Source organism: Marinobacter sp. LV10R510-11A (assembly GCF_900215155.1).
GTDB lineage: Bacteria > Pseudomonadota > Gammaproteobacteria > Pseudomonadales > Oleiphilaceae > Marinobacter.
The window spans coordinates 4242406-4300076 of the sequence record NZ_LT907980.1 but is presented as its reverse complement, the minus strand read 5'-3'; the positions used below and the strand labels follow the sequence as shown (position 1 = coordinate 4300076).

At 54.4% G+C, this 57671-nt stretch carries 50 protein-coding genes and 1 pseudogene (1 of these 51 running past the window's edge); 24 read left to right on the top strand and 27 right to left on the bottom strand.

The genetic code is table 11. The features are described 5' to 3' along the window. The 4 genes in view from mutL to CPH80_RS20715 are tightly spaced (at most 52 nt apart) and all read right to left on the bottom strand, a layout consistent with a single transcriptional unit that may run on beyond the window. Positions 1-1192, bottom strand: partial view of a DNA mismatch repair endonuclease MutL gene (gene mutL / locus CPH80_RS20730; protein ID WP_096281061.1) — the 5' portion only. Its footprint begins 722 nt before the window's first position; 1192 of the gene's 1914 nt are visible here — the first part of the coding sequence; its start codon is at positions 1190-1192; its stop codon lies off the left edge, out of view. Positions 1193-1225: 33 nt separating this feature from the next. Next, positions 1226-2566: an N-acetylmuramoyl-L-alanine amidase gene (locus CPH80_RS20725; protein WP_096281838.1), complete on the bottom strand. Its 1341-nt coding sequence runs from the start codon at positions 2564-2566 to the stop codon at positions 1226-1228. A 52-nt stretch (positions 2567-2618) separates the two neighbouring features. Continuing rightward, positions 2619-3116 carry a tRNA (adenosine(37)-N6)-threonylcarbamoyltransferase complex ATPase subunit type 1 TsaE gene (tsaE, locus tag CPH80_RS20720; RefSeq protein ID WP_096281059.1) on the bottom strand — a complete coding sequence of 166 codons (498 nt, stop codon included), beginning with the start codon at positions 3114-3116 and terminating at the stop codon, positions 2619-2621. Further along, entirely contained in the window at positions 3113-4675 is a 1563-nt protein-coding gene (locus CPH80_RS20715) for an NAD(P)H-hydrate dehydratase (RefSeq protein ID WP_096281057.1), read from the bottom strand. Before CPH80_RS20715 ends, tsaE begins: the two co-directional genes overlap by 4 nt. 147 nt (positions 4676-4822) lie before the next feature. Here CPH80_RS20715 and queG point away from each other — a divergent pair, with 147 nt between their 5' ends. Beyond that, on the top strand, positions 4823-5902 hold the full coding sequence (gene queG, locus CPH80_RS20710) for a tRNA epoxyqueuosine(34) reductase QueG (protein ID WP_096281055.1): 1080 nt from the start codon (positions 4823-4825) through the stop codon (positions 5900-5902). On the opposite strand, the gene orn is transcribed toward queG, so the two are convergent. Further along, positions 5897-6439 (bottom strand): oligoribonuclease, encoded by a 543-nt coding sequence (orn, locus tag CPH80_RS20705; RefSeq protein WP_096281053.1) that lies wholly within the window; start codon positions 6437-6439, stop codon positions 5897-5899. The two genes, queG and orn, sit on opposite strands and share 6 nt — an antisense overlap. A gap of 85 nt (positions 6440-6524) precedes the next feature. Here orn and rsgA point away from each other — a divergent pair, with 85 nt between their 5' ends. After that, positions 6525-7580, top strand: a complete 1056-nt coding sequence (gene rsgA / locus CPH80_RS20700; protein WP_096281051.1) for a small ribosomal subunit biogenesis GTPase RsgA — start codon at positions 6525-6527, stop codon at positions 7578-7580. Between the two features lie 19 nt (positions 7581-7599). Here rsgA and motB read toward each other — a convergent pair whose 3' ends face one another. Together motB and motA are read right to left on the bottom strand one after the other, a co-directional pair. Further along, a complete protein-coding gene (gene motB, locus CPH80_RS20695; protein ID WP_096281049.1) occupies positions 7600-8559 on the bottom strand; it encodes a flagellar motor protein MotB in 960 nt (319 codons plus the stop codon). A gap of 25 nt (positions 8560-8584) precedes the next feature. Beyond that, complete coding sequence (motA, locus tag CPH80_RS20690; protein WP_096281047.1) at positions 8585-9436, bottom strand: flagellar motor stator protein MotA; 852 nt, start codon at positions 9434-9436, stop codon at positions 8585-8587. Positions 9437-9634: 198 nt separating this feature from the next. Here motA and asd point away from each other — a divergent pair, with 198 nt between their 5' ends. Further along, positions 9635-10492 (top strand): archaetidylserine decarboxylase, encoded by an 858-nt coding sequence (gene asd / locus CPH80_RS20685; protein WP_096281045.1) that lies wholly within the window; start codon positions 9635-9637, stop codon positions 10490-10492. A gap of 1 nt (position 10493) precedes the next feature. Here asd and epmA read toward each other — a convergent pair whose 3' ends face one another. Both epmA and efp read right to left on the bottom strand, forming a co-directional pair. After that, the gene (gene epmA, locus CPH80_RS20680) at positions 10494-11462 is read right to left on the bottom strand and encodes an EF-P lysine aminoacylase EpmA (protein WP_096281043.1); all 969 of its coding nucleotides are present in this window, start codon (positions 11460-11462) and stop codon (positions 10494-10496) included. 7 nt (positions 11463-11469) lie between these two features. Further along, complete coding sequence (gene efp / locus CPH80_RS20675; protein WP_096281041.1) at positions 11470-12045, bottom strand: elongation factor P; 576 nt, start codon at positions 12043-12045, stop codon at positions 11470-11472. Positions 12046-12090: 45 nt separating this feature from the next. Here efp and epmB point away from each other — a divergent pair, with 45 nt between their 5' ends. The 3 genes from epmB to CPH80_RS20660 all read left to right on the top strand — a co-directional run bounded on the left by epmB (position 12091) and on the right by CPH80_RS20660 (position 17446). After that, positions 12091-13140 carry an EF-P beta-lysylation protein EpmB gene (gene epmB, locus CPH80_RS20670; RefSeq protein ID WP_096281039.1) on the top strand — a complete coding sequence of 350 codons (1050 nt, stop codon included), beginning with the start codon at positions 12091-12093 and terminating at the stop codon, positions 13138-13140. Positions 13141-13366: 226 nt separating this feature from the next. Next, complete coding sequence (locus tag CPH80_RS20665) at positions 13367-15169, top strand: GTPase (RefSeq protein ID WP_096281037.1); 1803 nt, start codon at positions 13367-13369, stop codon at positions 15167-15169. A 192-nt stretch (positions 15170-15361) separates the two neighbouring features. Then, complete coding sequence (locus CPH80_RS20660) at positions 15362-17446, top strand: EAL domain-containing protein (protein WP_096281035.1); 2085 nt, start codon at positions 15362-15364, stop codon at positions 17444-17446. 21 nt (positions 17447-17467) lie between these two features. Here CPH80_RS20660 and serB read toward each other — a convergent pair whose 3' ends face one another. Continuing rightward, a complete protein-coding gene (gene serB / locus CPH80_RS20655) occupies positions 17468-18700 on the bottom strand; it encodes a phosphoserine phosphatase SerB (protein WP_096281033.1) in 1233 nt (410 codons plus the stop codon). Positions 18701-18718: 18 nt separating this feature from the next. Beyond that, positions 18719-21019 carry a DNA topoisomerase IV subunit A gene (gene parC / locus CPH80_RS20650; protein ID WP_096281032.1) on the bottom strand — a complete coding sequence of 767 codons (2301 nt, stop codon included), beginning with the start codon at positions 21017-21019 and terminating at the stop codon, positions 18719-18721. Positions 21020-21300: 281 nt separating this feature from the next. On the opposite strand from parC, the gene CPH80_RS20640 reads away from it, so the two are divergent. Beyond that, the gene (locus CPH80_RS20640) at positions 21301-21567 is read left to right on the top strand and encodes a hypothetical protein (protein WP_096281028.1); all 267 of its coding nucleotides are present in this window, start codon (positions 21301-21303) and stop codon (positions 21565-21567) included. A gap of 33 nt (positions 21568-21600) precedes the next feature. On the opposite strand, the gene CPH80_RS20635 is transcribed toward CPH80_RS20640, so the two are convergent. Both CPH80_RS20635 and CPH80_RS20630 read right to left on the bottom strand, forming a co-directional pair. Continuing rightward, positions 21601-22182 carry a YceI family protein gene (locus CPH80_RS20635; RefSeq protein WP_096281026.1) on the bottom strand — a complete coding sequence of 194 codons (582 nt, stop codon included), beginning with the start codon at positions 22180-22182 and terminating at the stop codon, positions 21601-21603. A 54-nt stretch (positions 22183-22236) separates the two neighbouring features. Further along, a complete protein-coding gene (locus CPH80_RS20630) occupies positions 22237-22797 on the bottom strand; it encodes a cytochrome b (RefSeq protein ID WP_096281024.1) in 561 nt (186 codons plus the stop codon). A 451-nt stretch (positions 22798-23248) separates the two neighbouring features. Between CPH80_RS20630 and CPH80_RS20625 the strand changes: the two genes are divergently transcribed. After that, positions 23249-24544, top strand: a complete 1296-nt coding sequence (locus CPH80_RS20625; protein WP_096281836.1) for an EAL domain-containing protein — start codon at positions 23249-23251, stop codon at positions 24542-24544. Here CPH80_RS20625 and CPH80_RS20620 read toward each other — a convergent pair. From CPH80_RS20620 to CPH80_RS20585, 10 genes and pseudogenes are all read right to left on the bottom strand, one after another. Continuing rightward, on the bottom strand, positions 24534-26306 hold the full coding sequence (locus CPH80_RS20620; RefSeq protein ID WP_096281022.1) for an SLC13 family permease: 1773 nt from the start codon (positions 26304-26306) through the stop codon (positions 24534-24536). The genes CPH80_RS20625 and CPH80_RS20620 overlap by 11 nt on opposite strands. A 100-nt stretch (positions 26307-26406) precedes the next feature. After that, the gene (gene parE / locus CPH80_RS20615) at positions 26407-28302 is read right to left on the bottom strand and encodes a DNA topoisomerase IV subunit B (RefSeq protein WP_096281020.1); all 1896 of its coding nucleotides are present in this window, start codon (positions 28300-28302) and stop codon (positions 26407-26409) included. A 115-nt stretch (positions 28303-28417) separates the two neighbouring features. Beyond that, a complete protein-coding gene (locus tag CPH80_RS23475) occupies positions 28418-28561 on the bottom strand; it encodes a protease complex subunit PrcB family protein (protein ID WP_143752943.1) in 144 nt (47 codons plus the stop codon). After that, on the bottom strand, positions 28561-29052 hold the full coding sequence (locus CPH80_RS20610) for a hypothetical protein (protein WP_096281018.1): 492 nt from the start codon (positions 29050-29052) through the stop codon (positions 28561-28563). Before CPH80_RS20610 ends, CPH80_RS23475 begins: the two co-directional genes overlap by 1 nt. After that, positions 29030-30496, bottom strand: coding sequence for a S8 family serine peptidase (locus CPH80_RS20605; RefSeq protein ID WP_157746922.1), 1467 nt, complete (start codon positions 30494-30496; stop codon positions 29030-29032). The genes CPH80_RS20610 and CPH80_RS20605 overlap by 23 nt, the downstream gene beginning before the upstream one ends. Before the next feature lie 149 nt (positions 30497-30645). Continuing rightward, positions 30646-31239, bottom strand: coding sequence for a TRAP transporter large permease subunit (locus CPH80_RS23470; protein WP_227520283.1), 594 nt, complete (start codon positions 31237-31239; stop codon positions 30646-30648). Further along, on the bottom strand, positions 31199-32371 hold the full coding sequence (locus tag CPH80_RS23465) for a hypothetical protein (RefSeq protein WP_227520282.1): 1173 nt from the start codon (positions 32369-32371) through the stop codon (positions 31199-31201). The genes CPH80_RS23470 and CPH80_RS23465 overlap by 41 nt, the downstream gene beginning before the upstream one ends. Positions 32372-32540: 169 nt before the next feature. Then, on the bottom strand, positions 32541-33551 hold the full coding sequence (locus CPH80_RS20595) for a putative solute-binding protein (protein WP_096281014.1): 1011 nt from the start codon (positions 33549-33551) through the stop codon (positions 32541-32543). A 74-nt stretch (positions 33552-33625) separates the two neighbouring features. Further along, positions 33626-34588 (bottom strand): annotated as a pseudogene (locus tag CPH80_RS23460) (hypothetical protein). Between the two features lie 270 nt (positions 34589-34858). Then, positions 34859-35512, bottom strand: coding sequence for a TetR/AcrR family transcriptional regulator (locus CPH80_RS20585; RefSeq protein WP_319823049.1), 654 nt, complete (start codon positions 35510-35512; stop codon positions 34859-34861). Positions 35513-35635: 123 nt separating this feature from the next. Between CPH80_RS20585 and CPH80_RS20580 the strand changes: the two genes are divergently transcribed. From CPH80_RS20580 to CPH80_RS20535, 10 genes are all read left to right on the top strand, one after another. Continuing rightward, positions 35636-37432, top strand: coding sequence for an acyclic terpene utilization AtuA family protein (locus tag CPH80_RS20580; RefSeq protein WP_096281010.1), 1797 nt, complete (start codon positions 35636-35638; stop codon positions 37430-37432). Between the two features lie 23 nt (positions 37433-37455). Next, entirely contained in the window at positions 37456-38322 is an 867-nt protein-coding gene (locus tag CPH80_RS20575) for an SDR family oxidoreductase (protein ID WP_096281008.1), read from the top strand. Between the two features lie 10 nt (positions 38323-38332). Next, entirely contained in the window at positions 38333-39949 is a 1617-nt protein-coding gene (locus CPH80_RS20570; protein WP_096281006.1) for an acyl-CoA carboxylase subunit beta, read from the top strand. Positions 39950-40032: 83 nt separating this feature from the next. After that, a complete protein-coding gene (locus CPH80_RS20565; RefSeq protein WP_096281004.1) occupies positions 40033-41193 on the top strand; it encodes an acyl-CoA dehydrogenase family protein in 1161 nt (386 codons plus the stop codon). 61 nt (positions 41194-41254) lie between these two features. After that, positions 41255-42076, top strand: coding sequence for an enoyl-CoA hydratase/isomerase family protein (locus CPH80_RS20560; protein ID WP_096281002.1), 822 nt, complete (start codon positions 41255-41257; stop codon positions 42074-42076). Between the two features lie 154 nt (positions 42077-42230). After that, entirely contained in the window at positions 42231-44174 is a 1944-nt protein-coding gene (locus tag CPH80_RS20555; protein ID WP_096281000.1) for an acetyl/propionyl/methylcrotonyl-CoA carboxylase subunit alpha, read from the top strand. A gap of 21 nt (positions 44175-44195) precedes the next feature. Next, complete coding sequence (locus CPH80_RS20550) at positions 44196-45023, top strand: SDR family oxidoreductase (RefSeq protein ID WP_096280999.1); 828 nt, start codon at positions 44196-44198, stop codon at positions 45021-45023. A 61-nt stretch (positions 45024-45084) separates the two neighbouring features. Continuing rightward, positions 45085-46908, top strand: coding sequence for a long-chain-acyl-CoA synthetase (locus CPH80_RS20545; protein WP_096280997.1), 1824 nt, complete (start codon positions 45085-45087; stop codon positions 46906-46908). 257 nt (positions 46909-47165) lie between these two features. Further along, positions 47166-47426 (top strand): MazF family transcriptional regulator, encoded by a 261-nt coding sequence (locus CPH80_RS20540; RefSeq protein ID WP_096280995.1) that lies wholly within the window; start codon positions 47166-47168, stop codon positions 47424-47426. Then, positions 47426-47788 carry a type II toxin-antitoxin system PemK/MazF family toxin gene (locus CPH80_RS20535; RefSeq protein WP_096280993.1) on the top strand — a complete coding sequence of 121 codons (363 nt, stop codon included), beginning with the start codon at positions 47426-47428 and terminating at the stop codon, positions 47786-47788. Before CPH80_RS20540 ends, CPH80_RS20535 begins: the two co-directional genes overlap by 1 nt. On the opposite strand, the gene CPH80_RS20530 is transcribed toward CPH80_RS20535, so the two are convergent. Both CPH80_RS20530 and CPH80_RS20525 read right to left on the bottom strand, forming a co-directional pair. Then, complete coding sequence (locus tag CPH80_RS20530) at positions 47778-48029, bottom strand: hypothetical protein (protein WP_096280991.1); 252 nt, start codon at positions 48027-48029, stop codon at positions 47778-47780. The two genes, CPH80_RS20535 and CPH80_RS20530, sit on opposite strands and share 11 nt — an antisense overlap. A 27-nt stretch (positions 48030-48056) precedes the next feature. Continuing rightward, entirely contained in the window at positions 48057-49037 is a 981-nt protein-coding gene (locus tag CPH80_RS20525; protein WP_096280989.1) for an NADPH:quinone oxidoreductase family protein, read from the bottom strand. Positions 49038-49269: 232 nt separating this feature from the next. On the opposite strand from CPH80_RS20525, the gene CPH80_RS20520 reads away from it, so the two are divergent. The 5 genes from CPH80_RS20520 to CPH80_RS20500 all read left to right on the top strand — a co-directional run bounded on the left by CPH80_RS20520 (position 49270) and on the right by CPH80_RS20500 (position 53922). Beyond that, positions 49270-49881: a trimeric intracellular cation channel family protein gene (locus CPH80_RS20520; RefSeq protein ID WP_096280987.1), complete on the top strand. Its 612-nt coding sequence runs from the start codon at positions 49270-49272 to the stop codon at positions 49879-49881. A 122-nt stretch (positions 49882-50003) separates the two neighbouring features. Then, positions 50004-51302, top strand: a complete 1299-nt coding sequence (locus CPH80_RS20515) for an NCS2 family permease (protein ID WP_096280985.1) — start codon at positions 50004-50006, stop codon at positions 51300-51302. Between the two features lie 30 nt (positions 51303-51332). Continuing rightward, positions 51333-51875 carry an adenine phosphoribosyltransferase gene (locus CPH80_RS20510; RefSeq protein ID WP_096280983.1) on the top strand — a complete coding sequence of 181 codons (543 nt, stop codon included), beginning with the start codon at positions 51333-51335 and terminating at the stop codon, positions 51873-51875. Positions 51876-51884: 9 nt separating this feature from the next. Next, on the top strand, positions 51885-52547 hold the full coding sequence (locus CPH80_RS20505) for a fumarylacetoacetate hydrolase family protein (protein WP_096280982.1): 663 nt from the start codon (positions 51885-51887) through the stop codon (positions 52545-52547). A 64-nt stretch (positions 52548-52611) separates the two neighbouring features. Beyond that, positions 52612-53922: an ABC1 kinase family protein gene (locus tag CPH80_RS20500; RefSeq protein WP_096280980.1), complete on the top strand. Its 1311-nt coding sequence runs from the start codon at positions 52612-52614 to the stop codon at positions 53920-53922. A 129-nt stretch (positions 53923-54051) separates the two neighbouring features. Here CPH80_RS20500 and CPH80_RS20495 read toward each other — a convergent pair whose 3' ends face one another. Continuing rightward, complete coding sequence (locus CPH80_RS20495; RefSeq protein ID WP_096280978.1) at positions 54052-54735, bottom strand: SIR2 family NAD-dependent protein deacylase; 684 nt, start codon at positions 54733-54735, stop codon at positions 54052-54054. Then, entirely contained in the window at positions 54735-56138 is a 1404-nt protein-coding gene (locus tag CPH80_RS20490) for an FAD-binding oxidoreductase (protein ID WP_096280976.1), read from the bottom strand. Before CPH80_RS20490 ends, CPH80_RS20495 begins: the two co-directional genes overlap by 1 nt. Before the next feature lie 190 nt (positions 56139-56328). On the opposite strand from CPH80_RS20490, the gene serA reads away from it, so the two are divergent. Then, on the top strand, positions 56329-57558 hold the full coding sequence (gene serA / locus CPH80_RS20485; RefSeq protein WP_096280975.1) for a phosphoglycerate dehydrogenase: 1230 nt from the start codon (positions 56329-56331) through the stop codon (positions 57556-57558). Positions 57559-57671 lie beyond the last annotated feature (113 nt).

The window sequence follows — 57671 nt, the reverse complement described above, 5'->3', positions numbered from 1 at the left end:
CTTTCTGTGGCGCCGCTTGCCCTCCGAAACCCGTTGCCGGCGTTTGGCCGCCAGAGGCCGGCATCGCAGGCTGTCCATTCCAGGGTTGTTGTTGTTGGGCAGGAAATGCCCCCGCGGCCTGTGGTATTTCCTGTCCCGCAGTCTCGCGACCGAAGGATTGCGCCACTGCGCCCCGAAAATGATCGTTCGGCCGCACATCGGCTAGGGCCTTATGCAGCGTACGGAAGATAAAATCGTGCACTAAACGACCATCGCGAAAGCGCACTTCGTGCTTGGTTGGGTGCACGTTTACATCCACCGTAGCCGGGTCGACTTCAAGGTAAAGAACAAACGCCGGGTGGCGGTTATTAAACAGTACGTCGCGGTAGGCTTGGCGCACTGCGTGCGCAACCAGCCGGTCACGGATTACGCGACCGTTGACAAAGAAATACTGAAGATCGGACTGACTGCGGGAGAAGGTGGGCAAAGCAACCCAGCCCCACAGGCGCAAACCTGTGGCTTCTGCATCAATAACCACCGCGTTGTCGATAAATTTCTGCCCACACAGGGCGCCAATACGGCGTTCTCTGTCCAGCGTAGACTCGGCTGGCCGAAGATTTTGAATAACCCGCTGGTTGTGGCGTAGGGTAAACCCCGAATCAAACCGGCTGAGCGCCTGGCGCCGCACGCACTCTTCTACATGGTTGACTTCGGTTTTCTCGGTGCGTAGGAACTTGCGCCGGGCCGGAGTATTGAAAAACAGATCCCGAACTTCAACCGTGGTGCCCACGGGGTGCGCAGCCGGTGAGATTCGTGCATCCATGTCACGACCTTCAACCTCCACCCGTGAGGCGGCTTCCTGTCCATCTACGCGAGAGGTGAGTGTAAGTCGGGAAACAGAACTGATACTGGCCAGAGCTTCGCCCCTGAAGCCCAAGGAAGCTACGGATTCCAGATCATCAAGACTGACAATTTTGCTGGTGGCGTGGCGGCTGAGTGCCAGCGGCAAGTCAGCTTCCGCAATACCACTGCCGTCATCACGCACTCGGATCAGCTTTACGCCACCCTGCTCCACGTCAACATCAACATGGTCTGCGCCTGCATCGAGCGCGTTTTCAACCAGTTCTTTGACAACAGATGCAGGGCGTTCAACTACCTCGCCTGCGGCAATTTGGTTTGCCAGCCGCGGCGAGAGCAATCGGATGGAGGGCATGTTTCGGGGCTACCTCTTATTCAGTGGCGTTGTTCAGGATGAGGGAATACGAATGGTTTGCCCTACCATAACACGGTCGTCTAACAGGCTGTTAAACTGCATCAGCTCGCTCACAGTTGTCTGATTTTCCCGGGCCACTCCAGAGAGGGTATCGCCACTTTGAACCTTGTACCGGCTAATGCGCTCGCCACCTTGACGGTTCTGCTTCTGCCAAGCCAGTAGGGTGCCCGGCGGGGGTGTTTTCCGGAAGTACTCATCAATACCCGTCATGATGGCGCCGGCGAGTTTGCTGCGGTACCAGTTCGTAGACAGGTTCTTCTCTTCCTGTGGGTTGGATATAAAACCTGCCTCTACAAGAATGGAAGGAATATCCGGTGATTTGAGAACCGCAAACGCGGCCTGCTCCACACCGGGCTTGTGCAAGTGAGCCACACTATTGAGCTTGCCCAGTATGGAACTGCCGACGCCCAAGCTGGCATTGATACTGGCGGTCATGGACAGATCGAGCAACACACCTGCCAACATGTCATCACGCCCATCCAAGGACACCCCACCCGTGCCACCTATGAGGTCAGAGCGGTTTTCACTCTGTGCCAGCCAGCGGGCCGTTTCACTGGTTGCGCCGCGCTGCGACAGGGCAAATACAGAGGCGCCCTTGGGCTGAGGCGTACGGAAAGCATCCGCATGCACAGACACAAACAGATCGGCGCTGTACTTACGGGCCAGAATGGTGCGATTCCTCAAGCCTATGTAGTAGTCTCCGGTGCGGGTAAGTTTGGCGGAATAACCTGCCTGCCTGTTAATCATATCCGCCAGAGTGTGAGCCATTTTTAGAACCACATCCTTTTCGCGGGTGCCCCGAGGGCCTATGGCGCCCGGGTCTTCACCACCGTGGCCCGCATCAATAACCACGATAACATCGCGCCTGCCGGCTGAATTGTGGGTTACGGTTGGCTTGGTCGCCTTCTCTATGCGACTGCCACTCTCATCAATCAGATCAACTACCAGGCGATGACCATACTGCTGATTGGGCTCGAGCTGAAAGCTGCGCGGCTTGATGTCGCTGGCAAGATCGAGAACCACCCTCAAATCCGTGCCATTGCGCGGTGCGCTACGAATGCGCCGCACAGGGCTACCAGTCAGGTCGAGTTTGCCGAAATCTGTTTGCAACCGGGTGTTTTTAAGATCAATCACCAAGCGCGAGGGATTGCTCAGTGCGAACATGTTGTGACTGACCTTGCCCTCAGTATCCAGCACCAAGCGGGTGTGATCCGGGGCTGGCCAAATGCGGATACCCTCCACATTGGTGCCAGCCTGTGCCTGCATGGTTGCCGCGAGCAGCCATACGGTCACCAGCGCGACCAGAGTTTTCATTGTTAGATTGCGTTTTTTCATACAACTTGCCTATTTATTCGGCGCAGGTCCATTAATGGCCCGGCCCGATCAATTCCAGCTCGCTCAAAAGTGATGCACCCTGTTCAGAGCCCGCCCGGACAGCCGCGGAGCGGCCTTCGCCCTGATGTTCAAGGTGGATTTCGAGGTCCGGTTCGGGCAGCAGACCTTCGCCGCGCTCCGGCCACTCGATAAGACAAATACTCTGGCCGTTAAAGTAATCCCGGATACCCATGTATTCCAGCTCTTCCGGGTCGCCTAGTCGGTACAAATCAAAGTGATAGACCGGCGGCATAAGATCTTCGTATGGCTCCACAAGTGTATAAGTCGGGCTCTTAACTGCGCCCTTGTGCCCAAGCCCTCTTATAACGCCGCGACTGAGCGTGGTTTTACCCATTCCCAGATCGCCTTCGAGAAACACAACCAACCCCTGGCCCGATTCTTTTGCCAAACGGGCCAGTTCGTTGCCCAGCTTCTCCGTTTCAGCTTCGCCGTCCAGAAACAGTCTGCGCTCGTTCCCGAAAATGCTCATTCTTCCCCCTTGCTACGGTGGCTGGCTGGTTCTGCCTCCCGGAATACCTGCGGCAACGCGTCGATTACGTCGGTGGGTATCAACCCCATATATCCTTTGTTTGCCGATGCTTTGCAGGCAGCCTCAAGGTGCACAACCGCCGCCAATACAGCGGCGCGAGCGGGTGACTCGACCATCTGGGCATATAGCGCACCCGTGATTCCCGACAACACATCCCCCATGCCGCCGGTCGCCATACCCGGATTACTGCCGCCGGCAATATCCACAGCCTTCAAATCAGACGCAATGATCGTTCCGGCACCTTTGAGCAACACCACGCCACCGTATAGGGACTGCAGCTTTGTGGCCGCAGCCACTCGATCGGCTTCCACTTCGGGAACCACGCAATTCAGCAGCCTGGCAGCCTCCCCCGGATGCGGCGTCATAATCTGGTTGCCAGCAGGTTTGGGCACGCGGGAACAGAGCAGATTCAGGGCATCCGCATCCAGAACGCGAGGCTTACCGCTTTCAATCACTTGCTGCAGCATCTGCTGCCCCCAAGCGCCCTGCCCCAGTCCTGGCCCGCACACCACTACCGTTGCTGCATTCAACAATGCTGGCAACTCCGAGCCATGAGTCAGGCCGTGAACCATTACCGACGGGCATCGTGCCAACGCAGCCGTTACATGCTCGGGGCGCGTTGCCAGTGAAACCAACCCGGCACCAGAGCGCGTTGCCGCTTCTGCTGCAAGCAGACCGGCACCGCCAAACCCTCGGTCCCCCGCGACCACGAGAACATGGCCAAACCGCCCCTTATGAGCATTGGCCGGGCGCACGGGCAACCAGTCGTGAACGGACGGCCAGCGCCGAAGCATGGCTGCCGGGCTCTCGCCGCTTTCTCTAACACCGGTGCCAGCATTCAGTGCTTCAAAAACCACATCACCACACACCGCGGCACCTTGCCCGGTATAAAGCCCGGCCTTACGGCCGATAAACGTGACGGTCATGGTGGCCTGAACCACCTCGCCCTCTGCCGCACCACTAGTGGCATTGAGGCCAGACGGTAAATCTACCGCCAGCACAGGAAGCCCAGAGCGATTGCAGCGTGCAATAACATCCGTAAATGGCTCTCTTGGCGCGCCAGAGACACCGGTACCGAGCATGGCATCTACTACCAGCTCTGCCTTTTCAAATTCAGAAGCCAATTCTGGCTCGTTGATGTCCGCCAGTTCTCGCACCTCTACACCATCCGAAACCGCTTTCTTCCAGGCTTTGCGAGCATCGCCACTCAGCTTACCGGTGGGGGCAACCGCAATGCAGCGCACAGCCAGCCCGTGGCGTACAGCATTAGCCGCCATCAAGTACCCATCGCCGCCGTTATTGCCAGCACCGCAGAGAACCAGCAAAGGCTCGACGTTGGGCCAACGCACAACCAGCCTACGAAATGCGGCGCGGGCAGCAAACTGCATTAGCTCAAAGCCTTCGACGCCCTGCTGCTCGATAACATACTGATCGATGCGGCGCACAGAATCGGCGGAAAACAGCGCATCTGATAGACTGCCCTCAGCAAGCTGTGGCATGAGCCTTCGCTCCTGTTACAGAAACCGGTTTAAGAAAATTGGCCAGCTATCTGTAAAGCATAGCAAAACCGTGGAAAAGGTCATAACTTAATCAAATTAAATATCCGTACATCGATCCTCGACGGGGCGGATACAACAGCGGCGTCTATGAGCACAGCAGAAACCGATACGTCTCCAACACCAGAACTGGCTGATTTGCCGGCACTTATCCGGCAATGGGCCAAAGAACACGGGTTTTCAGATGCAGGTATCACGACAGCAGATACCGGTGAGCATGCCAAACATTTGCAGGATTGGCTGGACATGGGGTACCAGGGCAACATGGAGTATATGGCCCACCATGGAGACAAACGCTACACCCCGAGCTCCTTGGTACCCGGAACCACCCGGGTTATTTCCGTGCGTATGGATTACATGCCCACGCCCGACAACCCGAAAGAAGCGCTTACTAACCGGGAGAACGCCTATATCACGCGCTACGCACTTGGTCGGGACTACCATAAGCTGATTCGTAAGCGGCTGGCATCGCTGGCAAAACAGATTGATTCAGCGGTGAGCGGTTACGACTACCGCGCGTTTGTGGATAGTGCACCGGTGCTGGAGCGAGCCTTGGCACAGCGCGCGGGCTTAGGCTGGATTGGCAAGAACAATATGCTGATACACCCGAAGGCTGGGTCGTTCTTTTTCCTCGGCGAGATATTTACCAGCGCGCCTATTCCGATAGACCCAAGCTTTGACACGGATCATTGCGGCAGTTGCTCTGCCTGCCTTGATTTGTGCCCAACGGATGCGTTTGTGGGGCCACACAAGCTGGACGCCCGGCGCTGCATTAGCTATCTCACGATTGAGCTGAAAGACAGCATTCCCGAAGAGCTGCGCTCGCTGATGGGTAACCGGGTGTTTGGCTGCGACGATTGCCAGCTTGTGTGCCCTTGGCAAAAATTCAAAAAACCGACGCAAGAATATGATTTTCAGCCTAGGCACGGCTTGGACAACAGTTCTTTGGCTGAACTGTTCATGTGGACAGAAGAGCAGTTCTTGAAGCGCACGGAGGGCTCGGCTATTCGCCGCACCGGATATGAGGGTTGGTTACGCAATCTGGCGGTGGGTCTGGGCAATGCACCTTCGACCATTCCGGTGGTTGAAGCGCTGAAAAAGCGCGCGGACTATCCTTCGGATATGGTCCGCGAGCATGTTCAGTGGGCCTTGGCGCAGCACGGCTTATAGTTTGAAGAAGTGCTCCCGGTAGTGGCGCAGTTCGTTGATGGAATCACGAATGTCGTCTAGTGCTAGGTGGCTGCCCTTCTTTTTAACGCCGTCCAGCACGTCCGGACGCCAGCGGCGGGCCAGTTCTTTTACGGTGGACACGTCAAGGTTGCGGTAATGGAAGAAGTCTTCCAGCTGGGGCATGTATTTTACCAAGAAGCGGCGATCTTGGCCGATACTGTTGCCGCACAGGGGGGACTTGCCCTTTTCCATGTACTCTTTGAGGAAGGCGATGGTTTGCTGCTCGGCTTCCGACTCAGTGATGTTGCTTTCCTCGACACGTTTGGTTAATCCGCTTTCACCGTGGGTTTTGGTGCACCATTCGTCCATGGCTTCCAATAAACTGCCGGGCTGGTTAATCGCAACAACCGGGCCTTCTGCTACGAGATTCAGTTCTGAATCGGTGATGATGGTGGCCATTTCGATGATGCGTTCTTTTTCCGGATCTAGACCGGTCATTTCTAGATCAATCCAAACCAAGTATTTGCCTGCTGACATTTTATTTCCCTCAAGCCGAGCATGTATTATTCCCGTATGATGGCACAGCAACGACACCACTTTCATCCGTGTTATCTGAGATCTTATGGCAAAACGGCAACTGAACAAGCAGCAGCAATTCCGGATCAAGAAGGTTCAGGAGGAGCGTGCTGCCCGCGCAGCTCGCAAAGAGAAGTCGGTTACGGCGCAGGCCGAGGCCGGTGAACTGGGGCCGGAGCAGGAAGGGCTAATCATTGCTCACTATGGGCAACAGCTTGATGTGGAAGTCTTGGAGGGTGAACACACCGGTGATGTTTTGCGCTGCTTTGTTCGGGCGAATATCGATAGCTTGGTGACGGGCGATCGAGTTGTCTGGCGGCCCGGTAAGAGTGAAACAGGTGTAATTGTTGCTCGCTGCGAACGTGACAATTTGCTGCAGCGGCCAGATAACTTTGGTGCTGTGAAACCGGTGGCGGCGAATATTGACCATATTATTCTGGTGATTGCACCGGAGCCGGAGCCCCACGACAATCTGATTGATCGATATTTGGTGGCCTCTGAGATCACGGACATTCCGGCGGTTATTCTGCTGAATAAGACGGATCTGATTACCGATCGCAATCGGGGGCAGATTGATGCTCTGCTGGCGCGCTATGCGGCGCTAGGCTATGAGGTTGTTCGCACCTCAGCGGTTCAATTCGACGGTGGGCCTTCGCCGGAGGTTGAGGCGCTGGTGAAGGACAAAACCAGTGCATTTGTGGGCCAGTCGGGGGTTGGTAAGTCGTCGATTATTCAGACGCTGATGCCGGATGAGGCGATTCGGGTGGGTGCGGTTTCTGAAAGCACGGGCAAAGGTATTCATACCACCACCACCGCGAAACTTTTCCACCTGCCTTTGGGCGGCGATTTGATTGACTCACCGGGTATCCGGGAGTTCGGTCTCTGGCATATGACGCCGCAGGAAATTGAGTACGGTTTTCGCGAGATTCGCGAGGTGATCGGCTACTGCAAGTTCCGCAACTGCAGGCATATGGGCGATCCCGGCTGCGCTATTGATGCGGCAGCAGTAGCAGGCACACTCAGCCCGGAACGGCTGCGAAGCTTTCACCGTATTCTTCAGGATATGGCGGAGCAGAAAATGCGAGGGCTGAAAGCTAACTGATGCAGCACTGCCCGGCGAGCTACCAGTTCAGCTCACCGGGTGCGGGTTGTGTTTTGTCCTCCTGCCAATCGCCACTCTCCAGTTTTTCCATAGCTTCTGTCTGCTCTTCATCGGAGGGTACCGTGAGGTCAATCAGCGGAGCGCCTTTGGCGCTGGCACTGCTGTGGATGCTGTCCACAGTTTTCTTATTGAGGACGATGATGGAAATCCGGCGATTAACCGGCGCACTCGGCTCGTCCTGATCAAACAATATAGAATCACTCAGCCCCACGACCCGCGCGATCTGTTGGGCCTGCACACCACCGGCAACCAGTGCACGGCGTGCGGTATTTGCGCGATCCGCCGAAAGCTCCCAGTTCGTGTAACCAGGGCGGCCACCGAAAGGTGTGGCGTCCGTATGGCCCGTTATACTGAGCTTGTTGTCTACCGAACCAAGGGTTTTGGCCAGCTCGAACAGGATTTCCTGTGAGTAGTATTTAAGCTCCGCTTTGCCGCTATCGAACATGGGGCGGCCCGAGCGGTCGACTATCTGGATTCGCAGCCCTTCGTCCGTGATATCAATCAACAACTGGTCTTTGAACTCCTGCAGAGTTTCGTTTTCATCAATTCGTTGCTTCAACTCCTGAAACAACTTTTTCATGCGCCGCTGCTCAAGTGTATCGGACAGCGTATCGACCACGTCATCGCTAATAACCATCGGGTCTGATTCAATATCGGGGCTAGCTTCGCTAACGACGGAGGCGCTCCCCTCAAGGTCCACTGGGTTGGGTGAGCCGCCTTCGGTGAAGCCGACAGGGTCGCGGAAATAGCCTTCCACCGCTTTTTTCTGTTCCGGCGATGCGGTTGCAGTGAGCCAGAGCACGAGAAAGAACGCCATCATCGCCATTGCGAAGTCGGCAAAAGCCACTTTCCACGAGCCACCGTGATGGCCCGCAGCAACGACTTTTTTTCGCTTAATGATTATTGGCTGCTGTTCCACAAGTTTACTCCGGGTTCAGGTTGCGCTATTTGGCGCGCACGTGATCGTTCAATTCCTGAAAACCAGGCCGCTTGTCTGTGGGTAGCGCCTTGCGGCCAAATTCGATGGCCATCTGGGGAGCTTGCCCTGAAACCGTTGCTACAATTGCAGATTTAATGCACTCGTAAGCCTTGAGTTCGTATTTTGCGGCATGCTCCATGGCAATGGAGGTGGGCCCAACAAAGCCATAGCCCATCCAGATACCAAGAAACGTGCCCACTAGGGCCGCTGCCACGCTCATACCAATACGCTCTGGCCCTTCGCTCAAGAAATTCATGGTAACCACGATACCCAGTACCGCCGCCACAATACCCAGCCCCGGCAGGGCATCCGCAATTTTGTTCACGGCATGGGCGGGCTCTTCGAGCTCGTGCTGACGGCTGTCAATTTCGTTTTCCATCATGCCATCCAGCTCATGGGTTGCCATGTTTCCTGCGCTAATGATGCGCAGGTAGTCTGTAATGAAATCGAGCAACGCTTTGGATTTCATAATGGCCGGGTAACGGCTGAATATCTGGCTAGATTCCGGGTTATCGATATCCTCTTCGATGGACATAACGCCCTGCTTGCGCGATTTATCAAAAATCTCGTAGAGCAAGCTCAGCAAATCCATGTAGTAGGACTTATTGAACGGAGAGCCTGTCAGCAGGCGCAAAATACCGGAAAACACTTCTTTGACCATATGCAGCGGGTTGGCAATGATAAAAGAGCCGATGGCTGCGCCAAAGATGATGAGAAACTCGGTCGGTTGCCACAGCACCATCAGGTGACCGCCATGAAGTGCATAGCCACCCAAAACGCTGGCAACAACAATAATTGAGCCAATAATAAGTAACATGGGGAGAATATAAGCCTTTATATTGAGGTTATCGGCCGGTGCCGGACACGATCACGGGTTTTTCTGTTCTGATCATAGCAAGCCACTGCTGTATCCGCGAAGCTGTGAAACAATTTCTATACATACCAGCGTCTGGGCAACATTCTTACAACACTATTTGGTAAACTTCGCGCCTTTGAGCACAGAGGATCTCATTTAATGTTCGACAAGCTGTTTGTTCTGAGCCAGTACGTCACGCCACAGCTTGCGGTTTCCCGGGCTGCCGGCCGTCTGGCAGATAATGATCGCACCCCTGCGCTCAAAAACCGGGTAGTAAAGTGGTTCATAAAGCGCTACGGCGTTGATATGAGCGAAGCCGCAGAATCGGATCCGACCGCTTACTCCAGTTTCAACGCATTTTTTACCCGTGCACTTAAGCCAGGCATTCGGCCTATTGCTGAAGGCGACAATACTTTTGTGAGCCCCGTAGATGGCGCCATTAGCCAACTAGGCCAAGTATCCGGGGGCCGGGTATTCCAGGCAAAGGGTCAATCGTTCAGTTTGGTAGAATTTCTCGGTGGCGATACTGCACGGGCAGAGACTTTTTCGGAGGGTGAGTTTTCGACGGTTTATCTCTCTCCCAGTGACTATCATCGCATTCACATGCCTCTGGCAGGTACGCTTCGGGAAATGATTTATGTTCCCGGCAAGCTGTTTTCGGTCAATCCGGTTACGGTGGAGAATGTTCCAAATCTGTTCGCCCGTAATGAACGTGTTGTGTGTATTTTTGATACGGCGGCTGGCCCTATGGCGTTGGTTCTTGTGGGCGCGATGATTGTGGGTAGCGTTGAGACGCCTTGGGCGGGGATTGTGGCGCCCAATAGCAGTGGCGTTAAGGCGATTACCTATGAAGGCGAGAGTGCTCTTTCGTTTGCCAAAGGCGAGGAGATGGGGCGTTTCCGGCTTGGCTCTACGGTGGTGATGGTTATGCCTAAGGGTAGCGTTAGCTGGAATGCTGAGCAGATTGCTGGGAAGACGGTTCGCATGGGCGAGTCTTTTGGCCTGGTTGGCGCCTGATTCAGGCTCGCTCTAGTGGGAATGCTATGACATCTGCAATGTCACGGGTTCCCATTTTCAGCATCAGTAAACGATCAAGCCCCAAAGCCACCCCGGAGCAGCCTGGCAAGCCGTGCTCTATCGCGGCCAGGAAGGCTCCGTCTATGTTCATTTCGGGTTTTTTAGCGGCTCGGCGCAAGCGGTTGTCTGCTTCGAAGCGGGCTCGCTGTTCTTCGGCGCAGGTGAGTTCCCAGTAGCCGTTGCATAGTTCCAGACCGTCGATGTAGAGCTCGAACCTGTGCGCTACGTCGAAGCCGTCAACGTTGGTGATTCTGGCCAGGGAGGCTTGGGAGGCCGGATATTGGGTGATGAATATCGGGGCTTCAGTACCTAGGTTGGGTTCGACGGCGAAGCTCATTAGCAAGTCCAAGCAGCCGTCGCGGCTGAGGTCTTGTAGCTGTTCGGGTTCCAGCCATTGGCGACAGCGTTGGCGCAGGTCTTCTTTGGAGATGACAAACGGGTCTATGCCTGCCCAGTCGATCATTGCCTGGCGATAGCTTGTGGTCTTTGGTCTGGGGCAGTTGAGCCAGCCGCACACCAGGTCGGAGACTTCTGCCATCAGGGCTGTGTCGTCGAAGCCTATACGATACCACTCCAGCATGGAAAACTCTGGGTTGTGGCGGCGGCCGCGTTCGCCGTTTCGGAAGACTTTTGATATCTGGTAGATAGATCCTGCGCCTGCGGCCAATAGGCGTTTCATGTGGTACTCGGGAGAAGTTTGCAGCCAACCGCCTTCAACGCCCTGGGCGCTGACCTTTGCGGCGATGCCATCGAGGTTAGGATCTGTTACGCCGCAGCGTCCTAGTACAGGGGTTTCGACTTCCAGTACATCACGCTGTGCAAAAAAGCCGCGCACGAAGGCTGATTGTTGCGCGCGGCTTTTCAGGGCTGCCTGGGCGACAGCTGGTTGCCAGTCAGGCTGGTTTTTCATATCAAAATCAGCTGCTTTTTACTCGGTTTACGTACTCGCCAGAGCGGGTATCCACCTTAAGCACTTCGCCAATGGTGATAAACAGAGGTACGCTTACCACGGCGCCGGTAGACAAGGTTGCTGGCTTGGAGCCACCTTGGGCTGTATCGCCTTTCATACCTGGGTCGGTCTCAACCACTTCCAGCTCAACAAAGTTGGGCGGGGTGATGATCAGAGGCGCATCGTTGTATAGGGTTACGGTGTAAACATCTTGCTCTTTTAGCCACTTGAGCGCTTCGCTAACGGCCTTTGCATCGGCGGGATACTGCTCAAAAGAGCCGTCGGTGAGCATGAAGTGCCAAAATTCACCGTCGGTGTAGAGGTATTCCATGTCCTGTTCGACAACGTCTGCTGCTTCGAGGCTTTCGCCAGATTTGAAGGTACGCTCCCACTGTCGGTTGTTCATCAGGTTGCGTAGCTTAACGCGGTTAAACGCCTGGCCTTTACCTGGTTTTACGAATTCGTTCTCGAGCATGATACAAGGGTCGCCATCCAGCAAAACCTTGAGACCGCTGCGAAATTCGTTGCTAGAATATGAAGCCATGAAATGTCCACCTGCCAAAATGCTGTTTAAAATTCAAAGGCCGCTATGATACAGCGAAGCCCTGCCCATATAGAAGCCCAGCTTTCAGACGATGATAATCGGAGCTGGCAACAATTGCTTTCCGACTCGATAACCTCACCACAAGAGTTGCTTGCGCGGCTGGATCTACCTGCTGATAAGTGGCTGGCTGGGGCCGAAGCGGGGCACCGGTTGTTTCAAACCCGGGTTCCCGAGCCTTTTCTGGCACGCATGGAGAAAGGAAACGCCGCAGACCCTTTGCTGCGCCAGGTGCTGCCCTTAAACCTTGAGACAGGCGCTGCAGAGGGGTTTGTGACTGACCCGCTGGAGGAAGACGGCGCCATTGTGACCACGGGCCTGATTCGGAAATACCGCAGCCGTGCCCTGCTGATGGTCACCGGCCAGTGTGCGATTAACTGTCGCTACTGTTTTCGCCGGCACTTCCCCTACGATGAACAGCGCCTAGGCCCAGCCGACCGACAGCGGGTGCTGGATACGCTTGCGGCAAGCCCGGAAATCAATGAAGTTATTTTCAGCGGCGGCGATCCGTTGGCGGTCAGTGATCAATTGCTGTCCCAGTGGGCTTCGGCCATCAGCAACATCCCTCATATCCGCCGCATACGCCTGCATACCCGCCTTCCGGTGGTGATACCACAGCGAGTGTGTGATGCACTGCTGAAGTGGATCAGCAGCACACCAGTGCCAGTCGTGATGGTGTTGCACGTCAATCATCCGGCGGAAATTGATCATGCCACACGCCGAGCGCTAAACCGTCTTCGGTCAGCGGGCGTAACGCTGCTAAACCAGAGCGTGATTCTCAGGGGCGTAAATGATAATGCGGATGTGTTGGAGAATTTGAGCGAAACACTGTTTGAGGCGGGCGTTCTGCCCTACTACCTACACGCGTTCGATCCGGTCGCGGGCGCTCAGCACTTTGATGTTCCAGATAAAGAAGCCCTACTATTGGTTCAAGAACTGCTGTCCAGACTGCCGGGGTTTCTGGTTCCACGACTGGTTCGCGAGATTCCAGGAAAACCCGCAAAAACACCGATCGACCTTTTTTCTAATGATCTTTAAAGGCGTTTGCACCAAACTGGCCCAATATCACATGTCAAACATTGTCAACATATGACTTTCTAGCTTTCTTGTTCTGGTTTGCTATTTTAAAGTCCAGTACCGTCTATTTTGTAAAAATATGTATTCGCGGAGTCTTCCTGATCAACCGGCTTACTGCAGCGATATTTGCTGTGCCGGATGAGAGAGCCCGGAATACGAAACGTTGTCTTAATATTGGCGCATATTCATGGAAGGCACGATCCTGAAACCAGATCTACGTGTTCCCGAGCAGAAAATAGCAAGCTTGTCGTTCTGCGATACAACGCCAAAGGCCTTCAGGTCATGGACTAAACAGCTTCCTATGGCCAATATTGGCGAAGTATCGCGCCAGCTCTACCACGCGATCATTGAGCTCAATCAACTTTTTCTCGCGCCCCAAAACCGCCTGCAATTCCTTGAGCTCATTCGCGAAAAGATTCACTTCGTTTGCAGTGAGCTCTCACGCCATTACCTGGGGCTTGCGGTTGCCTTACCGGAAAAGCAGCGCAAAATTGCCAACCTGGCCCATGCGCTTCAACTACATCTTGCCAGTGGCTACAAGCTTTGCCTGCTAGAGGTTCTGGACGATGGTGGGCTAGATAAGAACCGCAAACTGATTACTACAGCCATCCACCGTGCAACGTCTGAACTCGCCTCGACCATTCTGCGGTCTCATCAACTCTATTGCCCGAGCCCCGCGCACAGTTGGTTGGAATGCCATCGCATGTTTCGGTTTGCGCATCGCAACAAACTTTCGGGGGTCACTGTAGAAGACAGCAGCTTGAAGCAAAGGCAGGCCAGCACCGTCGCGGACAGCTACAAACGCCTGTTGCTCCTGGGCTGCGCTAGGCCCAACCAGCTCAGGCAAACGGAGTTGGTTCAGGCCTATGATTTGTTTGAGTCTTGGACGGAGCATTCCAGCTGCGGGCCAGGCACCGGGGAAGACAGCCTTTTTGTTGTGAACCTAGAGAGCGACAGCTCCCCAATCTATAGAAGCTTGCTGGAAAACAAACCTGGTAACGAGAGTTACGGATTCGATACCAGGGAGCTGGCGACCATGATTGCTGACGGCCTGGACGCAAGGCTCAGTCAGCAACCGGCCCCCGAAACACTGAAAATACCAGGCAATGTTAACGAAACCTTGCTCACTCACCTAAGCCAGGCTCTGGGCATTCTAGCAAAGCGGAACTTCAATCGAATTGCTAGCCAAGGCACGCTTGAGATCTGTGTCGGGCTGACCGCTACGCACTATTTTATAGCCGGGGAGAAGTCGTTCACTGAGTTTGTAACCGGCAATGACAACAACGCAGAGGACGACGAGAACGTCTTTATCCGAGCGTCTCGCAAGCGCGACGATGCCTGGTCCGGTGCCCACGATGCGGGCCCTAGCGATGAACGCCTGCACGCTGCGGATACGCCGATCAATTTCCGCGGCAGCTTCGGGAACACGCCTGCAAACGATAAAAACCGACCCAAATCACACTCAGCGCTACTGGTAAACACCAGCCCTGGTGGTTACTGCGTATCATGGGAGGCGAGCGTTCCACCCTCCATGCAGGCGGGAGAAGTTCTTGGCATACGTGAGCAACGCTCACACCCATGGAGCATCGCCGTTGTTCGCTGGATTCGGCAAATCCGCAATCACGGTACTCAGATAGGCATCGAACTACGGGCTCCCAGCGGCTCGCCCTGCGGTGTTCGGCTGATTCAAAAAGTCGGGAGCAGCAGCGAATATCTGCGCGGCCTTTTACTTCCAGAAATCAGTGTGGTCAACCAGGCTGCCACTTTGATTACTCCTCGGCTACCGTTCCAGCCAGGCAGCCGAATCTCCATGCTGCATGGTGGCCGGGAAGATCAAGGCCAGCTAACGAAAAAAGTATCGTCCACTGGCAGTATCAGCCAGTTTGAACTAAAACTTCAGAATAATGCCGCAACCTCTGCCCCAGCCGGCTCGCCATCGCCAAGCGGTGCCAGCGAAGACGATTTTGATTCTCTGTGGCCATCTCTCTAAACACCTCTGGCGGATGCCCCGTAAATCCGCCAGAGGCTTGTTATTAAGCCTCAACCCCTGCATTATTCAGCGATAGTGATCGTCCGGTCTCGCAGCACCAGCTCACAGTTTCCATCAAGATACTGTATCTAAGGCAGAGCAATTCTCTGCCGTGGCCGGCCCAGCCAACCTGTATTACGAGACCTCTTAGGAATGCAGAAACAGAACGCGACCGTACATCTCCTGATTCTCGACCCTTCACAAAATGATGCCGAATCCCTAATAAGCTTGCTGAGAAATGCCGGCAAAGCCACAAGGGCGCACCGCATTACGTCTGAAGAGGATCTGGAAGAGACTCTAAAAAACGGCAACTGGGATCTGCTACTGGCTCGGGATGTTGAGCAGGATTTCTCTGCAGATAATACGCTGGCCATGATAAAGCGCATGGACAAGGACATTCCCTGCCTGTTTCTTACAGCAGAAGAAAGCCGGGAAAGAACGGTAGCGGTGATGAAAGCCGGCGCCCAGGGCACCGTGCAATTCGAGCACAGCGACCTGCTGGTACTTAAGGTTAAACGTGAGCTGACGGCGCTTGATGATCGCCGCCGCCGCCGCGCTCTGGAGTCTCACCTACGTGAAGCCGAACAGCGATGCCAGCTGCTTCTAGAAAGCTCCAAAGATGCCATTGCCTACATCAATGACGGCATGCATATTTACACCAATCAGTCCTACATGGAGTTTTTGGGCTACGACGACATTGACGACCTGATCTGCATTCCCGTGCTCGATACGCTCACATCTGAAAGCCAGAAAGACTACAGAACCTTCATGAAGTCCTTCGCAGAGAAAGGCGAAGACGGCATGACGATGAACTGCACGGCAAAGCGCAGCGATGATCATGAGCTGAACGTAACCATGTCCGTCTCCGCTGCCACCTACGACGGTGAAATCTGCACACAAATCGTGCTTCAGCCGGAGCATAGCGATGCCGAGCTGGAAGAGAAATTACGCGAGATCAGCAGTCAGGATCTGCTCACCGGTCTATATAACCGTCAATATCTGATGAAAGAGCTCGAGCAGGCTATTGCCGATGCGGGTAAGAATAACGAAACCGGCGCACTGGCGTATATCGCGCTCGACAATTTCATGGCCATGAAGGGCGAGGTGGGGATTTCTGGCGCGGATCTGCTGCTGGGCGACCTAGCCGCTCTTCTGAAAAAAGAAGCTGGAGATGATCTGATGCTGGCGCGTCTCAGTGATGATGCATTCGGCTTTCTATGCCTCCCTTGCGATGAAAAATCCCTGACCAGTCGATGTGAGCAGGCTCGCAAAGCGGTGGATGAACACCTGTTCGATATCAATGGCAGAACCGTTCCACTAACAGTCAGCATCGGTGTTGCATCAATTACTGAGAATTCGCCAAAAGCGGAAGAGTTGCTGGCCCGGGCACACGTTGCTTCTTCGGAAGTACGCAAGCAGGAAGGCCAGTCTCAGGGCAACGGTATCCGCGTTTATAATCCGGCAGATTACGAAACGCTGGATGACAGCAGCTCTATTGAGGCGATACTAAAGGCGCTGGATGAGAACCGCTTCCGGCTGTTGTTTCAGCCCATTATCAACCTCCGTGGTGAGGGCGAGGAGCACTACGAAGCTTTCGTTAGAATGCTCGACAAGGATGACAAAGAGGTCTCGCCCTACGACTTCCTGCCTCCCATGGGGCCCAGTGATACCGCCATCAAGATCGACCGCTGGGTTATCCTGCAGACTATAAAGCAGTTAGCCCGCCACCGTTCCGGAGGCAACGATACCCGCATGTTCCTCAACGTGACGGCTGAGACTATACAGGACAAAACCTTTACACCCTGGCTGAGCGTGGCGCTGAAAGCCGCTCGCCTGTCTGGGGATTCGCTGATTTTCCAGATCCGCGAAGGCGATGCGAACAACTACATGAAGCAGGCCAAGGAGTTCACCAAAGACCTACATCAGCTTCACTGCAAAGTGTCCATTGCCCAGTTCGGTTGCGCACTGAATCCGTTCAACACGCTGAAACACATTGATACGGATTACGTGAAGATCGACGGTTCCTTTACTGAAGAAATCCAGAAGAATGGCGAAGCCAAGGAGCAGGTAAAGGAAATGGTAAAGAGCCTGCAAAGTGCCGGCAAACTCACCATTATTCCACTGGTAGAAAATGCCAGTCTTCTCGCCACACTCTGGCAAGCTGGCGTGAACTACGTTCAGGGTTACTACCTTCAGGCTCCGGCTCCGGAGATGAATTACGACTTTAGCGATAACTGAGGCTGACTGAGAAACGCCGGCTCAGAAACCGGCGTTCTTCAGCCCCTGATTGGTTTCACTCTCGCGAAAGCCAATCAGGTAAAGAATGGCGTCTAGGCCAAGCGTCGAGATAGCGTGCCGGGCAGATTCCTTAACCAGTGGTTTAGCCCGAAACGCAACACCCAAGCCGGCTTGGCTCAACATAGGCAGGTCGTTGGCACCATCGCCCACCGCGATTACCTGTTCGCGGGAAATATGCTCCTTCTCGGCAATTTCCAGCAACAGCTCCGCCTTGCGCTTGCCGTCTACAATCTGGCCAGAAACCTCACCGGTTACCTTTCCATCGCGGATCTCCAGCTCATTGGCGTATACGTAATCGATGCCCAGCTTCTCTTGAAGATGTCGGGCAAAATAAGTAAAGCCACCAGAGAGAATCGCGGTGCGATAACCTAGGGCTTTCAGGCTTCGAATAAGGTGCTCTGCCCCTTCGGTCATCTTCAAGCGACCTGCAACCCGCTCCAGTACGGACTCATCTAGGCCCTTAAGCAGCGACAGACGCTCAGCAAAGCTCTGACTGAAGTCCAGCTCCCCCTGCATCGCGCGGTCGGTGATCTCTGCAACCTGGGCGCCCACACCGGCCTCTTCGGCAAGCTCATCGATCACTTCGGCTTCAATGAGGGTAGAGTCCATATCAAAGACCACCAAGCGGCGGTTGCGGCGAAAAATGGAATCTTCTTGAAACGCGATATCCACATTCATCTCACCTGCAATATGCAGGAAATCAGCCCTCAGCTGCTCAGGATCCGACGGCGTGCCCCGTACGGAGAACTCCACGCATGCAATCCCATCACTGGACGCGTTGAGTGAAGGTCTCGCAGAAAGCCGGGAAATGTTGTCAATGTTCAGGCCGTGGCGAGCGGTAATAGCAGATACCCTAGCAATCTGTTCCGCCTTGATGTCGCGGGACAACAGAGTAACGATGTAACAGGCTCGATTACGGCCCTCAGCCCAGGAGTGGTACTCTTCGATGGTAATCGGAGCAAACCTCACCTGAAGATCCAAGGCGTGAAAACGGAACAGCAGGTCACGGATGACGGGCGAGGATTTCGACTCATCCGGAATTTCAATGAGAATCCCCCAGGTTAGATGGTCGTGAATGACCGCCTGCCCTATATCAAGAATCCGGACATCATAACGCCCCATGATGCCGGTAATTTCCGACGTGAGCCCTGGTTTGTCGCGCCCGGACACGTTAATTAGAACAAGTTCACTCACTGTCGGTGCTCTCCATAATCAGAACTTTCCATCATCAGCACTGTCCTCTTCCTTTGCCCGGGCGGCAGAGGGGATAACATCAATCGCATCAACACGCTGCAAGCCGCGAGGCAGCTTGTGCCCACGCCGGCCACGCTCGCCAATATAATGCTCAAGATCGGCGAACTGCAGCCCCATCTTGCGCTTGCCCGCACGAATCTCCAGCTGGTCATCCTTGCCAAACACGGCGGTCGCGACCACATACTCCTCACGGTTTTGTACCCGTGCAGAGGGGATACTGATGATCTTGTTACCCTTGCCCTTACTCAGCTCAGGCAGTTCGCTGAGCGGGAATACAAGCATTCTGCCTTCATTGGAAATCGCCCCCAGAAAGAGGGCATCCTCGGTGTTGGGAATGATCACCGGCGGCAATATTTTCGCGCCCTTAGGCACACTGACCACCGCTTTGCCATTGCGATTTTTGCTGATCATGTTACTCAAAGAGGTCACAAACCCGTACCCGCCGTCGGTCACCAATAGCGTCTTGCGTGCAAGGTCACCCATAAGCACGCCGGAGAAGCTCGCCCCCGAAGGCGAATTAATCCGGCCGGTCAGTGGCTCCCCCTGCCCTCTCGCCGAAGGTAAGCTGTGGGCCATCAGTGAGTATGCCCGGCCGGTGGAGTCCAGAAAAATCGTTTGCTGGTTGTTGCGGCCACGGGCAACTAACGAAAAGCTATCGCCGGCCTTGTAGCTCAGCCCGTCCGGATCTATATCATGGCCTTTGGCGGCGCGTACCCAGCCTTTATCTGAGAGAACAACCGTAACGGGATCGTTGGAAACCAAATCGTTCTCGCTGAAAGCCCGGGCCTCGCCACGTTCGACAATCGGAGAACGGCGGTCGTCGCCATACTCTTCGGCGTCTGCCAACAATTCGCTCTTGATCAACTCTCGCAAGCGATCCTCGGAGCCAAGAATAGCCTGTAGCTCGTCTCGCTCTATGGCCAGCTCATCTTGCTCACCGCGGATTTTCATTTCTTCAAGCTTGGCCAAGTGGCGCAACTTCAGCTCGAGAATGGATTCGGCCTGGTCCGCAGACAACCCGAATCGCTCCATAAAGACCGTTTTGGGTTTATCTTCGGTGCGTATAATATGGATGACTTCGTCAATATTCAGGTAGGCAATTAAAAGGCCTTCAAGAATGTGCAAACGCGCCAATATTTTATCCAGCCTGTGCTGCAGACGACGAGTGACAGTGGTACGCCGAAACGCCAGCCACTCCGTAAGCATCTGGCGCAGGCCTTTCACTCCCGGGCGCCCATCGTTGCCAATAACGTTGATGTTTACTCGGTAGCTTTTCTCAAGATCGGTGCTGGCAAACAGGTGAGCCATCAGCCCGTCGAGATCTACCCTATTAGAGCGCGGCACAATGACTAGTCGGGTGGGGTTCTCGTGATCAGACTCGTCGCGCAGATCCGCCACCATAGGCAGTTTTTTGATTTGCATCTGGTGCGCAATCTGTTCGAGCACACGGTTGCCAGAAACTTGGTGTGGCAAGTCGGTAACCACAATCTCACCGCTTTCCCGAACCCAACGAGCACGCATGCGCAGCGAGCCACGGCCGGTTTCATACATCTGGCGCAGATCCTTGCGGGGCGTAATAATTTCCGCATAGGTGGGGAAGTCCGGGCCCTTAACGTGCTCGCACAGCTGATCAACGGTTGCCTCGGGATCATCCAACAACCGAATACAAGCGGCTGTTACTTCCCTTACATTATGAGGCGGAATGTCCGTCGCCATACCCACGGCAATACCTGTAGTGCCATTTAATAGTACATGGGGCAATCTTGCAGGCAGCACCGAAGGCTCGTCCATGGTGCCGTCAAAGTTGGGCGTCCAGTCTACAGTGCCTTGCCCCAGCTCTGCGAGTAGCACATCCGCAAAGCGTGCCAAGCGGGACTCGGTGTAACGCATAGCGGCGAAGGATTTAGGGTCATCTGGCGCGCCCCAGTTACCCTGGCCGTCTACAAGCGGATAGCGATAAGAAAATGGCTGCGCCATGAGCACCATGGCTTCGTAACAGGCGCTATCCCCGTGCGGGTGAAACTTACCCAGAACGTCACCCACGGTACGGGCAGATTTCTTGTATTTGGACGTGGACTTCAGGCCCAGCTCTGACATAGCGTAAATAATGCGCCGCTGAACCGGCTTCAGCCCGTCCCCGACACTGGGAAGTGCGCGGTCAAGAATGACGTACATGGAGTAGTCGAGATAGGCTTTATCCGTGTAGTCCTTGAGTGAAACCCGCTCAAAGCCTTCATCCGTTGTCTGAAACTCTGGCATGGATGCCTCTTTTTTGCCTGTATTGCCTGATTTTGAAAGAGTCCGTGATGCTACCCTGTGCGCCCGGAATAATCACGGGGCCTGTGCAGTGGGACATTATATGGAGCACCGGGCTGATACACCAACAACCTGCGGATTTATGGGCCAAAATGGTTCATCAATGTCCGAAGCCATCGATTCCAATAGCGGAATTCCCGCATGGAGAGTCTGTAAGGTGCGCCGTATGCTCGTGGTTAGTGATGAATAGAAGACCGTTTTTCCTTCAAAACAAGCGGAACACTATGAAACCCAATCTCAAAGCCTGCGGGCAAGCCATGGCTACGGCAATGGCGAATGCGGCACTGGCCGTCGCGCTGATGCTTCTAGTGGAATTCGCTATCAGTGGCAGCTTTCAAGTTCCTGCAACCTATCTCTGGGCGGGACTGCTTATATGGCTGGTTATTTTCGCCGCTCAGTTTTGGCGCCAACGACATCTTTGCCGCTCCTGCGAGACATCCCAGGAAGCCGAAGGGGAACTGGAAAAACAGACAGGCAGATTCCGGGTATAACCCCGGAACCTGTTATCGCAGGTGCAGCCAAATTTACTGGCGGATACCTTCTACGGAGATAATAATTTCTACTGTCTCGGACGCCTTCCCGAGGCTCATCGGGATGCCGAAGTCTTCAAGTCGTAGCTCAGTTTCCGCCTCAAATCCCATGCGATAGCCACCCCACGGGTCTTTACCATGGTCCAGCATTTCCAAGTCCAAGGTAACCTCACGGGTGACACCGCGAAGTGTGAGATCGCCAACAATATCCGCTTCGCCTTCGTCACCAAGCACCACCCGCTTGCTCTTGAAACTCGCTTGAGGGTACTCACTCACGTGCAGGAAATCTTCACTTCGCAAGTGCTTATCACGCTCGGCGTGGTTCGAGTCCACACTGGACGTATCAATGGTTACATTCACAGAGCTGTTTTCCGGATTTTCAGCATCGTAAAAAAACTGACCATCGAAATCATTGAAGCGACCATAGAGCCAGCTATAACCCAGATGAGAGATCTTGAACGTGATGAACTGGTGAGTGTCTTCATTATCGAAATCATAGGTGCCGCTGTGTTCACTGGCATGCACACTCCCTATAAGCGTCATGGAAACAGCCGATGCTAGCAGTAACTTTTTCATAATTTCTCCTTTTAAAAAACGGAAACGCTCTGATTCATAGCAGCATTGCACGAATCAATTATCCTGTCGCTGCGGAACAAGCATCTGGCGCAGGGTATTATCACGGTCGATAAAATGATGCTTCAGCGCCCCCGCTGAGTGAATCAGCGCCAGAGCAACCAAAGCCCAGGTGCTCCAGTAATGTACCAGCCCTGCAGTATCTTCAAGCCGTTTAACCTGCCCTGTCACGGATGGTACGTCGAACCAACCAAATACGCTCACCGATGAACCGTCGGCGGTTGAAATCAAAAACCCACTCACCGTCGCTACAAAAACAAGAACATATAACAACCCGTGAGCGGCGTAGGCGCTGGCAACCTCCCAACGCTTATGCCCCGCCAACGGAGCAGGCGATGCAGTCAATAAACGCCAAAGCAGCCGAAATACCGTCAAGACAAACAACAAAACGCCAATACTGCGATGAATGTCTGGAGCACGCTGGTACCACTCGCTGTAGTACGTTAGGTCGACCATCCAAAAACCCAAAGCAAACATGCCAAACACTGCCACAGCAGCAACCCAGTGAACAATAATAGCTAGCCACCCGTAACTGGTAGATGTATTAATTATTTGCATAGCAACTAATGCCTCATATTCTCCATCGGGAATTGAAGTATCTTGGATTCAAGTAAGAAGCCACATACGGGTTGTACGGATTGTTAAAACTTATGAACTCGATAGACTTTATCCATGCTTAACTGCCCCGTCGGGGGCCTCATTGAACGAGAGGACAAGACATGGAACTTGAATTCGACGAATCCGTTGTAATCCCAAGTAATAACTGAGTTTACGTGGCCCCTGTTCGGGGCCTAGCTACCCCCTTCAGTTCACACTCACTATTGAATAATTGCAAACCTCTGCCAGTTTCTTCATGAAATAGTGGTAATGCTCTCTTATTTTTGGCAACCTCCCTTCCAACTATCAGTTTACTCAGGTTTTTCCGGTTTCAGCCGTGACTGATCAGTGGCCGTTCAGGCGCTTTTTTCAATAGCACCTGATGCATTCGTTCAATGGCTCAAAACTCATTATGCAGTACGCCCTCCCGGAAAATCTGACAGACCCAGAACTGGACATGCTATCGCCAATGTTACACAGAAACGGCGATGTCTGGACGGCGGACTTTCGCGGCCTGATTCTGAGCACGGCTCTACAGCCCATTTACAGTATTTCCCACAAACGAACCGTTGGCTACGAAGCCTTGATTCGGGCGCTGGATCCAGACAGCGCCAGTGTTCTTCCGATTCACCTTTTTGAGCTACCAACCTCAGATGCTGAGGCCCTCCTCCTGGATCGGCTCTGTCGATATCTGCACATCCAAAACTGCAGCGGCCTAGAGGACCAACTCAATTGGCTGTTTCTGAATGTTTCCCCCCGAGTTGTAACCAGTGGTAGCCAGACAGATTCGTTTTTCGGCGAATTGCTTGCGAAAACCAAGCTGCCACCACACAGGATCGTTATCGAGATTGTCGAGCAACCAACCGATGACGCCGAACGCCTGCGTGAAACCGTTGCCTACTACAAGCAGCTGGGGTGCCTGACGGCTATTGACGATTTTGGCGCTGGGCACTCCAACTTTGAGCGAATCTGGAATCTGTCACCGGACATCGTCAAGTTGGATCGAAAACTACTGACCCGGGCAACAGAAGACCGCAAGGCACGACAAATACTAAACGGTATAGTTTCGCTGCTGCATCAATCGGGGTGCCTGGTTTTACTGGAGGGTGTAGAAACCAGCGATCAGGCCATGATTGCCATCGATGCCGGCGTGGATTTTGTTCAAGGGTTCTACTTCTGCCGTCCCAGTACTGAACTAGCACAGCTCTGCAATACATCCGCAGATTTTGACCAGCTACTGCGAGAGTACAAAGCGCGCCACCAGATAACCCGTGACCCGACCCGCCAGCTGGTGGATTTTTTTCAACGGGATTTTTATAAAGCCACCGAGCAACTGCAAACCGGCGTCACTATGGCCCAGGCTTGTAGCAAGCTGCTGAGTCATTCCACGGTTTCACGCTGTTATCTGGCGGATGATAAAGGCGTTCAGGTTGAGGACACATTGATATCGGACACCGAGGCCCGAAGCCGAGACCCGCGATTTAAGCCGCTTGAGAGCACCAACAAGGCGGACTGGTACCGGCAACAGTATCTTCAGCAGGCATTGGCTCAGCCTGGCAACCTCCACGTTACAGCACCCTATCTCTGCGTAACCGGCGCTTATATGTGTGTCACCCTGTCACTGGGCTTTACTCACGAGAGCGAGCTGCGCGTGCTTTGCTGCGACATTCTAGCCAATCAGCCTGCACCTTCGGTTATCACGGGCTGATTCCGTACACCACGGAAATGACTGCAACAGATACCAGGCCAATGAACACATTCATTGGCAGGCCAACACGTACGAAATCCCCGAACCTGTACCCACCAGGGCCGAACACCATCATGTTGGTCTGATACCCAAGGGGCGTGGCAAAGCTGGCCGACGCGGCCATCATTACTGCGATAACAAACGGTTCTGCCTCAACGCCCATGGTACTGGTCATCGACAACACAACCGGAATAACCAGAACGGCCGCCGCATTGTTGGTGATAACCTCCGTAAGCACAGAGACTGAAAAATAGACCATGAACAAAGCCAGTAATACGTGCCCCTTGCTGAGGCTTAGAATGGCACCTGCGACGTAACTCGCAGCCCCGGTCTCCTGCAGGGCAGCGCCCAGGGCAAACGAAGCACCAATGGTAAGAACCACGGGCACATCCACTGATTTCTGTGCTTGGCCTACGGAGCAGCAGCCACTCAGGATCATCAGAGCTGCTCCCATCAAGGCAGCGTTGAGCATACTGAGAACACCGCAGGCGACCAGCCCCACCAGCACAACTAAGACTCCCCAGGACAACCAGGCACGGTCGTGCCTTGGAGCCTCGGTTCCCAGATCGTTTATAAGCAGAAAGTCATTGTTGTAGCGCTGCCGGCTTACAAACGCGGGCCGAGCTTCCAGCAAAAGCACATCGCCAGGTTTGAGACGAATATTACCCAGGTTTCCGGATACTCGGGCACCACCCCGGGCGACCGCCAACACCACCGCTCCGTAGCGCTCCCGGAAACGCGCGTCGCGAATCGTCAGACCCAGCACTTCTGACTGCGGAGACAAAGCCGCCTCCATCAGGCAGCGCTCTGCACGATCCTGGCTCAAACTGGGTTCATCTGCGTGCACCGAAGGCACGATGCCGTTAATTCGCAGCAGGTCCGAGATTGCTTGAGTATCACCGGCAAACACCAGCCGGTCGGCGCCACACAGGCGCTCCTCAGATGGCACCGCCGTTACCACGCTACCATCACGTTCAATTTCTACCAGGTAGAGGTGCTCAAGCTCTCGCAGGCCCGCCTCGCCTACTGTCTTGCCAACTAACGGCCCATCAATTGCAACCGCAACTTCCAGCGTGAATTCTCTCATGGAGCCAAATTTGTGTCGGTCTTCCCGGTTTGGCAAAGCCCTGGGCATAAACAGTAAGATTGCAGCAATGCCAAGAACTGCAACGGGTAAGCCAACGGCCGTGATGGAGAAAATGGAAAGCCCAGCATCACCGGTCAACTGTTGGTACTGGCCATTAACAACCAGGTTGGTGCTGGTACCAATCATGGTTAGCGTGCCACCTAGAATGGCAGAGTAGCTCAGGGGGATCATAAGTTTGGATGGTGCAATGCCGATCTTCCGGGACCAGGCATGAATGGCGGGAATCATCGTCGCCACAACGGGGGTGTTGTTGAGAAAACCGCTTAACAGTGCAACTGGAAGAGTAATGCGTGCCTGCGCCGAGCGCACGGTCTTGGGGTTTCTGAGCAGGTACCTGACCAGCAAATCAACGCCGCCGGAGTGGTGTATGCCAGCCGCCACCACAAACAGAGCGACAACCGTGATCAGCCCTGTGTTGCTGAAACCCATCAGTGCCTGGTCGGGCGAAATGACGCCACTGGCACTGAGCACAACGAGCACACCCATCATCACAAGATGAGGTGCATACCGCCCTGAACTCATGAGTAACAGCGCGACGCCTGCCAGACCCAGAGCAAACCAGCCTTGCCAGTCCATTTACGATTCTTCCCGATCAGAAAACCGGAAGAATAACGAGTTTATTGAATACTTAAAAAGAATAACGAATTATTCTTATAGATCAAAATAGCATAAGCTATCAGCCAGCTACATCCGCCATGTTGCCATAGGTTTCCAGCCAGGCTCTGCGGTCTGAGGCGCGTTTCTTGCCTAGGAGCATGTCCATATGGCTGTCCGTATCGTCTCCGTCTTCGATGGTCAGCATAACCAGTCGACGCGTATCTGGTGCCATGGTGGTCTCACGGAGCTGAAGTGGGTTCATTTCACCCAATCCTTTAAAGCGGGTTACCGAAATCTTTCCTCTGCGCTTTTCTGCTTCAATGCGGTTAATAATGCCCTGTTTTTCTGGCTCGTCGAGTGCGTAGAAGGTTTCCTTGCCCACATCCACACGATAAAGCGGCGGCATGGCGACGAATACATGGCCCGCGGCAACAACCGGGCGGAAATGCTTAAGAAACAGAGCACACAGCAGAGTCGCAATGTGCAGGCCATCAGAATCCGCATCAGCCAGGATGCAAACCTTGTTGTAACGCAGGCTGTTGAGCTTGTCGGAGTTGGGATCCACACCTATAGCTACGGCAATGTCATGAATTTCTTGGGAGGCCAAAATTTCGCTGGAATCTACTTCCCAGGTATTCAGGATTTTTCCGCGCAGCGGCATGACCGCCTGGAACTGGCGATCGCGGGCCTGTTTAGCAGAACCACCAGCGGAGTCGCCCTCAACCAGAAACAATTCAGAACGAGCGGTATCGCTGCCGGAGCAGTCCGCCAGCTTGCCGGGCAAGGCGGGGCCAGATGTTACTCTTTTGCGGGCCACTTTCTTGCCAGCCTTAAGCCTGCGCTGAGCATTGCTGATGAACAGTTCGGCCAGCGCTTCGGCCACATCGGTGTGCTGGTTCAGCCATAAACTGAAGGCATCCTTGACCACACCAGAAATAAATCCGGCGGCCTCCCGTGAGGACAAACGCTCCTTTGTTTGCCCGGAAAACTGCGGCTCCTGCATTTTGAACGAAAGCACATAGGCTGCTTTTTCCCAGATGTCCTCGGGAGACAATTTAACGCCCCTTGGCAGCAGGTTACGGAACTCGCAGAATTCGCGCATGGCTTCCAACAGCCCGGTGCGTAAGCCGTTTACATGGGTGCCACCTTGAACAGTGGGTATCAAGTTAACGTAGCTCTCCATAAGCGCCTCACCGCCTTCCGGCAGCCACTGAATTGCCCAGTCAACAGCGTCCTTGCTACCGGAAAAGCTGCCGGTGAACGGCTCCAGAGGCATGACTTCAATATCTGTCAATGCAGAACGGAGATAATCTCGCAGGCCCTCTTCATAGAGCCACTCGTCTTTCTCGTCGGTTTTTTCCTGCTTAAAGGTCACCGTTAAACCGGGGCAAAGCACCGCTTTAGCGCGCAGGTTATGACGCAGACGGCTAACCGAAAAATTGGGGCTGTCGAAATACGTTGTATCCGGCGTGAACTTAATGCGGGTGCCTGTATTGCGCTTGCCAACGGTATCAATAACTTCCAACTCAGAGGCTTTGTCGCCATTGGCGAACGTCATCCGATGGAGCTGGCCGTCGCGCTTTATGGTTATCTCAAGGTGTTTAGAAAGCGCGTTCACGACCGAAACGCCTACACCGTGCAGCCCCCCCGAAAAATTGTAATTGCCCTGGGAGAACTTGCCGCCAGCGTGCAGCCGCGTAAGGATCAGCTCAACACCAGACACCCCTTCCTCTTTGTGGAGATCAACCGGCATACCGCGGCCATCATCTTCAACACTCAGCGATCCATCGGCATAAAGCACAACGTCAATACGGCGTGCGTGGCCTGCCAGGGCCTCATCCACACTATTATCAATGACTTCCTGGGCCAGATGGTTCGGGCGGCTGGTATCCGTGTACATGCCTGGGCGTTTGCGCACCGGGTCCAAACCGCTCAGTACTTCAATGGCATCGGCGTTGTATTGTTGCTGGCTCATAGACTGGAAGGGACTCCGCAGGAAGAAAAAATTCGTTCCCATAGCTTAGGGATTCGCGGCCAAAGATCAACGGCTGATTGCCTCTTGTATGATCAACTCATTCGCGGCAGGATCTTTAAAACTTAATCACAAGATCCCTGTCGCGGACACCTGACACTCGAATCTCCGGCCAGTCAATGGCCGGAACCGCCACCACCACACAGGGCGAAGTGATAACCTGCGTAACCATAGTTCCGGGCGCAGGCGAGCGCACAGCCATCAACGCTCTGCTCCGATTATTTTGGGTGTTGCCTTACGCGTCACATCACTATCTATCTCACTCTCTGACCCGCGCTGTATCAGCTTATAGCCCCTGAACCCAGGGCGGGGCAAGATGTCGGGTGTCGCAACAGATATGGTGGGCCGCGAATAACTGGTTGTCATCCGGATGCCGGTGATGGGCTCCCCCCGCCTGACCGTAACTTCCTCCCGGAGCCCGGCCACTGGGTACTCCGCACAGGCTTCACCAGCATGGCAAATCAGCCCATCGTTATCCAGATCGGATCCTGCAACAAGAATATAGTTACCCGGCGGGACCTCATTCAGCATTTTCGGCTCAGCACCATCGTCCGGTAAAAATGAAAACTGATACTGCCCGTTCTCTGCTACGGCGCTGGCCTGGGCGGCAGTTGTGTAAAGATCGCCGTCAGGCTCTGGGTCAACCAGCAGAACGAAATGTCTGCCTGCATCACGAGCCTGCTGATCTGTCACCCGCTGGCCTATGACGGGGATTTAGAGTTAAATTGATCTCAAAATCGGTTCCAGAGCCCTCGTTGACCAGAGGTGAATCCAGTCGTAGCCATGGAGCCGCCACGGATACGGAATCAATGATGATGTCATCCGGATTACTGCCATAAACATTCAGGCTCACACTCGCAGACAGCTCCCCCTCCGTTGAAAGGCTCACAATGGAGGGAGACGCCGTTAAGAAATCCGATACCGTGCCTGTAGATGCGGCCAAAGCCGACTTACCCGCATCCAGAAGCCCCCAGCCCAGCTCAGTCGACTTCGGACACATTGGGCTGCCGCAATCCGTGGCGGTAAGATCCCCTACCACCAGCTTGATATTCAGCTTTTCATAGTTGAGTGACGAATCAAGATTCTTCATCAGCGCAAAAACGGCAGACACGTGGGGCGCTGCCATGGATGTGCCCTGCAAGCCGATATAAGTTTCCTGAAGAATGCCGTTTACCAGGCTTGCGCTGGTGCTGCTGATCAGATCACTGCGACCATCAGCGTTATCATCACGGCTGGCATCGCCGCCGGGCGCGGCTAGGTCGATCCAGTCACCAGAATTCGAGTAAGATGCCAAAACACCCGCGCCATCGACAGCGCTGACGGCAAACACCTTTCCGTAGGCAGCAGGATAGGACGCAAGCGTAGAAGCGGAATTACCCGCCGCCGCGACAAACACAATGCCCCGCCTGGCCCCGTAATCAATGGCATCCCTCAGCCGGGGCTGGAAAGGAAGTCCACCGAGACTCAGGTTGACGATATCGGCTAGGGGCTCTCCATCCGTCGGGCCCGCAACCCAGTGCAAAGCCGCCAGCAGATCTGCTGATGAACCCGTGCCGCCCTCACCCAGAACCCGAACAGGGAGCAGCGAGGCGTTGTAAGCAATACCAGCGCCAGCTGCCTCAACCTGCACGGTATAGATTCCTGCAACCTCAGCATTCGGTAACGAAACCCGAATCGAACCCGGTTGGTTATCGGTAGAAACGGTTTCGATAACACGGCTGCCACTCAACAACGACAAAGTCAGCGGAGAGACACCCTCACGTGTTGAAAATGGCTGAAGATAAATGGTTTGCCCTTCTCGCAAAGTCATGGAAAAGGCATCAACAGGGTCGGCCGGATAATTTAATTCGTTAAAACCGGGGTATGTCCCGCTGCTCGCGCTTATGTAGCCCGCCAGAATGAATTCCTGTGGCAGAAGCTGCGAGCGGCGCAGGGGGGAAGCGCTCAACGCCAAAGTACCCGCATCGTCTGAATCTACCCGCGTACCGGTTTCAATGTCTATGATGCCCGACAACGCAACATTGGCGAGCGCTGGCTCATTGCCGTTAAAACTGCCATCACAGCCGAAAAGTGCAGCAACCAACGTCGCCAATATGGAATACCTGAAAAACGCTGCTGCCTTTGAGTTAGCCGGCATCCGCATTAGCCCCTGTTTTTTGTGCAAGTCCCAAGTATACGTGACCCACGTTTAGCCAGATGTTAAGGAACACGCAAGCCTGAGCACGGAGATACAAAAAAGCCGCCTCAGGAAACCCCGGAGGCGGCTTTAACTATAGAGCACAATCCTTACATCGCGTAGAACAGCATCGGCACAAAGGCGACCAGCAACAGCGTTGGACCCATTACCGCAATGGGCAACAACAACCGCTCGTAGCGATGCCAAAAAGACCCAACGCGCTCTGCCGCAAGCACTTCCGTTTCGCCAACAACCTGGCGGGTTAGCAAGTGGTTCAGCGCCACTGGAGGACTGAGATAGCCCAGCTCAAAGGCCACCAAGCAAACAATCCAGAAGTGCAGTGGATCAATACCTAGTTGGATCGCTGGCTGCGCAATGGTCGCCGAAACCAATATGACCGCGCCAAAGGGATCCATAACCATGCCGATTGCCGTGAGCATGACGACAATCACCAACATCGCAAGCCAAGGGCTGGTCAGATGTTCCGGGAACAGGAAATGAACGATATCAGAGCGCTCAAGAATGCCTCCCAAACAAATGGAAAAGCCGATCAGTGCCAGCAAGGCGCCGATATGCACGGCGGAATCACTAGCTGCCGAGCAACTTCGATCCCAAAAGGCTTTAAAGCAGGTTTCATTGTTTTCACGGCTGCTGCTATCTGCATCAAGAAACACCAGAGCAAGCATCACGATTGGCAGAATCAACGGCGCGCTGTATTCGTTGAATCCAAGATGACAGGCCAAGCACAGCATATATAGTGAATATCACTGCAACAGCAAGCGCCACATAAGGCAACAAAGGCATAAGCTGGCGCAGCGATGCCTTGAAAGCACCCGGGGGCGGGCGTGGTCGCCAATTGCCTTCCGTTTTACACACGATGAAGGAGAACAGAGTGGCCGAAAAAAGGAACACCCAAAAGCCCCAATCGTACATCTCGGTGGTGGTAATTTCCTTGTTAAGGGCCGCAACCACCACAATCAGCAGGCAGGGGTTGAGCACCACACCGAGGCTTCCAGACATAGCGGTTGTGGCAAGCGCCAGTTGCCGCCCAGCACCTGCCCTACGCAGCTCATCGTAAACCACACCGCCAACGGCGAGAATGAAAATGCCGGAGGCCCCGGTGAACGCCGTCGGGAATGCCGTCGCAAATATAATGACCGACGCCAGCATGGGCGCAGGCAGGTTGTACGGCTTGATCACGTTCAACAGCAACTCTGGCAAACGGGTCTGCTTCAGAACCATACCCACTAGCACATAGAGCCCGATATTGATAAACATCGAAGACAAGTTGGACATCATGCCAAAGTAGATGGCAAGCCCCGAGGCATAGCCATCCGCAAAGAAGAAGTAGCTCATGGCAATCAAGCCCATGACACAGTAAAGCGGTATCACCAGGCCTGAAGATAGCGCCAGCCCGCCGACTCGAATGCGCTTTGGAACATACAGAAAGCGTATGGCGTTGATCACCATGAACAGTCCGAATACGCCTGCGCACGCAAACTGGAGCATGGCTGTCGAGTCAGTCCCCGGCGAACTCGACAGCCGGCCCAGATAGGCATGCATTGAGAACACCATGGTGCCATTTACAAAGAACTGTACAGCCTGGCTAAGGCGCCACTCTGATCGGTTTCTGGGCAACCTCAGTGCTATATGATCGGCATCCAGCGCTGCCACTGCGGCCGCCATCGCAAAGATTGCGATAAACAGATACTTAGTAAGCTCTATGTTCTCCAACAGAAAGGTCGCGAACCCCTGCTCAACGGTTTTGAAAACCCCCAGCGCGGGCGTAGCCTTCTCAATGTTGTTCTGATACGCCGTATGTTTATCCGCGCACAACGCAAGGTTACGCTCCAGCGAGGTGCGAATGAAGTGAATTTCCCATGCCCAGAAGCAGGGTAAAAGACAGCAGCAACAGCAGAATAGCCCCGTGTATTTTATGCGCGGGGTAAAGCGTTCGCGCGGCTGGAGCTGTCAATGCTCGCCAGTTCATGCGTAATCCGCCCTATTATTCCCGGTTTTCCGAGGTGCACTCTGAAGCCGACGGGTTGCTTGCGCAGCGAATTTTGCTCAGCAAACCCAGCATCTTGTTGTGATACACATCGGGCGCACCATTAAGGCCGTCGCGCATTTCGATCCGGTTCTGGCGGAACATTTCTTGGTATCCCTGAATGTCCTTTTCTGGAATGCGGATCCACTTTTCTTCGGGTATCGCCTCTTCCTGCTTTTTGATCAGGTTCATGGCTTGAGGATACATTCCCCAAGCCACCTGACGAGCGGCTTGGGCGGTTTCATCATCCAGCACGCCTTCGCGCGCGATGATCTGGATAGTCAGCTGTGCCAGGGGGTAATCCACAATGCCGCCTTTATCGCCCAAGCCTTTGTAGAGCTCAAGTGCTTCGTACGCGAAGGCCGGTGCGTAGGCTGTATCAACCGAACCGTTATTAAACTTGCCCGCAAAGTTGGTGATATCCGAAGGCACCACCGTTGCCTTAACGAAGTTCACCATATGGATAGCGTCTTTCTGATAGTCCAACGTCGCCATGCGCTTACCAGCCAGATCGCCCGCTGTATCCATGCTGCGGTCGTTAACAAACAGGTAGCCCGCACCGGCAGGCACAATGCCTAATACTTCATAACCGTCCTGTTTCATAAGAGGGGCAGCTTTAGGCTGCGCCAATGTCGCCAGAAGCGTTTCTAGGTCATCGTAGGTAGGAAGCGCGCCAACGGCACTTACGGTTCCTGTGAAGCGGTTAAAAGGGCGCGTGCGCAGATCCGTCGCAGCCACGGCATCGCACTGGCCGGCATTGAAGTCACCCACAGCAACACCCTCATCGGTGTAAGGATTAAGCTCAAAGTCCACACCGTGGGATTTCATCTCCAGCGCATAGTCCTTAACCATGTTGTAGATGTCACCGTTTGCGCCAATCACATCGAACACGCACATTTTTACGGTCTGGGCCGACGCCAATGGCGCCACGGCTGCAAGAATCAGGGCAACGAGGGATTTGCGGATCATAACGACCTCCGGGTCATTTTTGTGTTTATTGTGAGTGCATTAAGCGGCCGAATACGGGCGCCGGAACTGCTGGCTCAGAGCAGATCGTCCAGGCTCATGGTTTCAATGTTTTCGGTATCACGTTCCGGGCTCATTTTGCCGAAGAACGTCTGCGGTGTGCGGTAGCCATAATGGGCAGTCCAGTGCTTGTCTGAGGAAAAGCGGATGACCCCTTCGGCTACGTGATCGACCAGCCGGTATTCGTCCCAAACCTCAATCGTGCTGTCTGCCTCCGTGAAACGACGGATAACATCAGCCAGCACTTCCGGGCGGCCAAAGGGTTTCGGCAGCAACAGCTTCGATAGCCATGGAGGCACGAATGCCCGCTTTTACACCAAGGGCAGAGCTGTTTTTCAGCACAATCCAAGGGTCTGGTGACAGCTCTGGCTGGGTATCCGGCAACAATAGCCACACCAGTGCTCGAACGGCATTGGGCAAGCCCCCCAGTTTTTCGTTGTCGACACAGGTTGCTGCACGCTCCGCCTGGGGCGCAATATTGCGAGGTATTCCCGCGCGGGCTCCGGAATTTGCATCATTTACTACCGCTTGCATACCGGTCAGCAAACCAAGCAGAAACGTTATCTCGTCCTGCTCGCTAAACAGAAACGGGCACTCAAGAGGCTCTTTGGAGGGATCGAAATCATAGGCCGCCATGGCTCTGTGGAATGCTAGCAGGCGACGCTCGGCGGTGAGGGCGTATAGGCGTTTCGTTTGTTCGCGGGCATCTTTGGCGGCCGGCACATTGCCTTCGTAATCCGCGAAAAGGAATACAGCAAGGGATCGATGCCTTCCCCAAGCGCGCATGCCATTTTCGGGTCAGACATCTGCATAACATAAGGCGTGGCTTCACCTTCGGAGTAACCTGCAAGTACAACCCCGGTGGTTTTATATATGGGGTTTGCGGAACAGCCGGCAAACACAACTGCCGTTGCCAGTAAAACCAGTTTACTGCGTACCATCGCTAGACGGCCTGCATGAATTGCCAGTACGGACATCATAGATCACCCTGCTCTTCTTTGTTTTTATCAGCGTGAACCACAGCGAGTTCTGTGATTCCGGTGGGCAAGAGTGCGTTGAAAGCTGTCTTACAAAAATGGCTCGTTTGCCGACTCGGTCATGCCGATTAGGCCAATAGTCTAATAAGGAGGGCGTTTTGGATAATATTATGATTTAAAACAATGGCTTTACAGAAACCAATAGGTCGGCGCTCATTCAATGAGTTTATTACGGATAGACAACTAGCATCTTTTAACCTGCCAAATGGCAGCTCAGGGCTGATTCAGGCCCAACATCGCAACCACCTGATCGGTCAGGCCCTCTGGGGTCAGGCCACCGCGTTCCGGCCGATACCAAGTTACTGTCCAGCTCAGTGCGCCCGTAAGCATACGGCGTACCACAAACGGATCAGCGATCAGAGAACCGTCTTCATTTAGAGCAGTCAATACATCCAACCACAAGGCTTCGTATATATCGCGCAAGGTCAGCACTTCTGCTTGGGATGCTTCAGACAGGCTGCGCCACTCAAAAATCAAAACCGCCATCGCTTCGCCGGTCTGGCCGTTAATGGATTCCAACTCTGCGCGGATCAATGCCCGCAACTTCTCACGGCTTGAGTCAGCCGCGCTCATAGCTGCCCGCATAACAGCCGTATTCAGCCTTATTGTTTCAACCATTACCGCCTTCAGAATTTCTTCTTTGGCACGAAAATGATGGAACAAACTCCCGGATTGAATGCCTACGGCCGCTGCCAGATCCCTGACAGTGGTTCGCTCATAGCCTTTTTCACGGAATAACCTAGCCGCCTCGCGGAGTAGACGACCCCGGGCACTGTCCGGATCAGAAACCAGATTGTCAGCAATGAGTGACTGAAGAATTTTCTCTTGATTCACGGGCATACCCAGTGGCTTTAATGGAAGAGTCATTCTACCTGACATTTACCTGTTTACATACCAAGCGCTTGCTTGGTATGGTCTGATCAATGGATCAATCTATGGCCTGCACCCAAGCACGAAATGCGGGCCAACACTGAAACAGGATGCATAAACATGGCTGACTCCCCAAAAACGGTTCGTATCGGTTGTTCCTCAGCATTCTGGGGTGACACTGAAACCGCTGCAGCACAGCTGGTTCACAAAGGTAACATTGACTATCTAGTTGCCGACTACTTGGCCGAAGTTACCATGTCGATCATGGCTGGCCAGAAGATGAAAGACCCCAGCCAAGGCTATGCCCGGGACTTTGTCGAAACGGTTATGGGCCCTTTGCTTGGCGACATTAAAGCAAAAGGTATTCGCGTGCTGGCCAACGCCGGTGGCGTGAACCCGGTGGCGTGCCGTGATGCGTTGCAAGCGTTGTGCGAAAAAGCCGGCGTAGAAATGAAAATTGCCCTAGTGCTCGGTGATGACCTACTGCCGAAAAAACAAGCCCTAAGCAAAGCCGGCATAACCGAAATGGCCACTGGCGAGCCCATGCCGGCAATGATGGTAAGCCTGAACGCCTACCTTGGCGCACCGGGTTTGGTGGAAGCTCTGGAACAGGGCGCCGACATTGTCCTGACCGGGCGGGTTGTAGACAGCGCACTGATACTTGCGCCGCTGGTTCACGAGTTTGGCTGGGATTGGAAGGACTACGATAAGCTGGCCCAAGGCAGCCTCGCCGGTCACTTGCTGGAGTGTGGCGCACAATCAACGGGCGGCAACTTTACCGATTGGGAAGATATCGCCGACGGCTTTGCCGATATGGGTTTCCCCATTGCCGAAGTCAGCGCAAACGGTGAATTCGTTATCACCAAACCTGAAAACACAGGTGGCCAGGTAAGCCGTGGCACTGTGGCCGAGCAACTGGTTTACGAAATCGGCGACCCGCGCGCCTATCTGCTGCCAGACGTTGTTTGCGACTTTACCGAGGTTGAGCTCGAAGAAAGCGGAAAAGACCGTGTAACCGTGCGCGGTTCCCATGGCCTGCCCCCCACAGACAGCTACAAGGTTTCAGGAACCTGGCCTGATGGCTTCAAGTGCACAGCTACTTTCTTGCTTGCTGGCATTGATGCGCCGAAAAAAGCCCAAGCCGTTGCCGAAGCAATTCTCACTAAAACGTCCCGACTGTTCCAAGAGCGCGGCCTGGCCGATTACACGGAAACCAGTATCGAACTGCTGGGCACCGAAACCACCTATGGCAAGCAGGGTCGTGGCCAGGAATGCCGGGAAGTTATCGTCAAAATCGCCACAGCGCATGCGAAAAAAGGGGCACTGGTGCTCTTCTCCCGGGAGATCGCCCAGGCAGCCACCGGCATGGCGCCAGGCCTGACTGGCATTGTGGGCGGCCGCCCTGCTGTCATACCTAAGATACGTCTGTATTCGTGCTTGGTACCCAAGGATGAAGTAGGTGTGTCGGTTGACCTTAGCGGTCAGGTGACCCCTGTTGATATCGAATCGGCAAGCGGATTCCAGCCCGACCAGATCGCTGCGCAGTCCTCAGGCAAATCAGCATCTGCAACCGACACCACTGTTCGCTTGGTCGACCTTGCTTGGGCCCGCAGTGGCGACAAAGGCGATCACAGCAACATTGGTGTTATCGCCCGCAATCCAGAATTCGTTCCGTTTATCGAAGCGGCACTAACCGAAGAAGCCGTAGCCGAATGGATGGCCCACACCCTAGATCCCGAAACCGGCAAGGTTACTCGCTGGGCGTTGCCTGGGCTCCATGCGTTCAACTTCCTTCTGGAACACAGCCTAGGTGGCGGCGGCATAGCCAGCCTGCGTATAGATCCGCAGGGCAAAGCATTCGCCCAACAATTGCTCGAGTTTCCAGTGCCGGTACCTGCCGGGCTGGTTCGCGCCTGAACGCTGAATAAGGTCTTATAAATATGAGCTATCAATCGATTTTCCATCCTGAGCTATTCAAAGGTCAGACAATCATTGTAACCGGCGGCGGTTCAGGTATTGGACGCTGCACCGCCCACGAACTCGCCGCCCTTGGTGCCCGGGTTGCGTTGGTAGGACGCAAAATTGAAAAAGTTGAAGCAGTTAAAGCAGAGATCATGGAAGACGGCGGCATTGCCTCGGCTCATTCCTGCGATATCCGTGAGGAAGAATCTGTAAAAGCTACCGTAAAGACGATCATTGAAGAGCACGGCGGGTTGAACGGCTTGGTGAACAATGCTGGCGGCCAGTTCCCTTCCCCGCTTGCAGGCATTAACCAGAAAGGCTGGGAAACCGTGGTTCGCACCAACCTCACTGGCGGCTTTCTGGTGGCCAGAGAAGCTTATACTCAAGCACTGGCAAAAACCGGCGGCGCCATCGTGAATATTGTGGCGGATATGTGGGGCGGCATGCCTGGCATGGGCCACTCAGGCGCAGCACGAGCTGGCATGGTGAACTTCACCCAGACCGCCGCTGTTGAATGGGGCACCTCCGGTGTTCGTGTGAATGCGGTTGCACCCGGCTGGATTGCTTCTAGCGGTATGGATAATTACCCAACACACATGAAAGAGTGGATTCGCGGCCTTGCAGACCATGTACCCATTAAGCGCATGGGCACAGAATCTGAAATCAGCGCGGCCATCTGTTTTCTGCTAAGCCCAGGCGCTGCCTATATAAGCGGCGACTGCCTACGCATCGATGGTGCGGCTTCTCAGGGCACGCGGATGTGGCCTCTGCCCAAAGCAAAGAATAATGAGCCCTTCAACGGCTTCCATAGGGCAGTAACGCCCAAAGTGCTCAGCGAGGATTGAGGAGACTCTTATGCAAACATTGGAAAGCAGCGTTAATCCGCAATCCGACGAGTTCCAAGGCAACACCGATGCCATGAACGAACATGTTCAGACCTTCCGGGATGTCGAGCAGAAGGTTCTTGATCTGGCGGAAGCTGCACGGGAAAAGTTCGCCAAGCGTGGCAAGCTCCTGCCCCGAGATCGCATTAATCGCTTACTGGATCGTGGCACCCCGTTCTTGGAGCTTTGCTCCCTGGCCGGCTACAAGATGCACGACGACAAAGACGGCAGCATGGCTGGCGGCAACATCATCGCGGGCATCGGCACCGTCAGCGGCATCCGCTGCCTGGTGGTCGCCAGCAATTGCGCCATCAAAGGCGGCACCATCACGCCTGCCGGCTTGGATAAGACCTTACGCCTGCAGCAGATCGCCAAAGAAAACAAACTGCCGGTTGTCTCACTATCTGAGAGCGGCGGCGCCAACTTGAACTACGCTACCGATATCTTCGTGCAGGGCGCACGGGGCTTCGCCAACCAAGCAAGAATGTCTGCGGCAGGCCTTCCACAGGTCACCGTTGTTCACGGCAACGCCACCGCTGGTGGTGCTTACCAGCCGGGCTTGTCTGATTACGTGGTTGCCATCCGTGGCAAGACAAAAATGTTCCTAGCTGGGCCGCCACTGCTAAAAGCAGCAACTGGCGAAATCGCCGATGCTGAAGAACTCGGTGGGGCTGAAATGCATGCTCAGGTTGCCGGCACCACCGAATACTTAGCCGAAGACGATGCGGACGGCATCCGCCAAGCCAGAAACATCATGGAAGCCCTACCCTGGAACGAGCAGCTGCCGGTTCAGCGCGAGCTAAAGTGGGACGAGCCGCTTCATCCCGAAGAAGAACTGTTGGGCGTTATTCCCTCGGATTCAAAGAAGCCTTACGACGTCCGTGAAGTTCTGGCGCGCATCGCCGACGGCTCGAAGTTTATGGACTTCAAAGACGAGTTCGACAACCAGACCGTGTGCGGCACCATCCGCATTGAAGGCCACTCTGTCGGCATCATCGGCAACAACGGCCCAATCACCCCGGCTGGCAGTGCTAAAGCGGCTCAGTTTATCCAACTGTGCGACCAAGCGGGCACTCCGCTTTTGTTCCTGCACAACACCACAGGTTTCATGGTGGGCACGCACTCGGAACAGAACGGCATCATCAAAAACGGCTCTAAAATGCTGCAGGCCGTTGCTAACTGCCGAGTACCGAAGATCGCAGTTGTGATTGGCGGTTCTTATGGCGCAGGCAACTATGCCATGTGTGGCCGTGGCCTGGACCCAAGATTCATCTTCGCTTGGCCCAACAGCCGCACCGCCGTAATGGGCCCTGCCCAAGCTGGCAAAGTGATGCGCATTGTAGCCGAGGACAAACAGCGCCGTAGTGGTGTTGAGCCTGATCCGAAAACCTTAGATTTCCTCGAGCAAGCCACGGCTAAGAAGCTAGAAGACGGCTCCACGGCGCTGTTTGGCACAGCCCGGCTCTGGGACGACGGCCTGATTGATCCCCGGGATACCAGGCGGGTAGTGGCGCTGGTTCTAGACGTATGTCGCGAAGCCGAGATCCGCCAACTACGGCCGAATACATTCGGTGTGGCTCGCCTCTAAGGCAATCTAAATATTGAACTATTAAATGGTCTGCACGTAGCAATTGAGTGGTAGACCAGAAGTAAACACTAGGAGAGTACAACGTGAAATTTACACCTGAGCACGAAGCCCTAAGAAAAACTGTCCGCGATTTTGTGCAGAAAGAAATTAACCCCCATTGCGACGAGTGGGAAGAAGCCGGCACGTTCCCCATTCGTGAAGTATTCAAGAAAATGGGCGACCTCGGCCTGTTGGGCATTCAAAAGCCCGAAGAATACGGCGGCATGGGGCTGGACTACAGCTACAACCTTGTAGCGGCTGAAGAACTGGGCATGGCCAACTGTGGCGGCGTACCTCTGGCGATTGGCGTGCAGACCGACATGTGTACACCGGCCATCGCCCGCTTTGGTTCTGACGAACTGAAGCGCACCTTCCTGGCGCCCGCTATTTCGGGTGACATGGTGGGCTGTATTGGCGTGAGTGAAGTAGGCGCTGGCTCCGACGTGGCTGGCCTGAAAACCACCGCCAAAAAGGACGGTGACGACTACGTCATCAACGGCTCCAAGATGTGGATCACCAACAGCCCAAGTGCCGACTTCATCTGCCTGCTGGCTAACACCAGCGACGACAAGCCGCACAAAAATAAATCATTGATTATCGTACCCATGAACTCACCGGGCATCACCATGAGCCCGCATCTGAACAAGCTGGGCATGCGTTCCTCCGAAACTGCCCAGATCTTCTTTGATGATGTGCGCGTACCCCAGCGCTATTGCATCGGCGGCGAAGGCACAGGCTTCATGATGCAGATGCTGCAGTTCCAGGAAGAGCGTTTGTGGGGCGCGGCCAACGTGATCAAAGCGCTGGAAAACTGCATTGATCAGACCATTGAATACTGCCGCGAGCGCAAGACTTTCGGTGTTCCACTGATCGACAACCAGGTGATTCACTTCCGCCTGGCCGAACTGCAAACCGAAGTAGAAGCCTTGCGCGCCCTGACCTATCAGGCTTGTGAGCTGCACATTGAAGGCAAGGAAGTCACCAAACTCGCCTCCATGGCCAAACTGAAGGCCGGCCGCCTGGGCCGTGAGGTTACCGACAGCTGCCTGCAGTACTGGGGCGGCAACGGCTTTATGTGGGACAACCCTGCATCCCGTGCATTCCGTGATGTTCGGCTGGTATCTATCGGCGGCGGCGCCGATGAGATCATGCTGGGGATTATCTGCAAGATGATGGGCACCTTGCCTGGCAAGCGCAAAAACTGAACTAAGGTTCCAGACCGGCACCCCGGCACTAGCCCCAGACCACATTCTTGGAGTCGTTCTTATGGAAACCTTGCCACACTGCGACACACTGCTTTTGGAAAAACAGGGGCCAGCCCTGCACGTAACCATCAACCGGCCGGACTCCCGGAACGCCATGAGCCTGCAGATGGTTGCTGAGCTATCCGCAATCTTTACCGAAGTGGAGTCCGATTCCAGCATACGCGCCGTGGTTATCCGCGGATCGGGTGGCCACTTCTGTGCCGGTGGTGACATCAAAGACATGGCCGGAGCCCGCAACCAGAAAGCGGATGACGACGGAGTCGATCCGTTCTACCGATTGAATCGCGCTTTCGGGCAGATGATCCAGCAGGTGAACGAATCCTCCAAAGTGGTTATCGCCATCACCGAAGGCGCCGTAATGGGCGGCGGCTTCGGTTTGGCCTGCGTCTCAGACGTTGCCATTGCCGGGCCGACCGCCAAATTCGGCATGCCCGAAACCTCTTTGGGCATCATCCCGGCCCAGATCGCACCGTTTGTAGTAGAACGCATCGGCATGACCCAAGCCCGCCGACTTGCGCTGCTAGGGCTGCGAATCGGGGCAGAAGAAGCCTGCGCACTGGGCATCGTTCACCAGGCTGCGACCTCCGATGAAGAACTGAACGACATGCTGACCCAGGCACTGGATCGCATTCGCCATTGCGCACCAAACGCCACTGCGCAAACCAAAGCCCTGCTCCACCGGGTCGGACACGAATCCATGAGCGGATTACTCGACAGTGCAGCGGACATGTTCACAGCAGCCGTCCGTGGCAGCGAAGGTGCAGAGGGCACAATGGCATTCATGCAAAAACGCCCGCCAGCTTGGGCAGACGAAAACCACTGATTGCGGAGCGAGTGAGGGAGAAAAGAGGCCTCCAGAAAATGTTGGAGGCCAAGGACGGCCGGAAACAAGCGCACATGGACGTGCTCGTAGCGGTTTTCTGGAGGCCTCTTTTCTTCCTCACTTGCGGCCTTGCACCGAACATGAGACCAGCAAAATGCTAAAAAAATTACTAATAGCAAACCGAGGCGAAATCGCAGTCCGCGTTATTCGCACCGCCAAAGCCCTTGGATACCGCACCGTTGCCGTATATTCCGAGGCAGACGCCAACGCCATGCACACAGAGATTGCCGATGAAGCCGTGTGCATTGGGCCTGCACAAGTCGCTGCGTCCTACCTGAACGCCGACGTTATACTCGAAGCGGCACGCAAAACCGGCGCCGACTGCATCCACCCCGGCTACGGTTTTCTCTCAGAGAATGCAGACTTCTCTAATGCCTGCAAAGAAGCTGGCATTGTATTCGTAGGCCCGCCAGCCAGCGCCATCGAACTGATGGGCAGCAAGCGCCGCTCCAAAATCGCCATGCAAAAAGCCGGCGTCCCCGTGGTTCCTGGTTACGAAGGCGACAACGCCAGTGACGACGAACTCATCGCAGCTGCCGCAGGCATCGGCTACCCGCTAATGATCAAAGCCTCCGCTGGCGGCGGTGGCCGAGGCATGCGCTTGGTAGAGAAAGAATCCGACTTGGCCGAAAACATCAAACGCGCCAGATCCGAATCCAAACAAGCCTTCGGCGATGACGAACTGATTCTGGAAAGAGCCGTTATCGAACCCCGCCACGTGGAAATTCAGATCTTCGCGGACCGACACGGCAACGCCGTCTACCTTGGCGAGCGGGACTGCTCAATACAGCGTCGCCACCAGAAAGTTGTTGAAGAAGCTCCCTCCCCCTTCGTGACGCCCGAACTTCGGGCTGCTATGGGCGACGCTGCCGTTAAAGCTGCACTTGCCTGCAACTACGAAGGCGCAGGGACCGTCGAGTTCCTCGTGGACAAAGACCGCAATTTCTACTTCCTGGAAATGAACACACGCCTGCAGGTAGAGCACCCGGTTACCGAACTCATAACCGGGCAAGATCTAGTGTCCTGGCAAATGACCGTTGCCGAAGGCTTGCCGCTGCCATTGGCTCAGAACGAAATTGAGCTGAACGGCCACGCCATCGAAGTTCGGCTTTACGCCGAAGACCCCTCCAATGGCTTCACGCCGCAAACTGGGCCGCTGCATATCTTTAAGCCCGCCGAAGGCGAAGGCCTGCGCTTTGATACAGGCGTGCGCTCAGGTGACGAGGTCACCCCGCACTACGACCCCATGCTCGCGAAAGTTATCGCTTGGGGAGAAAACCGGGACGAAGCTCGCCGTCGCCTGATCCGGGCACTGGAAGACACCACCGTGTTTGGTGTCACCACCAACCGGTACTTCCTCAGCCGCATTATTGCAGACAGCAAGTTCGGTGCGGGAGAAGCCACCACCGCATTCCTGCAGCAGGAGTTCAGTGAAGACCCCTCTCTGCAACCCGCGAAGCTGAACATTCGGCAACTCGCTCTTGCAGCCGGTGTGCTGGCCCATGGCACAGTGGGTGAACAAGCCTGGAGCAACGCGCCGGCGACCATAACGCCTATGAAGCTGGACACAGGAGAATCTACCGTCGAGCTACTAGTGCACAACAAAGACAATGTGCTGTCCTGCAGACTGGGCGACCAACACCATGAGATAGTGCTCGCAAGCATCGAAAAAGATACCTTATGCATTATCGACAACGGCATTCGTCAGCGTTGCCAATATCATCGCGACGGGGATTCCTTATATTTGCAGGCCTTCGGCGAGTCTTGGTCGGTCACTGACCTCACTCACCAGCCAGCTGCAGGCGCTAACGGTGCCGGCAGTGGACGCATTCAGGCCTCAATGGACGGTGCCATTATCGACGTATTGGCCGAACCAGGCCAAACCGTTCGCCAAGGCGACACGCTGGTTATACTGGAAGCCATGAAAATGGAGCACCCAGTCAAAGCAGATTGCGACGGTGTTGTTAGCGAAATCCTGACCAAAAAAGGCGATCAGGTGAAACGTAAGCAGTTACTCGTGGAAATCACCACCAACTGACATCCGAATAGGAAAACAAAAATGAACACTTTGGACCAGAAAACTGTCTTTATTACCGGCGCCAGCCGCGGCATCGGCCGCGCGATTGCGCTGGCGTGCGCCCGCCAGGGCGCAAACGTTATCATCGCGGCCAAGTCAGACACGCCACATCCGAAGTTACCAGGCACCATCCACTCGGTAGCCGAGGAAGTCCGCGAAGCGGGTGGTCAGGCTCTGGCACTGGTACTCGATGTACGGGATGAAGATCAGATTAAGCAGCGGATTGACGAGGCTGCCGAGCATTTTGGTGGCATTGATGCCCTCATCAACAACGCCGGTGCAATACGCCTGAGTGGTGTGGAAAACCTTAAAGTCAGCCGCTTCGACCTAATACACCAAGTGAATGCTCGTGCAGTGATGGCCTGCAGCCAGGCAGCTTTGCCCTGGCTTAAAAAGTCTAGTCGCGGACACATCCTGAGCATGTCGCCGCCACTAAATCTTGATCCAAAGTGGTTCGCACACTTCGGGCCTTACACGTCCACAAAATACGCCATGACTATGATCAGCATCGGCATGGCGCAAGAATTCAAGCGCTACGGCATCGCCGTTAACACCTTATGGCCCAAAACCATAATCGCCACCGCCGCCATCCAGCACGAGGCCGGTGGCGAGCAACTGATGGCCCAAGGCCGGACGCCAGAAATCATGGCAGATGCCACGGTAAGCATACTGAACCGATCGGTAGACGAGATGACCGGCCAGAACCTGGTTGACGAAGATGTACTCCGTCAAAACGGCGTAACAGACTTCGAAGGCTACCGGTACAAAGCCGGTGATAAACCCCTGTTGCCAGACCTCTACCTAGACTAGCCTCACGGCGAGGTTATTCCGGGGCCCTGAATCAACTATAAAAACACCTTACGGAAAGACCATGAACCAAGACAACGTTACTGCGATGGATATCGCGCGCAGCCTGCCGGGCATACTGAAGCGGTTTCCGGCTATTGCCAAAGGTTATTATTACTACTCGATCCAGGATGCGAACAAAACCCTTACCCTCGGAACCTTGGTCGAAAAAAACGCTGAAAAGTATGAAAACAGACCTGCGATTCTGTTTGAGGATCGCAGCATCACTTGGGGCGACTTTAATAGTTGGTCCAACCGTATCGCCGGTTATTTTCAGACTCAAGGGCTGAAAAAAGGGGACACCATTGCTGTCTTCTTAGAAAACCGCCCAGAGGTACTGGCAGTGGTTGCGGGTGCGGCCAAGATCGGCGTCGCCTGCGCCATGCTGAATACCTCCCAGAAAGGCAAGGTACTGGAACATAGCGCCAACTTGGTTAACCCGAAAATGGTCGTGGTTGGTGAAGAGTTGGTATCTGCGTTTGACGACGTAAAAGAAAGCCTTCAGCTCGACCATCCCACGCCGTTCCTGTTCCTCGCGGATACCAATACCCTTAACGCCTTCGGCGATGCGCCTGCCGGCTACGCCAACATGGCACAGCAGGTCAGCACGTTTAACAGTGACAACCCCGTTCTGAGCGACCCACCCAGAACCGGAGATACGGCAATTTACCTCTTCACCTCAGGCACAACTGGCCTGCCTAAGGCCGCTCCGGGATCACACAACAAGTTCCTGAAGGCATACGGCGGCTTTGGCCTAATGTCTCTGTCTATGAAGCCGGACGACGTTTTTTACTGCACTCTGCCGCTATATCACGGCACCGGCCTTGTAGTTTGCTGGGGCTCGGTATTGGCCGGCGGCTCCGCTCTTGCTCTGCGCCGAAAGTTCTCCGCTAGCGCGTTCTGGGATGACGTGCGTCGCTATGACGCAACGGTATTCGGCTACATCGGCGAACTTTGCCGCTACCTGCTAAACCAGCCGCCAAGTGATCAGGATTGCAATCACCGCCTGACCAGAATGCTTGGCAATGGTCTGCGCCCCTCTATCTGGCGTGAGTTCAAAGAGCGCTTCGGGATCGACAAGGTTGCGGAGCTCTATGCTTCCAGCGAAGGCAACGTCGGGTTCAGTAACTTTCTCAACCTAGACAACACTGTCGGCTTGTCTACAGCACCTTACAAATTGGTGAAATTTCTCGACGGTACCCGCGACCCTATCCGTGATGACAAAGGTGTTATGCAGGAAGTAGCAAAGGGCGAGCCGGGCCTACTTATTAGCGAAATCACGAAAAAGTGGTTTTTTGAAGGCTATACCCAAAAAGAAGCCACAGAAAAATCCATTCTGCGAGATGCTTTCAAAAACGGAGACTCTTGGTTTAACACCGGCGATGTGCTAAGGAACCTCGGCTTTCGCCATCTGCAATTCGTAGACAGAATGGGCGACACCTTCCGCTGGAAAGGCGAGAACGTGTCTACCAACGAGGTAGAGAACATTATCGACGGTTCCGGAATGGTGAAGGAAGCGATTGTCTACGGCGTTGAGATTCCAAAAACCAACGGCAAGGCGGGCATGGTGACGCTGGTACCGAACAGCGGTAACTTCGATATCAATAAGCTGTTGACCTATCTGCAGGACAACCTGCCCGCCTATGCGGTGCCGGTGTTTGTGCGGGTTACCAACGCCATCGAGAAAACGGGAACGTTCAAGTACCGCAAGGTGGATATTCAGAAAGCGAGCTACGCTCTGGAGCGGCCCCATGAGGAGGTTTTTGCGTGGTTCCCGAAAACAGATGGCTACACTCAGCTGACACCTGGGCTGGTTTCGGATATTGATTCTGGGAAGTTTCGCTTCTGACTGTAGTCCTAGCCTTATAGGACTGGGGGTAGCCACGGATGGCCGGAGTCAAGTGCACATGGATATGCTCGTAGAGGGTTTTGGGGAGGCCTGTGTGGGGTCGTAATAAAATCGGTAACTTAATAAAGTTGGTTCAACGTTTCAGTCAATTTGGAGTGGAGTAAAACCACCTAAAGTGTAGATACAATTGTTGACACATGCATAGCCGAGCATTAAAGTAGATCCACTTGTAGCTACGAACAACCCGTGAGGTTTTTATGCAAAGTGAAATTAAGCGTTGGGGCAACAGTGCCGCTGTTCGACTTTCCAGCAAAATCTTAGCTCAAGCGAGGCTGGACGTTTCTAGCCCTATTCGCATTGACGTTAAGGCAGGAAAAATTGTTATCGAGGCAGCAGAGAAAGCTTCACTCAAGGTCAACTTACCGTTTTCCGAGGCTGACCTGCTCGTTGGGCTCGATGCTTACGGCGCACATGCTGATGAGATTGCTCAACCCTCTGCCGCTGAAATGGGTGTTTAATGGCACTGTACATCCCTGAGCGCAATGAAATCATCTGGCTGGATTTCGAGCCGACCAAAGGCAAAGAGGTCGGTAAATATCGGCCAGCGCTTGTGCTGTCGTCGAAGCAGTATAACAAGCAGACCGGGCTCCTGATTTGTTGCCCGATCAGTACGAGCATTCGCGGTACCGCGACAGAGGTTTCTGTAGATAACCTGGATCAACCTTCTGTGGTGGCTTCAAGCCTCATTCAAACGCTGTCCTGGAAAGACCGGAAGGCTAATTTCATCACCAAGGCTGAAACCGGCGTGATGGATCAAGTGTTGGTTCGCATTATCCCTCTTATTGGAGCGGATAGCGTGATTGAGAAATTCATTGAGTAAGTGGGAAATCGGCGTTCTGGACATCGACCAGACTCTCAGCGTTGACATTGACGATGCGCCCGACAAATAGACCCATCTCCTGAAGATTGATTACGCCCCGGATATCCGGTTTACCGGTATCCGGGGCGGCCGCGCCAGTGGTAATGTCTGCAAAAAACTGGACGAGGTCGAAACATTCTTCGGAAAAGGCTGTCTGGCCAAAGAATTGTCCACAGCCTGTCAGCCATGGCTCTACACCCAAACCATCAGGCTACAACCAGAAAGTAACTCACGAGCCAACCTTAAGCACAACCTTGCCAGTAGCTCGGCGCTCAGTTAGTGCACCCAGAGCTTTCGCGTAATCCTCGAACTCGAATACCTCGCTGATGTTTGGATCGATTTTGCCTTCAGCATAGAGCTTCATCAGCTCCATCATGTTCTGGGCGCTTGCTTCTGGTTCACGCTGAGTGAAGCTGCCCCAGAACACGCCGACGACCGAACAGCCTTTCAGCAGCGTGAGATTCGCGGGGATTTTGGGGATATCGCCTGCAGCAAAGCCGACGATTAAATGGCGGCCGTTCCAGGCCATGGCACGCAGGGCCTGCTCGGTGAAATCACCACCTACGGGGTCGTAAATCACATCCACGCCCTTGCTATTGGTCAGGCGCTTTACGGCCTCTTTGAGCGGCTCATCTGTGTAATTGATCAGCTCATCCGCACCCGCGGCTTTGGCAACCTGCAGCTTCTCAGCTGAGCTGGCAGCGGCTATTACCCGGGCGCCCATGGCCTTACCCAACTCTACTGTTGCCAGGCCCACACCGCCGCTGGCACCCAGAACCAGAAGGCTTTCGCCCGGTTGGATATTGGCGCGCTGCTTGAGAGCGTAATAGGACGTGCCGTAAACCATGGTAAACGCAGCCGCTTTCTCGTCGCTCATGCCTTCCGGGATCGGCAGCAAGTTGTGTTCTGGTACGATCACTTCTTCTGCAAAGGCGCCGTAGCCAGTGAGGCCCGCAACCCGATCGCCAACTTTGAAACGGGTTACTTTGTCACCCACCGCAATAACTTCACCAGACATTTCGCCGCCCGGGGAAAATGGCATGGTTGGCTTGAGCTGGTATTTGCCTTCGATAATAAGCGTGTCAGGAAAGTTCAGGCCCGCTGCTTTTACACGAACTTTAACACCGCGGCCTTTGGCCTCAGGGCTGGGCACATCTTCAATGACCAGTGTTTCAGCCGGGCCATATTCTTTACAGAGGATCGCCTTCATGGGAACTCCTTTTGATAAAACTCTGTTGTTATTGAATCACGCCAAGCTAAACAGACTCTCCCCATGAAGCAAATAAAGAACCTTTATCCATGTGAATAAGTAGCACTTATAACCTAGTCTTTATTGCAGCATGCCCAGAGATGAATCAAGCGCCGTTTTCCGTTATCCTTCGCGCTCCTGGATCTAGCTGCTCAAAAACTATCCGCCTTTATTCTTGGATTCAGGGCTTACTATGTTCGACGTTGTTTACTCTCTTGAAATGATTGGAATTGTGGCCTTCGCCATATCGGGCATGGTGGTTGCGCGCTCCAAGAACATGGACCCGGTCGGCGTGTTCACCATAGCGTTTATTACCGCTCTGGGTGGCGGAACCCTGCGCGATCTCATCATGGGTAACCATCCGGTTTACTGGATCAAGCACGAAGAGCAGCCCATCCTGATTCTCGTCATGGCGATAGTATTCAGTTACTGGAAGCGCTCGGAGCGTATTCGCCCCTCCTGGATTGTGTTCCCGGATGCCATCGGCCTCGGCACATTCTCGATACTGGGTGCACAATTGGCCCTCGACATGGGCCACTCGTGGTTTATCGCATCATTGCTCGGCGTAATGACAGGTACATTCGGGGGAGCACTGCGCGACACCCTTTGTAACGAGGTGCCGTTCATTTTCCGCAAGGATCAAATCTACGCGTCCATTTCATTTGCTGGATGTTGGCTCTATTTCCTCTGCCAGTGGGCCCTGCAAAGCGAAGTTCTGTCGCTGACCATCGGCCTTCTTTTTATCGTCATCGTTCGGATGGCGGCGGTGCGTTTCGATATCCGTTTACAGCGCGATCCATCCTGAAGTTGATGATTGAAGCTTCATGACTGAAGGCTCCAATCATTCCTTGGCCTGAGACCCCTCAGTCGGTAAGATTACCGTTTTTTCATCCTACACTCTGGCACCCTGAGAGGCAGACACCCGTCATGCTCGAACGACTGTTCAAACTCCAGGCCCACGGCACTACAGTTCGAAAAGAACTTATTGCGGGCATCACCACCTTCCTGACCATGGCTTACATTATCGTGGTCAACCCGGACATATTGTCCTCTACTGGCATGGATTACGGTGCTGTGTTTGTTGCCACCTGTTTGGCAGCGGCCATTGGTACCCTGATCATGGGCCTGTGGGCAAATTACCCAATCGCCCTTGCCCCGGGCATGGGGCTAAACGCCTTCTTCTCATTCACCGTTGTAGGCAGTTTGGGCTATAGCTGGGAAGTGGCGCTTGGTGCGGTATTCCTCTCGGGCTTTATCTTCTTCTTGCTGAGCATTTTCAAAATCCGTGAATGGATCATCAACAGCATCCCCATGTCTTTGCGCTTCGGCATTTCCGCCGGTATCGGCTTTTTCCTGGCGCTGATCGCCCTGAAAAATGCCGGCATCGTAGTGGACAATCCGGCTACGTTGGTGGGGCTGGGTGAACTGAAATCCGCCGAGAGCCTGCTGTTCTTTGGCGGCTTTGTACTGATCTGTGCGCTGTCATTCCGTCGCATAACCGGTGCCGTCATGATCGGCATCATTGCCGTAACGGTCATCGCGATGATGCTGGGCATGGTGGAATACAATGGCTTCGTCTCCGCGCCACCAAGCCTCGCGCCAACCTTCATGAAAATGGACATCGCGGGTGCACTGAACGTCGGCATGATTAGCATTGTGTTCGCATTTTTGTTTGTCGATCTGTTCGACACTTCTGGCACCCTAATTGGCGCCGCCCAACGTGGTGGCTTACTGGATAAGGACGGCAAGCTTCCCCGCTTGGGTCGCGCGCTGATGTCTGACTCAGTTGCCACTATGTCTGGTGCCGCTCTCGGTACATCAACAACCACCAGCTACATCGAATCAACTGCGGGCATCTCTGCCGGCGGGCGCACTGGCCTCACCGCTGTGGTTGTGGCACTTCTGTTCCTTGCGTGCCTGATGCTGTCGCCCATCGCCAGCATTATCCCAGCCTACGCCACCGCACCCGCACTTCTGTACGTTGCGGTATTGATGGCCAGTGGCCTGAAGCTGATAGACTGGGACGACATTACAGAAGCCGCGCCCGCGGTTGTAACCGCACTGATGATGCCTCTTACATTTTCCATCGCTAACGGCATTGCACTGGGTTTTATCACTTACGCTGTCATCAAAGCTTTGAGCGGGCGCTGGTCTGATCTGAACGTGAGTGTTGTAGTGATCGCTATCGTCTTCATTTTGAAATTCATCTTTCTAGACGCAGCCTAAGCTGCGCCCAGAGTGAGAGCCTGATTTTTTATGGATTACTTTTCTCAAAGCATCAAACAAGCAATCCGCACAGTGCCAGACTGGCCCAAGCCCGGCGTTGCTTTCCGTGATATCACCACGGTTCTGCAAGACAAAACAGCTTTCCGAAAGTTGATTGATGCATTTGTTCACCGCTACCACGGCCAGAAAATTGATGCCGTGGCGGCGGTAGACGCCCGGGGATTCATCATTGGCTCAGCCTTGGCCTATGAGCTAAATGCCTCGCTGGTGCTGGTGCGCAAAAAAGGCAAGCTACCGTTCGATACGCTCGTAGAAGACTATGAACTGGAATACGGAACAGCCTCTGTAGAGCTGCACCAGGATGCGTTTAAGCCAGGTGACAAAGTGGTGCTGGTGGACGATCTGATTGCCACCGGCGGCACTATGCTGGCAGCCAGCCGGCTGATTCGCCGTATTGGCGCCGAAATTGTCGAAGTCGCTGCAATGATTGATCTTCCCGATCTTGGGGGGTCTGCCAAGCTGCAAGAAGAGGGCCTTAAGGTCTATACTGTATGCTCGTTCGAGGGCGAATAGAGGCCATCTATGAACCATTATCAGCACCACTGGAAAGACAGCACACCGGTGCACCTGCCACTGGGAAAGATCGTCTGTGTTGGCCGGAACTACGCGGAACACGCGAAAGAACTCAACAACCCGGTGCCTGCTGAACCTTTACTGTTCATCAAACCAGCCACCTCTGCGGTACACCTGACACGCCCGCTGGAGTTTCTGGCCAGCCAAGGCCAGGTGCACTTCGAAACCGAACTGGCAGTACTCATAGGCAAACCCCTGACCAACGCATCTGCCAGCGAAGCCCAGGCAGCCATTCTCGGTTATGGCCTGGCGCTGGATCTGACCCTTCGGGACTTGCAAAGTCAGCTGAAAGAAAAGGGGCACCCCTGGGAGCGAGCCAAAGCCTTTGATGGCGCCTGCCCCTTGTCGCCGTTTGTGGCTGCCGAGCATTTCCGCAACGACCACATTACCTTTAGCCTGGACATCAACGAGCAGCGTCAGCAAAGCGGTGATACCAGAGACATGCTTTTTCCAATCATGTCACTTTTGGCCCACATAAGCCGCCACTTTACGCTACTGCCCGGAGACGTCGTGCTTACTGGGACGCCCAGCGGCGTCGGGCCGCTGCTCTCAGGCCAAACGCTATCGCTGCAACTGGAAGATAAGTTGTCTGTTTCCACCAAAGTGGTTTAACTTGGGCTCTCTCAATTTTTCTTCATTCTCAATCTTTCTTACTGAAGAGAACGTATAGTCAGGCATGGCAAAAAAACCGGTTACCTCACGCAGTGGTCGTTTCTTCAAGCTTGCCGGCATGACTGCCTCGGTAGCGGGGCAGTACGCGGGCCAGAAAGCCCGTAGCATGTTCAGCAGCGAAAACGACGACGGCGCCCGCAGTGAAAGCTACACCCGTATGGCCAACCGTATTACCGATACGCTCGGTGAAATGAAAGGCGCGGCTATGAAGGTGGGCCAGATTGCTTCCCAGACCCAGGACTTCCTGCCCCGGGAGTTTTCTGATGCGCTTGAGAAACTGCAAAAAGAAGCGCCACCCATGCCCTTCGAGATTATTCTTGAGCAGGTAGAGGTAGAACTGGGTAAGCCGGTAGGCGAGCTGTTTGAGTACCTTCAAGAAAAGCCCTATGCCGCTGCTTCTATTGGCCAAGTACACCGCGCTCGGCTGCACGACGGCACAGATGTGATCGTTAAGGTGCAGTACCCAGGCGTGGATGAGTCCTGCGATTCCGATTTGAAACAGCTGCGCCTGGCCTTGAAGCTCGGCGGCCTGCTAAAAATGCCCAAGGAGTCAGTCGACCAGTTATTCACGGAGATTCGTGAGCGGCTGCGGGAAGAACTGGATTACGAGAATGAAGCCCGCAACATTGAACTGTTCCGGGAGTTTCACAAAGATGATCCGTGGGTGGTTATTCCTTCAGTGATTCCCAGCCACTCCACCCGCCATGTGCTTACCCTGGGGCTGGAGGAAGGCGACCACGTAAGTGAGGTTACGCCAGAGCGCTACGATCAGGCTACGATCAATCTGATCGGCCATCGTATGTTTACGACCATGGCAGACCAGTTATTTCGCTTTGAGTGTATTCATGGCGACCCCCATGCCGGCAATTTTGCATATCGGCCGGATGGCAGTATTGTGATGTACGATTTCGGCTGCGTTAAGAAGCTGAAGCCGGAGATTGTTGAGGCCTACCGTAATGCTGTGACGGCTGCCCTAGCCCAGGATTACAAAGCGCTGGATGCGTATCTGATTGATTTAGGTGCCAGGGTGGGAAGTCAGCCGGCTATTGATGAGGCTTACTACGCGATGTGGCGGGATATTTTGATTGTGCCGTTTAATTCTGAGCAGCCTTATGATTTTGGTGAGTCCAGCATTCACAAGCATGTGGCGGCGAAGACGAGCACTGTGTTCAAATATTTGGATTCGTTCAAGCCGCCGGTTGAGAGTATTTTTATTGACCGGATGATTGCGGGGCATTACTGGATGCTGAAGCGGCTGGGAGTTCAGGCTGCTTTTGGCGAGGAGCTTCGTGGGTATCTTGCGGAGTCGCACTGACCTTTTGGCTTCGGCGTTGTCGGCAGCATCAGGGCGATGTGTCCAAAACACGCTGTGAATACTTCCCTGTACGCTTGGCTACGCCATCCATGGCTTCGCACAGTTTTGGACACATCGCCCTGATGCTGCCTATCGGGCTAAGAAGTTTGCTGCCCACTCAGCGACACCCTCTCCAGCGCCTTTTCTGATGATTCTTGCACGTGAAACGCCTGCCGGTTCACCTGGGTCTATTACCGTAATCGGTACATCGATCTCCACTTCATGGATCAGGCCCGCAGCCGGGTAGACCTGAAGCGACGTGCCTACGATTAGTAGGTCGTCTGCGATGCGGACTATGTCGGCGGCGGCCTCCAGCATGGGGACTTCTTCGCCAAACCAGACGATGTGCGGGCGCAGTTGCTGGCCCATGGCACAGTGGTCGCCCAGTTTTATGTCCCGGTACCCTATGTCGTAAACCAATTCTGGATTGACTGTGCTTCTCGCCTTTGTAAGTTCGCCGTGGAGGTGAATGACATGGCTGGAGCCGCCGCGTTCGTGCAGGTCGTCGACGTTCTGGGTGACGATGGTTACACGGTGGCGCTGCTCAAGTTCGGCGAGCAGGCGGTGGGCGCGGTTTGGCTGGGCCGAGGCGATCTGGTGACGGCGTTCGTTGTAAAAACGCAGCACCAGTTCCTGGTTTCGGGCGAAGGCTTCTGGGGTGGCCACGTCGTATACGCTGTGTTGCTCCCAAAAGCCGCCGTTGTCACGGAAGGTGGAGAGGCCGCTTTCGGCGCTGATGCCAGCGCCGGTAAGTACTACGATGTGCCGTTGCATTAGTCGAAGATCTTGCCGGGATTGATGATGCCGTTGGGGTCAAAGACTTGTTTGATCCCTCTCAAGTAGGCAATTTCTGTTTCGCTGCGGGTGTACTGCAGGTAAGGCTTTTTGGTCATGCCTACGCCGTGCTCAGCGGAGACGCTGCCTTGGTACTTCTCTACGATTTCAAACACCCACTTGTTGACCTGTTGGCACTTTTCGAAGAAGTCTTCTTTTGCCATATCTTCCGGCTTTAGGATGTTGAGATGCAGGTTGCCGTCGCCTATGTGGCCAAACCAGATAATTTCGAAATCTGGATAATGGTTAGCCACCAACTCATCGATTTCCGCTAGAAATTCCGGAACCTTGGAAACCACCACGGAGATGTCATTTTTGTAGGGCGTTCGCGGTGCGATGGACTCTGAGATGCGCTCACGCAGTTGCCACAGGTTCTGGGCTTGGGTTTCGCTTTGGCTGATCACACCGTCTAGCACCCAACCGTTTTCCATGCACTGCTCGAACAGGCTCATGGCATTGTCCATGATCTGATCAGACGTCGCTTCAAACTCCAGCAATGCGTAATAAGGTGCTTCGGTTTCAAACGGCGCTTGTACCTGGCCGTGCGCCAAAACGTGGCCCATGGCTTGGTGCGAGAAGAACTCGTAGGCAGTTAGATCAAGGCCGGTTTGGAAGGTTTTGAGCACGTCCATGGTGTTGCCGAGGTCATTCAGTCCGAGCACCAGCACCGTCAGATTATTTGGCAGGCGTGTGAGTTTCATGGTGGCTTCGGTAATAAAGCCTAGTGTGCCCTCGGCGCCGATGAACAGATGGCGCAGGTCGTAGCCGGTGTTGTTCTTTGCCAGATCTTTGTTCAAATCAAGAATATCGCCTTTACCGGTCACTACTTTCAATCCGGCCACCCAGTCGCGGCTCATGCCGTAGCGGATCACTTTGATGCCGCCGGCGTTGGTGGAAAGGTTACCGCCAAGCTGGCTGGAGCCGGCAGACGCAAAATCTACCGGATAGTACAGGTGGTTCTCTTCGGCAAAGCTCTGCAGTTGCTCAGTAACAACGCCGGCCTGGCAGCGAACCAAGCGATCGCTGGCACTGAAATCAAGAATCTGGTTCATGCTGTCGAACGCAACAACCACTTCGCCGTTGGCGGCCACTGCACCGGCACTCAGGCCGGTACGGCCACCGGAAGGAACTAAGGCCACACTGTTTTTGTTGGCAAATTTCACCAGCGCCTGGACCTGTTCAGTGGTTTTCGGGAGTGCGATAGCTAAAGGATTGGGCGTGTAGATTCGAGTCCAATCCTTACCGTAACTCTCGCGATCAGCCGGGTCAGTCAGTATTTTTCCGGGCGCATCGCCGGTGGCAATCAGCTCTTTCAGGGAGGCAATGATCTGTTCAGAGTTCATGAATGCATCAGTCTCGTCAGGATTGGGCCGGTGGCTCTGGATGAAATTATCAATTCAGTTGATCCAGGCGAACCAGCACACTGTGAAAAGTTCCTTTTATGATATCATATCGCTCCTGTTCTGTGAGCCAGCCCCGACGATCACTGGCTGCAGGTGATTTCATGCCACGAAAGGTTCGGAAGCAAAGCCCATGTCAACGACGTCTCTCGAAAAGAGCAAAATCCGGATTCTGCTGCTGGAAGGCGTGCACCAATCCGCGCTAGACACCCTGAATGCTGCAGGCTACACCAACATTGAGTACCTCAGTCACTCTCTGACCGAGGAAGACCTTATCGAGAAGATTGCCGATGCGCACTTTGTCGGCCTTCGCTCCCGCACTCAGTTGACCGAGAAAGTATTCGAGGCCGCTAAAAAACTGGTTGCCGTGGGTTGTTTCTGCATAGGTACCAACCAGGTTGACCTGCAGGCTGCAACTCGTCGTGGCATCGCCGTATTCAACGCTCCATTTTCCAACACTCGCAGTGTTGCTGAATTGGTGCTGGCGCAGGCTATCTTGCTGCTGCGCGGTGTTCCCGAGAAGAACGCCAAGGCGCATCGCGGTGGATGGCAAAAATCAGCCAAAGACAGCTACGAGATTCGCGGTAAAAAGCTGGGCATCATCGGCTATGGCAACATAGGTACTCAGTTTAGTGTTCTGGCTGAAGGCCTGGGCATGGACGTGTATTTCTACGATGTGGTTTCCAAGTTGCCTATCGGCAACGCGACCCAGGTGGGCTCCATGCAAGAGCTACTCAACATCTCAGATGTTGTGAGCCTGCACGTTCCAGAAACAGCGGCCACTAAGTACATGTTCAAAGCAGAGCAACTGGCGCAGATGAAGCCAGGCTCTATTCTGATGAACGCCTCACGGGGCACGGTTGTTGATATTGAAGCTCTGGCAGAAACGCTGAAGAGCGGCAAGCTGCTGGGCGCCGCCATTGATGTGTTCCCAGTTGAGCCTAAGTCCAACGACGAAGAGTTTGTGTCTCCGTTGCGGGAATTCGACAACGTGATTCTGACCCCGCACGTAGGCGGCTCCACCATTGAAGCCCAAGAAAACATCGGGCGTGAAGTGGCTGAGAAGCTGGCTATGTACAGCGATAACGGCACGTCTGTGTCTTCTGTGAACTTCCCAGAGGTGGCGCTGCCTGCTCACCCAGATCAGCACCGCATACTGCACATTCACGAGAACGTGCCGGGTGTGATGTCTGAAATCAACCAGGTGTTCTCCCAGAACGGCATCAACGTTTGCGGACAGTACCTGCAGACCAGGCAAGACATTGGTTACGTAGTGATTGATGTAGACAAGGCCTATGGTGAACTTGCCCTAGAGAAGCTGCTCAAGGTAAAAGGCACTATCCGCGCCCGCGTGCTGTTTTAAGGGACGCCTGTTCTCATAAAAAAACCGGAGCACGCAGCCAAGCCATTTACCTTAAGTGTGGCTGAGCTTGGGCAAGCCAAGTAAGAAAAGCCAGTGACCAAAAATCACTGGCT

Coding starts and splice junctions, on each gene's coding strand:
- CPH80_RS20585 (WP_319823049.1), bottom strand. CDS start 35,512: ATGACTCTTCCATTAAAGCCACTGGGTATGCCCGTGAATCAAGAGAAA.
- CPH80_RS20605 (WP_157746922.1), bottom strand. CDS start 30,496: ATGCCGGCTAACTCAAAGGCAGCAGCGTTTTTCAGGTATTCCATATTG.
- CPH80_RS20575 (WP_096281008.1), top strand. CDS start 37,456: ATGAGCTATCAATCGATTTTCCATCCTGAGCTATTCAAAGGTCAGACA.
- CPH80_RS20505 (WP_096280982.1), top strand. CDS start 51,885: ATGAACCATTATCAGCACCACTGGAAAGACAGCACACCGGTGCACCTG.
- CPH80_RS20715 (WP_096281057.1), bottom strand. CDS start 4,675: ATGCCACAGCTTGCTGAGGGCAGTCTATCAGATGCGCTGTTTTCCGCC.
- CPH80_RS20525 (WP_096280989.1), bottom strand. CDS start 49,037: ATGAAGGCGATCCTCTGTAAAGAATATGGCCCGGCTGAAACACTGGTC.
- tsaE (WP_096281059.1), bottom strand. CDS start 3,116: ATGAGCATTTTCGGGAACGAGCGCAGACTGTTTCTGGACGGCGAAGCT.
- CPH80_RS20635 (WP_096281026.1), bottom strand. CDS start 22,182: ATGAAAAAGTTACTGCTAGCATCGGCTGTTTCCATGACGCTTATAGGG.
- CPH80_RS20560 (WP_096281002.1), top strand. CDS start 41,255: ATGGAAACCTTGCCACACTGCGACACACTGCTTTTGGAAAAACAGGGG.
- CPH80_RS20580 (WP_096281010.1), top strand. CDS start 35,636: ATGGCTGACTCCCCAAAAACGGTTCGTATCGGTTGTTCCTCAGCATTC.
- CPH80_RS20550 (WP_096280999.1), top strand. CDS start 44,196: ATGAACACTTTGGACCAGAAAACTGTCTTTATTACCGGCGCCAGCCGC.
- CPH80_RS20535 (WP_096280993.1), top strand. CDS start 47,426: ATGGCACTGTACATCCCTGAGCGCAATGAAATCATCTGGCTGGATTTC.
- CPH80_RS20595 (WP_096281014.1), bottom strand. CDS start 33,551: ATGATCCGCAAATCCCTCGTTGCCCTGATTCTTGCAGCCGTGGCGCCA.
- CPH80_RS20640 (WP_096281028.1), top strand. CDS start 21,301: ATGAAACCCAATCTCAAAGCCTGCGGGCAAGCCATGGCTACGGCAATG.
- epmA (WP_096281043.1), bottom strand. CDS start 11,462: ATGAAAAACCAGCCTGACTGGCAACCAGCTGTCGCCCAGGCAGCCCTG.
- CPH80_RS20630 (WP_096281024.1), bottom strand. CDS start 22,797: ATGCAAATAATTAATACATCTACCAGTTACGGGTGGCTAGCTATTATT.
- CPH80_RS20570 (WP_096281006.1), top strand. CDS start 38,333: ATGCAAACATTGGAAAGCAGCGTTAATCCGCAATCCGACGAGTTCCAA.
- rsgA (WP_096281051.1), top strand. CDS start 6,525: ATGGCAAAACGGCAACTGAACAAGCAGCAGCAATTCCGGATCAAGAAG.
- orn (WP_096281053.1), bottom strand. CDS start 6,439: ATGTCAGCAGGCAAATACTTGGTTTGGATTGATCTAGAAATGACCGGT.
- queG (WP_096281055.1), top strand. CDS start 4,823: ATGAGCACAGCAGAAACCGATACGTCTCCAACACCAGAACTGGCTGAT.
- motA (WP_096281047.1), bottom strand. CDS start 9,436: ATGTTACTTATTATTGGCTCAATTATTGTTGTTGCCAGCGTTTTGGGT.
- CPH80_RS20495 (WP_096280978.1), bottom strand. CDS start 54,735: ATGCAACGGCACATCGTAGTACTTACCGGCGCTGGCATCAGCGCCGAA.
- parC (WP_096281032.1), bottom strand. CDS start 21,019: ATGCCAGAGTTTCAGACAACGGATGAAGGCTTTGAGCGGGTTTCACTC.
- CPH80_RS20625 (WP_096281836.1), top strand. CDS start 23,249: ATGCAGTACGCCCTCCCGGAAAATCTGACAGACCCAGAACTGGACATG.
- epmB (WP_096281039.1), top strand. CDS start 12,091: ATGATACAGCGAAGCCCTGCCCATATAGAAGCCCAGCTTTCAGACGAT.
- serA (WP_096280975.1), top strand. CDS start 56,329: ATGTCAACGACGTCTCTCGAAAAGAGCAAAATCCGGATTCTGCTGCTG.
- CPH80_RS20540 (WP_096280995.1), top strand. CDS start 47,166: ATGCAAAGTGAAATTAAGCGTTGGGGCAACAGTGCCGCTGTTCGACTT.
- CPH80_RS20620 (WP_096281022.1), bottom strand. CDS start 26,306: ATGGACTGGCAAGGCTGGTTTGCTCTGGGTCTGGCAGGCGTCGCGCTG.
- CPH80_RS20520 (WP_096280987.1), top strand. CDS start 49,270: ATGTTCGACGTTGTTTACTCTCTTGAAATGATTGGAATTGTGGCCTTC.
- CPH80_RS20500 (WP_096280980.1), top strand. CDS start 52,612: ATGGCAAAAAAACCGGTTACCTCACGCAGTGGTCGTTTCTTCAAGCTT.
- CPH80_RS20515 (WP_096280985.1), top strand. CDS start 50,004: ATGCTCGAACGACTGTTCAAACTCCAGGCCCACGGCACTACAGTTCGA.
- CPH80_RS20665 (WP_096281037.1), top strand. CDS start 13,367: ATGGAAGGCACGATCCTGAAACCAGATCTACGTGTTCCCGAGCAGAAA.
- CPH80_RS20490 (WP_096280976.1), bottom strand. CDS start 56,138: ATGAACTCTGAACAGATCATTGCCTCCCTGAAAGAGCTGATTGCCACC.
- parE (WP_096281020.1), bottom strand. CDS start 28,302: ATGAGCCAGCAACAATACAACGCCGATGCCATTGAAGTACTGAGCGGT.
- asd (WP_096281045.1), top strand. CDS start 9,635: ATGTTCGACAAGCTGTTTGTTCTGAGCCAGTACGTCACGCCACAGCTT.
- CPH80_RS20545 (WP_096280997.1), top strand. CDS start 45,085: ATGAACCAAGACAACGTTACTGCGATGGATATCGCGCGCAGCCTGCCG.
- CPH80_RS20660 (WP_096281035.1), top strand. CDS start 15,362: ATGCAGAAACAGAACGCGACCGTACATCTCCTGATTCTCGACCCTTCA.
- CPH80_RS23475 (WP_143752943.1), bottom strand. CDS start 28,561: ATGGCTGTGCGCTCGCCTGCGCCCGGAACTATGGTTACGCAGGTTATC.
- CPH80_RS20510 (WP_096280983.1), top strand. CDS start 51,333: ATGGATTACTTTTCTCAAAGCATCAAACAAGCAATCCGCACAGTGCCA.
- efp (WP_096281041.1), bottom strand. CDS start 12,045: ATGGCTTCATATTCTAGCAACGAATTTCGCAGCGGTCTCAAGGTTTTG.
- CPH80_RS20725 (WP_096281838.1), bottom strand. CDS start 2,566: ATGAAAACTCTGGTCGCGCTGGTGACCGTATGGCTGCTCGCGGCAACC.
- CPH80_RS20555 (WP_096281000.1), top strand. CDS start 42,231: ATGCTAAAAAAATTACTAATAGCAAACCGAGGCGAAATCGCAGTCCGC.